Genomic DNA, 57,671 nt, shown 5'->3' with positions numbered 1-57,671 from the left:
ACCCTATCGCCACCTTATTATTTAAAGAGGCGGACATTCCCAAACGTTTAATCCCTGGAACCATTGCACTCGGAGCCTTCACCTTTACGATGACTGCCCTTCCAGGAACGCCCGAAATTCAAAACGTTATTCCTATGACCTACTTCAAAACTGACACCTTTGCCGCTCCAGGAATTGGACTCCTTGCGAGCGCCCTCATCTTCGGATTAGGGATGCTTTACCTCAACAATCAAGCAGCCCGTGCGAAAAAAGTTAACGAAGGTTATGGGGAGAGTATGGAGCAAAAGACAAAAATTCCATCAAAAACTCCGTCTATTTGGTTAGCCCTCGCACCCATCGTTGTTATTTTTAGCGCCAATCTCTTCTTTTCAAAATTTTACTATCCTTATATAGATGGAAGTTATTTAGAAAAATACAACACGACACTCGATAGCCAGTCTGGAACATGGAGCGTCATTATTTCCATCGTGATTGCTATTGTATTAATTCTCCTCTTGAATATTGGGAAAATAAAAAATCTTCAATCCGTTCTCGACCAAGGGGTCAAAAATTCCTTTGTTCCCCTACTTAATTCAAGTGCTATCGTCGGATATGGTAGCATCATCAAAACTCTTCCCATTTTCGCCAGTATTCAAACGATGATTTTAAATCTTTCTCCTAATCCTATTATTACTGAGGCCCTCTCAGTTAATATCATTTGTGGATTAACGGCTTCAGCCTCTGGCGGACTCGGCATTACCTTAAATGCCCTTGCCCCTACCTTTTTACAAATGAGTGAACCTCTTGGTATTTCTCCTGAACTTCTTCACCGAATCGCCGCTCTAGCTTCCGGTGGACTCGATACCCTTCCTCATAACGGTGCCGTCATTACGACACTCGCCATCTTCGGCCTCACCCACAAACAATCTTATAAAGATATTTTCTTCACATCCGTCATCATTCCAATTACAGTGACAGCACTCATCGTTATACTGACCTCATTCGTCTATCGATAAAGCCAACGAACTTCAAATAAAAAATTCCTAGTGCTTAGACAAAACCAAGTCTTCGCGCTAGGAATTTTTTATGCCCTATCTTTTTCATGAATTAAAACTCACCTTCTGAGCAAGGGATGCCACAACTCTCCCGACAAAATCACGTCAGATGAAATAATAAGGGATGTTATTATCTATTTTTGTACTTTTCTTCTCTCCTTTGAATAAAATATGTTATGATTTTCCTATAAACTTATGATAGTTGGAGAGGATATAGGATGAAAAAGGGATTCGTAGTTAGTTTCACATGTTTAACATTATTAGGAGTAGGATGGCATGCAAATTCTATCACTGCTTCAACACCCGATGAAATTGTGATTAAACAGAGAGAACAAAACTCGAAAGCTTGGTTAAACTGGAGTGGATCAACGTATTTAACTGCAGGACAATGGTGTAATGTCATAGGAGATAATAATCTTTTTAAAGCAGACGTTAACGTAACCAATAATGGAGGAAACCCAGGGAGCATTAAAGTTCAAATATTAAATAATAAAGGGGAAATCAAGGGGAAACCCCAGACGATTAAGCCGGGAAAAACAGTTACTTTTGCAGAAATTCCAGCAAATAGCGGAACATTTGTTGTTCAAGCCAAAGCAGAAACTTCTGGAACCTATACCCTAAAAGTAACGAGCCGTTAAACGTCAGTAGTTCACAATCCGATTAATAACGCGTAAACAAAAGGAGGTCTTTCCACTGGAAGACCTCCTTTTGTTTAGGTGCTATATTCTTCTTTAAAAAAATTTCGCCAACCTTTTAGTCTAATGAATACGTGTGATCGATACTCGTCCAAATATTTGAATCCGAACCTTTTTTCATCTTAACTGTCCCAAACATGCGCGCCTTTGTCCCTACACCTTGATCATTTTTATCTGAAATATACGAAGTGTATTCACATTCTAAAATTGATCCTGAAACTGCAATCCATTTTGTAGATTTAATTTTATTGATTTGACGATGATTACTATCCTGATAGCACTCTAAAACCATTTGTAATTTAGCTTCTGCCCCATTTGAAGAAGTAATCTTTGAAACAGTTTTCGTATATGCTCCACGGGCATTCGGGTTTGTCCCCTCTTCCTCAAACCCAAATAAATAAGTTTGACTCTCTTTATCAAAAACAGATACCACTGTTTTTTCACCTAAGACTTCCCTTGTCACATAAACTGAATCACTAGGAACACCTAACGTTGTATACACTTCATCAATTCTAATTTTTCCATCGATAACCTCAACGAATTCGACCTTTTGCGTCATCTCCTGATTGTCTTCTTCCTCATGACGGAAATCAACATGGATTGAAAGAATCAAAACTCCAGTTAAAAAGACTATGACTGCTCCAATCATAAATACTATTTTCTTCATCTTACTCACTCCCTATTATTAAAACTCGCTACTTTATTCCCTATTCCGAAGATAATCCTCCTTTCTACCTATTGGTTGAAGTTAATTCCACCTATTATAATTCCTAACAAGTGAACATCCATCCAATAAATAGAAGTATATCGTAGTTGTTGACAACTTCATACCCTTTGATGCTAACTAGACAATAACTATTGCAGTTTGGACAAATTTGTCTTATTTTTTCAATAGATAAATAAAAAAAGCAAGCTCCTCATTAAACAAGGAGCTTGCTTTTTTATGTTTGATTATCTTTGTTTTTTCAAACGAATCCCATAGTATATCCCGGTTCCTAAAAGACCAAATATAGCACCTATTAAAAAGTGATTAAAAATAAAGCTCATGATCATCAGCATCATGCCTACAATTAAAATAAGATTTTCAAGAAAATCGTTTTGAACAAGCTCTTCTTCCTGCTCAAAAAACCCCAACCGATTTAGTGTATCCAAGTGAATGCGATCACGCAGTAATTCGTCCAAACTCACGTTAAACCAATCCGAAATTGCCATTAAGTTATGCATATCTGGCAACTCTTTTCCTGCTTCCCAATCGACCACTAATTTCTTCGGTACCCCAATTTCTTCTGCTAACATTTCCTGGGAAATCCCTTTTGTTTGCCGTAGTAGTTGTAGTTTTTCGTTAAATTCCATCTTATATTTCCCCCTTTGTACTTCTATCTTATTCACGAAGTGAAATAGATATACATTTCTCCTTTAGGATTGGAACCTATTTCTACCTTTTTTACTATGATATAGAAGGAAAGAATCAAAGGAGGAGTCATGCTATGACTTATCAAGAAGAATTAAATCATTTTTATGATGCAATTAATGTTGATTACGCCACTTATGTAGCCGGTACTCTCTCTCAATCAGGATCAAACGAAACGCTCGGATTTCGTACGGCTGGATCACCGTCAGAAAAGTCATCTGGCCAATTTTTATATCATCAGTTTCAAAAAATCGGTTTATCCGATGTTCGCAAAGAAGAAATCACCATCGATTCCTGGGAATTCAAGACAAGCACCCTTCACTACCTTGATCGCAAAAAAAGACTCCATCAACTCACCCTTTGCGCCTACGCAACGCACTGTATTGAAGAAAACCTAACCCTCGATCTCGTTTACGTTGGAAAAGGGACTAAAAATGAATATAAAAACATAGACGTCAGGAACAAGCTAGTTCTCGTTGACTTAGACACCTATATCGGATGCCAGATTGGGATTTGTGCCCTACAAGCAAGACAAAAAGGTGCTTATGGAATCATCGCCGCTCCAATGCGGGACGATCAGCAGCTTCCTGCTGATGCACTCACTTACGAAAATTTCAATGCACCCGTTGATATTCCAGCCTTTGCCGTTAGTTTGCAAGATGCTTGTATGTTGAAAAAACAATTATCCAGCTCTAAAAATCAAACCCTACCTGTTGTTCTTAATTGCTATAGCCATATTTTAAAAGACCAGCCATCTTACAATATCATCGGTGAAATTCCAGGGAAAAATCAACATGAGCGCATCCTTATTATGTCCCACTATGACGGACTCTTTTATAATTTCCACAGCGGAGCCTGTGGGTGCGGCTTATTACTAGGATTAGCCCGAGCACTTATCAAGAGTCATTACGTTCCCGATAAAACCTTGGTCTTTATCGCCCATGGTGCTAAAGAATGGGGACTAAGTGAGTCTTCTTTTAATTGGTCCATTGGCGGTTATCAACAAATTACTAAAAATCATCCTGAGTGGGCAAAAGAGGCGATGGTGGCAATTAATCTTGAAGGGTTTGTTGCTTATGATGACTTTCAATCCCATCATATTAAAACGACAGAAGGGTATCAGGATTTTATTCGATCCATTTCCAAACTCGTACCTGGATGTCCCTATCCAGATGGCTGTGTCATCGATGCACCAACTACTATTGTAAGTGACGATTTTTCGTATTCACAAAGTGGAATTCCAACCATCATTAGCTACCGCCCCACTCACGAACAGGATTTCATCCTTCGTCAAACATCCTATGATGAAATCACTCATCATTTTAGTTATCCCGCATTTGAGTATTGCCACAAACTTTATGGAACATTCATCATCTTATTTGATCAGATGAAAATTATGCCGCTTAAATTTGAGAAGTTCTTCGAAGCATTTGAAGAGAGTCTTGATTTTCAATCGTATCATTCCCATAAAGAACTCTATTTTCTTCTTCAAACGGCAAAACATTTAGCACGTCATCTTTATACATTCACTCAATTTGCCCCCCTTTCACCTCGGAAGAGTCACCTCATGAATATTCAACTTCACGAGCTGTATTTAAAAATTCAACAGTCGTTCGTTCGATTAACTTGGGATGGAACAACTATTTTTCCGCATGAAGCTTATCAAAAAAATATGGTTCACTTGAAAGAGGCGCTCCGGTTGTTAAAACAAGAAAAATTAAAATCCGCTGTTGAACAACTTTGCCGTGTTGACCTCAATCTCTATGCTTTCTACTATGACCAAGACACTTATGAGTATTTTCTCAAACAATCTACTAGCCAAGACGACAAACATATGACATGGGGAAAAAACCTAATCGTCAGCCAGATTAACTTATATGAACTTATCGATTCCCTCCTCCATAAACACGCCAACGACGATCTTTGTCATGAAATTAGCCAATTAAAATCTCTCCTCGCCTATGAAAAAATCCAAGAAGATCAAGTAATGGTGGAAGAAATAAGAAACCTCAAACAAATCATCCGAAAAATGCGTCGTCTTTTAACTCTATAACTAAAAACCCCCTTTGTCACTCAAGGATGAGGACAGTAGGGGGTTTTTAGTTACGCTTGATGTTTACCTTTCATATTTAAGACTAATAACTTGAATGAAAGGTAGCATAGTATTCCTGATGCAACCACATACGCCAAACGCAAAATGAACACAACATATGGACCAAACGGCCATAGAATATCCATCAGCTCTTTTGAAGAAATTATTAATCCTAAACACCCAATCATCGCACCTATTAGTGATAAACTTCCCTGCTTCATCTCACCACTCCCGATCTATTTCTCCTACCATTATAGCATATCCTCCTCTTGTCATTAACTTCCGTCTTTCTTCTTTTCCCTAATTAGTCGTATAATAAACCTATGAGATGAGGGGGTGATGCTCGTGACTGTTTTAAAGACTTTCATTTTTAAATCAGTTTGCTCCACGCAAGGAACGTCAAAGTCAGCTATGCTTTGTTTGGAGCCTCGTTCACTTAATAGCTGAGAAAAAATCATAACTAGGTTCTTTTAAACAAAGCAATATGGCGTTCTTTGCTCTTACGACTGTATAAATTTAGCCGTAAAGGAGCAAAATGATGAAGTACACGAACGCAAAATCTATCTTACCTGAAGAACTTTTAACTTTAATTCAAGATTATATCGATGGCGAATATCTTTATATCCCACGAAAACAAGAAAATCAAAAATCATGGGGTGAAAAAAATGGAGCTAAAAAAGGCCTACTCGAACGAAATCGGGACATTTACGAACATTATCTCGCGGGAATCCCAATTTCTGAATTGGCCCACCTCCACTTTCTATCAGAAAAAAGTATTCGGCGCATTATTGCCCAACAAAAAAAGGGCCCCATCGTTGATACAGAATCAAAGATGAGCTAGCGCCTCTCTCACCCTCCTGTTATACTAATTATAAAAGAGCTGATGATCATCGCATCAGCTTTTTATCTAGGAAAAGGAGTGATTTCTTCATGGAAGCCTTCTTAAAAAAAGAAGAGTATAACTACATAAAAAAACGATTAAAAGACTTAAATAATGCCTTGCGAACGTGTAACGATTATCGGACACGAGATGCAAGTCGTGATTACATTCAAGATAAAATTCTTTCGCACCTCAGTCATCTCCTTCCTGAACAAAAAAAATTACTCGATATCACGGCTCTCAAAGATTCCCACGACATCGATGTCTTTTTAAACCAATTACAACCTTACATTTTTACAAACCCACCGATTACAGCGAGTGAAATTTCTAAACTCTTTAAGAAAGAAAAAAAATTGAAACTCCCTTCGAGTGAGGTATTGGAACGTCCGTGTGTTTATCTCGGTTGGTTTGATTTAGCGACGAAAAAACTCTTTATCGTCCACCGCTATCACCAACAATTACTGGGGATGGCTTGCCGACTCACGGAAGCCAAAAATAAACAGACAAACGTGTGCGCCCTCTGTCATCATATGGGGCCTAAAAGTGAAGTTGCTTTTGTCTCCCCTCTTTGTAAGGGAAATAAAAATTATCGTTCCATCGGTTTTTTCGCTTGTTTAGATAGTGCAGCCTGCAATGAGCGTATCACATCTACTGAAAAATTAGAGGGGCTTCTTAAAGAGGTTAATAATATTAAATAAAAAAGTCTAGAGTTTCTAGACTTTTTTTCATTATTCTCTTGCTTTTAATTCAAACACGGTCACCTGCGGCACATTAAATAGACGAAACGGTACCTTCGTATTTCCGATTCCTGTATTCACATAAAGCGAAATTTGATTTCCAACTTCATAAAAGCCACGAACATACTGTTGGCCGAGTGCCGTTGTCATCAAAGGACCCACAAATGGAAGATAAACCTGTCCCCCATGACTATGCCCAGCTAACGCTAGATCAATGGGATAACCAACAAACTCGTTGACTAGGTCTGGCTCATGTAACATGAGCAGATTTAAATTCGTTTCCTCCATCCCCTGCACCGTTTGATTGAGATTATAATACCCTATCAAAGCATCATCGGCGCCATATAAATTTAAGGTCGTTCCCTTAATTGTTAGCGCCTCATGCTCATTCAGTAAAACTTTAAATCCCGCTGCTTCCATTAACTCTTCATAAAATTTTTCGGCTCCGCCACCATAATCGCGATTTCCAAAGACAGCATACTTCCCATCTGTCGCTTCTATGGTAGACAGGATTCTTTGAACTTCCTCTAAACTTCCCTCATACTTAGCTGCGTTATCCATCAAGTCCCCTGTAAATAACACTAAGTCGGCGGACTGCTCATTAATCTTGTTCACAACCTTCTTAAGATCCTCCGTTGAAAAAAATTCACCGATATGTGTATCCGAAAACTGAACAACTTTAATCGTTTCACCCTTCACCTTTTCACTCACGATTTCGTGGGAAACAACATGTAACAACTTTGGCTCAATAAATGTTGCGTAAAGACCGACTCCTATTCCAATCGCTATCAACCAACCTAAACACTTCAGTAATACCTTCATCGCCTCATCCTCTATACTCTCACGTTATCTTTACAAGATTATATTGTACTCTCATTAAAAATAAATCACAAACTCTTTTTTTAGAATTTATTCCGATAATATGTCGAAGGCGATTTTTTTCAAAATTTTTTCTATCCTTATTATATAGGGGATTTGTTTCATTGAAAAAACCCACCTCGGTTCATAAAGCGTGATAGGTTAAATTGCTCATCTTTGAATCCAATCAAGGAACTTTCTCCCGATTTAACAGCAGTTTTTCTATCCTTATTATATAAGGAATTTTTTTCAAGGAAACAACTGCCTAATTAATCTGCTTGAAGGATACCCTCCAGTCTTTTAATCAACTCCGGGTACTCTTTTCGCGAACGAATCCCCTCAAATGTAGGATCCGTTACGATTAACTGGAGCAACAGTCCCGGAAACCTTTCTGACTGAAGACTTTCATTCAACTCTAGTTCACCGAATAAAGGCGTCGGCATTTTCATAGTTGTGTGTTCAAGTTGATCGATTATTTTTGTTAATTGACTCATGACCTCTTCTTCACGATGTTGACGACTAAAAAAAATAATTTTTTCTAATGTATAACTAACCCTAAATAATGCTTCCAACTCAAAAAGTTCGATTAACGCCCCCTCTATCTGCAACAACCGCTCCGTCATCAAAGACTGATTTTGCTTCACACAAAATTGACGATAATGTCCTAAGGTGATGCGAATAGATGACAGATGGTTAAACAATCTTCGTTGAATTCGTTGTTTAACCTCCTTATTTTCTTTGCGCTGAAGATAAATAGCAATTAATAAATCATCCGGATGAAAGGTCAAGCGTGGCATTTGAAGTAAAATCTTTTCTGCCTTTTCATCCTCTTGATTTTGAATATAGATTCCCGCTAATAAATAGTTTGCTTGATTCATTAAAGAGGCATCTGTTCCACTTGCGACCTCTTCAAGTAATGAAATGACCTGTTTTGACAAGTCGTCTAAAATATCCTTTGGCGCAAACCCTTTTTCCATTAAGTAAAACGAGGCAATAGCCAATTTCAACTCATTACTTTTTGGATACTGTCTCAAATAGCCCGTACATTTTTCAATCATTTCACCAAATAAACGTTTGTTCGCTAGTTCTTTACATTCTACGACCCACTGATTAATTTGCTGAGGCGTCAATTTTTGTTCGTACGCCATCAGTTCATCGATGCTACATTCAAAAAACTGAGCAATCTTTGGCAATAACGTAATATCCGGATATGTTGTCCCCGTTTCCCATTTAGAAACAGCGGGAACCGATACACCAATTGCCTGTGCTAACTGTTCCTGCGTCAAGTGATGTTCCTTTCTCAAACGATAAATAACCTCACCAATTTTTAAGTTCATCCTTTCATCCCTTCCTACAAACAATCTATACTCCTATTATAAACGTTCCTCAAGCTGACCCACCATAACCCAACTGTTAAACATTTGATAACTTTTTTAACCATGAGTTAATCTTTGATCTTGATTTGAATCTTTAATAAATAATTTTCGTATCCTTTCACTGATACCTCATCGAGTATAAACTCTTCATACGCATAGCCCTCAAATTCAAGGTGATTAGCTTTTGCGAATGCCTTTATGCGATCATATGTTTGATAGGATAGTTCGTAATCCCCCTGGTGATACGCCATTAAATACGTCCCTCTTGGTTTTAAAAATAATGGTGCTCTTTCCTTCCTCTTATCAGATTTTGAATATAAATAACTATAATGACCATACTCTGAAGAATTCAAATGCTCTTCGTCAATCATACAACCGATGGCTGATAAATAATTCAATCCCCTTTCCTGCATAAATTCAGCCAGGTGATTAAAAAAACCATGATGGCTCGTATAATCTAAAGGTGGACTCAACGTTAAATACTCTTCTTCTAGGTGTAAACACTCAATGGCATCCTTATTTATTGTGATGGCCTGCTCTGTTATTTCTATTTTTTCTTTCATAAAGTGCTTTATTTTTTTCAAATATTCAATTTCTCGATCAATATCCTCTATCTTTTGTAAAAAGAGTTGTGATAAATTTTCTGGACTCCGACTATCTAAATAAGCTTTAATCTCTTTCAGAGACATTCCTAACTCTTTTAATGCCGTAATCACTCCGAAAACTTCAAACTGTTGATAACTGTAATAACGGTACCCGTTCTCCTGCTTGATTATCGGTTGAAAGATGCCGATGTCATCATAATGAAAAAGCGTTTGTTTTTTGATGCCCCACAGTTTAGCGAATTCACCAGTTGTAATATATTGTTTCATTTACTGTCCTCCTCTTGACTATACGGTTACCGTATACTATATGATAGTACCGAAAGGTGGGATTTATTAAGATGTCTTTAACAAATAAGCAGTTAACACTCAAATCATTTTTGGTTTTTACATTCCCAACGATGATTATGATGATTTTTTTATCACTTTATACGATTATCGACGGGGTCTTTGTCTCACGAGTTGTCGGACAAAATGCCCTATCCGCGATTAATATCTTTTTACCCTTATGGGTTGCCCTCAACGGGATTGCTGTCATGTTCGCCACGGGGGGAAGTGCCATTGTGGCGAAAAACTTTGGGGAAGGGAAACCTGAACAAGCTAAGCAACATTTTTCATTAATCGTAGCTGTTACCCTTGCAATTGGTCTCTTTTTAATGCTTCTTCAGTTACTCTTTCTCCCAAAACTTTTACGATTATTAGGAGCTACTGACAATATTTACGAACATGCTTATGCTTATGGAACGATTTTAACTATTTTTATGCCGACTACTATGTTGAAATCACTCTTTGATTACTTCATGGTTACTGCTAATCAACCGAAACGTGGTCTCTTTTATACGGTAATCGGTGGTGTGACAAACATTATTTTAGACTACCTTTTTATCGTTGTCTTTAAGATAGGAATTGCAGGGGCCGCCCTAGCTACCGCCATTGGTCTATTAGTTCCTGCAATCTTAGGTTTCATTTATTTTATGAATCAAACAAACTACCTCCACTTCACTAAACCGAAGTTAGAGTGGTCGATTATCTTAAAAAGTATGGGAAATGGTTCTTCTGAAATGGTCACGAATCTTTCAAGTTCTGTCACAACCTTACTTTTCAATTTAGCCATGCTTCATTATCTTGGCGAGAAAGGGGTAGCTGCGATTACCATTGTTTTATACGCTCAATTTTTCTTAATGTCCGCTTACCTTGGATTTTCATCTGGTGCTGCCCCACTCATTAGTTTCAACTACGGTGAAAATAACCATGAAAATCTAAGAAAACTGATTCGTTATAGTTACCGAATTCTAATGGTTGCCTCCGTAGCAACGTTTGCCCTTGCCCTCATTCTTGCTTCGCCACTGATTAAACTATTTACGGGCGGAAAGAATGAACTTTATCACTTAACCTTGATCGGATTCAATTTATTTGCGATTAGTTTTCTACCCGTTGGTTTAAATATCTTTACCTCTGCCATGTTTACTGCCTTTTCAAATGGGAAAATCTCAGCCTTTATTTCTATTTTAAGAACCTTAATTCTTGTCTTAGTTGGAATCATCCTGCTTCCAACCCTCCTAGGGGTTTACGGTGTATGGCTCACCATTCCATTTTCAGAGGCTGTGACCCTTATTTTTTCACTTTTATTAATGAAGCGCTATGGGAACTATTATCACTATGCTTAAAAGAAAGGTCATCTCCAACCGGAGATGACCCTTTTTTATCATTATTCAAAATCTAAATACTCCACGTACACATACCCAGTTTGTCCTTCAAAAGAGATTTGTACCCATTCATCATTATAATATCGATTTAAGACGGTTACTTCATCTCCCGCATCAAGATTTCCGATAATGTCGGTCCCTGTTGCCGCTTCACTACGGACGTTAACGCCGTCAATATTACAATAAGCAACGGAATGATCTGTTTCTTTATCTTCAGTTGGCGTAGCAGGCGTTTCACCTTCAGAATTTGCTGCCGAATTTTGATCCGATGATTCTTGGTTTACCTGATTTTTATCTTGGCCCTCATCATAAACAATAAATTCATTCTCAGCCTCTGGTTGCTCATACGTTGCCGCCATTACCCCGGTATACATAATAAGTCCAGCCCCTAGTGCCGTTAATAACCCAATAAATGAGACCCCAATTCGTTGCGTCCATGAAATGACTTGTTCATTCGATTTTGATTTTTTCTTTGGTTGCATGATAACCCTCCTCATTAACACTTGTAAAAATATCACTAAATCGATCGAGAATTATATTATTATAACTAATCATATCATATTTTTGTAGAATAATGATGTAATTTCAGCTGACATTATCAGCCATTAAAAAATCTCTTCACCGCTTAACGCAAGGAGAAGAGATTTTTTTCTTGATTAATAAGCCGAAAAATACTCCGTCGCCGGACGATTACCTACGCCATCTGCCGTTAAAATATGTTCGAAACGGCCATTTGGTGCCTCAACAACGATTTTTAAATTAGGAATTCCACCCGAAATATAACATTTTAAAGACACCACATCATGCTCATCTGCTATATATTTTTCAAAGACGATGCCATCTTCTACTAAATCACCCTCTTCAAATTTCAGTTGATAAATCTTAACTCGTGAACCTACCTCGTTTGGAACAATAATCACATGTTCTTCGACAAGATTTTCGCGATATTCAGCTACATTTAACTGTTGAAGTGCTGATAACTGTGCCGAAGAAGGTCGATGAATAATCGCACCTAGGTGATTTGCGTTCATTTGTAGTCCTAATAAGTGAGCAGCTGATGGGTCGCTCACAGTAGGCGTCTCTTCTACTGTCGCTTCAGGTTCTTTTACCTCATTTATCTGTGGGGGTGTCTGCTCTTCAACCGTTGGTTGTGGGATTACTTGTTCCGTTGACGGTTCAACAACCCCCGATTCCATGGACTGATTTTCCTCATTAACATTAGCCTCATCTTCCTCTGGCTTAACGTCTAACGTCGCGCGTTGAAGAACTTTAAACTCTTTGGCCTCTAGTAACACCGGTTCTACGGACTGATCCTTTGCCTTGGCTTGCGCAGACTCTATTTTTACCGTCAATAACGACGCACAAAGTGCGACAGCTGTTACACCTGCTAGTGATAATCCAATTTGAAGCCCCCTTGATTTAACAACTTGATACATCTTTCTTCCCATCTTCACATTCCTCCCATATCGTTCATTTAAAATCATCTCGTGCCCCATGATTTAACTTTCGATTAATTATAACAAATTTCTTTAACTTTTTTAACTGACATTATCCCCCAGAAAAAAAAGACCCCTAACAATCAGGAGTCCTATCAGATTTCACTTTTTATTTTAAGGGTACTCTTAAACACCATGGTGCCACCTCTTCATTTGTTTCGGGCATCAGAGGCAGAGCTATTGTATACATTTTGTTAGTGTCAATGGCGTCTAATTTAATTTGATAAATTCCTTGTGATTCGTCTTTGGGGGCAACAATTAATTGTCCTTCGCGCGCTGCATAATCGTTCATTGTTTCATCAAATAAGACAAGACGCGCTAAATTACGTTCCGAATAAGTCGATGGTATTTTTACAGTGACAACAACCTCATCATTTTGTAATTCCACATTTTCAATCGTGACCTTCTCTGTTGAATTAACCCAAACTTCATCAGAGATGTATTCCGTTAACGGTTTAAATTCTGTCGGTAATTGACCGTTAATATAATACGTCACGTCATCCAATCCATATCCTGCTGCTAGTTCTTGTTCGTTTGGTAAACGTGTAACTTTCTCATATTCATCCGAAAAGATAGGCTTATTCGGTGTCTGATATATTTCATACGTCCAACCATCGACCTGAACATGGCGAGCAATTTCCTCTCTTGGATAAAGTTCTAGCCATTCCAGTCCATCCATATCTGAATCTACCCTTAAGCGCCCTGAATATTCTTTGGATTTCTCATCGAAATTTTCTGAAATAAATGTAGGCTCGTAAATATATCCGTTTGATCCCCTTACAACTAATTGATCTAACTGATAGCGAACCTCGTTAACAGTTTGCCCTTTAACCTCCAATTCAAATGTTGTAGCAAGCGAACTTTTCATCAATCGATTAAGTGAGATAGATGTATCCTCATACGCTGTCTTGACATTAGGGTGAAACTCTTCCGTTCCTTCCAATTTTGCAACCTTAAATTTAAAGTCCCATTTCCCTTCTATAAAGTTATATCCACGCGCAATTCGATTGACTCCTAATTCAATCATCACTTCATCCTTTAAATTAATAGTTGAAAGATCCGCCTCAATAATAATTGCTCCCATTTTTTCATCAATTTTTCGTACCCGGAAGGCATTCATTGCCTCAGGAATCCTATGATTCACACGTAAACGATAATCTAAATTGAAAAAATCATTCTCATTTAATCCCTCATACCCCTTCAAAAACTCACTTTCTACCGTTAACGCCATAAGAAGAAGATTATCGTCTAATACAACTTCTTCTACCGTAATCACCGAATCTTTATCTGTCATTGACTCGCCAATCTCCGTTGCTACCTTTTGAAATTTTTCGGTTGTCCCCCCAAATAAATACCCTGAAAATTCATTAAAAGACTCGCCAATTTCTTTTAAAGCATTAATAATCGGTGGTTGGTTAAGCCCAACTCCTCCAACTAAACAAAGACTCGCCACTATTGGGACCACTTTCTTAGACTTTATCCCTCCCTTATTTTTCTTCATCTCCTGGTTAGCCCGTTCTATTCCTTTAATCACTGCTTCTTCATACATTTTTGAATTCATCTTAGACATCCTCCTTCAACATCGTCTCAAGTGCTTTTTTCCCTCTTCTTAAATGACTTTTTACTGTATTCGGCTTTAGTTGAAGCCGAATAGAAATATCCTCAATACTTAAGTCTTCAAAATAATGCATCTTAATCACTGACTGATAATCTGGACGTAATTTTTGAATGGCTCGATTCAAATCCATCCGTTCTTCAATTAGGCATCCCTTAGAGGGGGCCTCAAGGTCCTCACCCAACTCATTTAACTCCACCTTGTGCCAAAGATTCATCGCTAAATTAATTAAAATCCTTGTCATCCATGTTTTAAAATACTTCGGTTCCTTTAATTGATGGATATTCAAAAGCCCTCGATAGGCTAACTCCTGAATTAAATCCATCACATCTTGCTCATTTTTCACATATCGATAAGCCATCTGAATGAAATAGTTCTCGTAACGTCTCATTAACTCCAAAAAAGCCAAATCGTCCTTTTTCATCGCGCGCTTAACTAATTGAACCTCTGATAATTGACTGTACCGTTGCTCCCACCTAAAAATCTTCATTTCATCCTCCTTATATTCCGACCTTTCTCCTCACTCTCTTAGAGTCTATCTCCCCCTAAAAGGTTGCAAAAATATTGTTCTTCATCGAAAATTTATCTTCATGAATATAAATTTTTTAAAATCAAATCCTATTAAGGGTTATTCTATCAATCAAGCACCCTATTTTTCCATAACTTAAGGAGATTATCTTATGAATTATTCAATTGTTTACAGTAGCGTCACCGGTAACACCAAAAAATTAGCTGAGGCAATCAACAATCACGTAGGAGCGAGTTATGTTGGAAAGCCCTCAGATGAGGCATTAAATGCAGACGTCATCTTTGTTGGATTTTGGGCAACTAAAAATTCATGTTCAGCTGATATCCAGGCCTTTATCGAAAAGCTTACTAACAAAAAAGTATTCATCTTTGGAACCGTAGGTTATGATAATACCGACGCTTATTTTGAAGAAATTTTAAATAATGTAAAAGCACTTGTTCCCGCTTCTAATACCATTATCGGTGCCTATGCTTGCCAAGGAAAAGTTTCAGAAAAAAAACAAGAACAGCTCCGAGAAGCCGTCCCTGAAAAATACGAGGCGATTAAAAATAATTTAGCCGAATCCGTCCATCACCCTAACGAAAAAGATATCGACGGACTCTTATCTGCGGTAAAAGCGGCGATTTAAAACCAATGAAAAAAGAGGTTATTGTTTTAAAATAATAACCTCTTTTTTCATTGATACACCTTTTTAAACGTTAAAGCTATGAACAAAGGTCTATAATAAGCAAACTCCCTATTAAAAAATCAGTTGGACCGGTTTCCTAAACGCTCATTTTATCCCCATACATGTTCTGGATTTAAAGCATGTCGTTCAAATAAGTAAATAAGTGAGAATAATAAATGAAATCCATCCGTTCAATTGGTCCCTGCAAACGGTCTTTATCCATTAACTCATCACATGCTCCCTCACCCTATGAGGAATTTTTTTATACAAGCACCGAAGTCTATTCCCCACTTACCTCTAAATATTCAACCTGTGCTCGGTCTCCCCGACCATCATAAGTCATCAAATACTCCACCTTTTTCTCTTTATATTCCATCACGACTTTTAGATTAGGAATCCCTTCTGGAACTCGGCTTCGAACATCTATCACCTGAAACTGTTCAATTACCATTTCATTAAAAACTGGCTCCCCATCAATAAAACGCTCTCCATCATACCAAGTCGAGTAAATCGCAACCGTTGTTCCAACTTCTTTTGGTATAATTAAAAGACGATCACTCCATCTTTCTTCTTCATAGAGCAACACTTCTAATGAATCAAGTTGGGCTAATTGCTCTACTGTTGGCTCATGAATAATGGCTCCGAGTTGATTCTCTGACATCGTCAGATGGAAAGCATCGACGGCAGAATTCATCGTTGCCTCTACCGGACATTCAATCGATAATTTGATATCCTCTTTTTCGACAAAAACTCCATCTGTTTCAATCGGTGATTGGTTAGAATCATAGGCCACACTCTCCTCCGGTGTCAAAGGAGTTTCTATGATTTCCTCATTCCCATCCACCGAATGACAACCTACCAATAGTGTCATTAAAAACAAAAGCGCTCCCCACTTTTTCATGCCTCTCCCTCCCAAAAAACATGGTCTCTACTACTATACGCACCTCACTCAAAAATGCGACTAAATTTTTTAAAATTTCTTGATCCTTTCGATTAAAATGATTTCAACTGATTTAAACTATAAGTAAACGATAAGTTATCGCTTAAAACCTAGTCTTTGATTTTGAGTCATTGAATAAAAAAAGGACTCCCTAACCTCATGTTAAATCGGTCAATGATGGACCAACTAATTCTTATTTCCCCTAAAAATTTAATGGACACGTTTATCTTTTCAATAAATTTTCACGTTTTTTATATATTAATACTACCGAGATTTAACCCTATTTATGCTATTCTTTAACTAGAGAATTGTGTGCTAAAAATGTTGTGATAGAATGGAGTTTTTATATATGAGAAAAACCTCTTCCTTAAAACTAGCTTTTACCTCACTGATTTCTACTTTATTAATCTGCCTATCTGGTTGTGAGGGGACGACGTCAACAAACGGGCCCCAATTAAATACAAAAGCTAATTTAAGTCCTGCTCCATTAACCATTGACATACTTGCAACAGGAAAATCCGATTGCATCATCATTCAAATACAAGATAAAACAGTAATGATTGATACAGGACTAGATGAAAATGGAGAAACAATTACCGATTTTTTAAAAAAAGAAAACATTGATACGATTGATTACCTTATTATCTCTCATCTCGATAAAGATCACATCGGAGGTGCAGATATTATCTTAGATGAAGGCATCGAGGTGCAAAACGTCATTCAACCGAACTATTCGCGGGATACAAAACAACATAAAGAATACGTAAAGGCCCTTGAAAAACACGACATTAAGCCGACCCTTCTAACAAGTGATACAGTACTTGAAGTAAATGGCGCAACCATTATTGTTTCCGCTCCGCTAAGAGAGGAATACGAACAATCAAACGACTATTCTTTAATTACCTCTCTCTCATATAAAAATCAGAGTTTTTTATTTGCTGGAGACGCTGAGGCCATTCGAATAAGTGAATTCCTTGCTTCTAATCCTCATGCTTACACCTTATTAAAGGTGCCTCATCACGGAAAATACAGTGACAATCTAGAAGAACTATTACAAATGACAACTCCTGATTATGGCATCATTACGTGTTCAGAAGATGAATATCCGGATCAAAAGGTCCTTGATCTTTTAACAAAATATCAAGTTCAAACATTACTCACAAGTGATGGTCCAATTATTATACGAAGTGATGGTCAACAAATTACGGTTAATCAACAACTCACTTCAACACTTTCCCTTAAACAAAAAGGAGACTAACTTTAGTCTCCTTTTTTCTGTTCAATTTTTTCAATAAGCTGAGAAACATCATTTTTTATCTTTTTAGAAGATTCTAATAACTCATTGGCTACAGACTTAACCTCTTCATTATCCGTTTGCGTTAAAACATTATTAATTAAAATCATCCAAACATCGCATTGTTGCATCACACGATGCAAGTAATCCTCATCTACACTCTTACCTATTAAGGTAGTCGGCTGTTCTGCACCTTCCGATTTAAGCGCAACTAAAATTTGTTGATAAACTTCCTCATAACTAGATAGGTAGGTAGCTTCCTTCTTCTCATCATAAACTAACTGTTGATGAACCTTTTTTTGAGTTTGATTAATTTTATTAATATTAGATTTCAATTCGTGAGTGATGTCATTCACGGATTTTTTTATTTTATTTCGTTCTCCATGTTCTAACTGATTTTTTGATAATGCAATGAGTCCACGTTGATGATTCAACATCTGATTTAAAAAATCGGCGTTTAAATCACCCATTTTTTCCTTGGCGCTTAAGCTATTTTGCATCTGTAAGTAAATAAGATCGACCTTTTTCAAATAATCTTGCTGTTTTAAACTTACGCCATCATTAGCAAACACGGTTATGGATAAAAAGAAAAATGAGAAACACACCAATAACGAATATTTAAACCATTTCATCTTATCACCACCTTCTTCATGATTCATTTCTTCCTTAGTATTCGGTTTTTAATCATTCTTTATGTAACGGTTTTAAAGAGGAAAAGTTGTCGAACTCCACTTGTATAATTTAACATTTTTCTCATTAAAAGTTAGCTATACTTAAACTACTGCAAAATCGAATCTTTTTAATTTCCCAACAACTTCAATACAACATATAGACAAGTTAAATTTTAATCGATAGTTTTATTCTATAAATATAATCTATTGATAGAATAATTTTATAAATTACCTATTGGAAAAAAGTATTTTTTAAGTTTAATAATAAAATATTATAAAATTAGTATTATTGTTTTTTTAAAAATAGTCATACCATTTTCATGAAAATGGATCATCCAATGAGTTAAAAAAAGGTTAAAAGAAGATAAATAAATTCAATTTAGCGCGGAACTATTTAAAAAGAGAGCACAAATAGAGGAAAGAAGAAGTAAAAAAAAGCAGAGTAACTCCGAAAATCGTCTCTTTTGAATAACGTTAAAAGAACATCTGGAGAAATCACGATTAAAAAGTGTTTAAATTAATCTTCTCGTCCAATTTAGAAAGAGGAAATAAGGAAAGACTATTCAAAAAAAAGAAGATATTTTATAATAAGACTTAGAAAAACAAAACCTATTAGGAGTTGAAAGATAATGAAAAAAATAAATAAGCCAAAACTATCTACTGTTTTAATGGCAGGATCCGCTTTAGCTGCAGGGGTTGGAATTACACTTCTAACAAAAACAATGGTTAAATACAAAGAAAAAAAGGAAGAAGAAAAACAATTAAAAAGTTTAGAAGATGAAGAGTTCAATGATTTATTTGAATAATTAAAAGCACACCTACGAAGGTGTGCTTTTTTTGTCCACAAATTTATTTTGTTGTTTTTATTCTCTTCATTAAATTATCCTCAATTTAAAAAATTTTAAATTGGGGATAAAAAAATTTGCGCCTTATTAGCAACTGTGGATACTAAAAAAGCGATCGATATAAAAATTTAATATCCTCTATTCCAATTTTAATAGATGATTTATACACAGGAAAAAAGATTCCATCCTGAAGAAGAGAAATCTTCATCAACTTTTAATCTTATTAAACCGACTCACAATCTATTAAATTCAAAAAAACAAAGCTTTTTTATCCGTTGATTGTATCCATTATAAAAAATACGATAATCGATACATCAAGTATTTTTTATAAAAATAAAATCTGGGGATAATTATCCCCAGATTAACCTCTATCGTCTACCAAGAAGAGAATCGTTAAGTCCTTCTTTCTTGCGAATAAAAAGATGAGGCACGAATGACCTTTCAATTAAAGGAATCCCCAATTTCATTTTTTCTAAACTGAGGATAACCTGATGATCTTTCAATAGCAGACTTAATTTAACGATTCCCACTTCTTTTTTTATCTTCTCTCTTCTAGAAATGTCCCTATCTTCTCATTTTTTCTCTTTTCCTACATAATTTGTTTATAGAGAAACTGAAAAATGCTTCAATAAAGAATCCTAGATCTTTCACACCTAAAAATGGAGGTCATGAATGAAGTAATCCCGTATAACAGTAGACGATAAAAAGGTAAAAGACCTCTTCCTCTTTCCCTCCCCTTCACCATTCATTTTCATAATGGCTCCTAGCCATTTGCGAACTTCGGTGTATTGTTTCGGTTCTCAATAAAAATTTGTGAGGTGATTTTATGACCCTATTTTATATCAATTTGACGGCCCTTTTTGTTTTCCTTTTAAGCTATAAACTCGAACCACGAAGACTATTAAATGGTTTTCTCTTTAATATCCTTTTTTTAATAAATGCTTTAAACGTTGTCTATCTGGCAATACAGATTCCTAATCTCTTTATTATCTTCCTCCTCGGATTACTGCTTCTTAACCTTCTATTTTTTCTATTCTTCGGCATCTATATCCTAATTATCGCCCTCCTGATTAACGCTAAAATAGTCATGAAACGGGAGCGTAAAACCTTTGCGAACCTCCTCACGCTATTTCTAGCCCTTGGTCTCATCACCTTACTAGGATGCATTTTTATCTGCCTAATCTATCCGATTCCCCGAAAACTTCTTATTTTTCTCAGCGGGTTCGGCCTCGTTGCCTTCTACTATCTCTGCAATCTCCTAAGCTTCCTGAGTATTTCATTCCTCTTTTCAATCAGAAAACCTACTTACCATTATGATTACATTATTGTATTAGGCAGTGGTTTAATCAACAATAAAGTGCCCCCACTACTCGCTAGTCGTATCGATAAAGCTATCCAAATCTATCAGCACCAAAAAAGAAGTTCAACGCCTCCTATGCTCCTCTTTTCTGGAGGACAAGGCCCAAACGAAGAGATCCCCGAAGCGATTGCCATGCAACAATACGCCCTGAATCACAATATTCCCCTTGAACACACACTCGTCGAAACAAACTCCAAAAATACCTACCAAAACATGCAATTCTCTAAACAACTCATGGAAAAAAACCATCCTAACGGCTACCAGACCACCTTCGTAACCAACAATTATCATACCTTCCGTGCTAGCCTGTATGCCAAAGCCATTGGACTAAAAACAGCGGGAATTGGCTCTAAAACAGCAGCCTATTTTTTACCCAATGCTATGATTCGAGAATACATGGCACTCCTCATTATGAACAAAAAACGTCATCTTACCATTACACTCCTCTTTCTAATCTTCGGACTCCTACTAACCCTTTTTATCTAACAACATCCTATTCCTTTTCCAACCTCTCACCCTTTCCCCCATAAAAAAAGCACCCTACCTTATCACGGTGCTCCTTTTAATCCCTATAATTACTACCTACCAAACACCAACTTGGTTAATAATCCTCATCATTGTCTCGCTAAAAAAGGCCACCTACCTTATCACGGTGCCTCTTTTAATCCCTATAATTATTACCTACCAAACACCAATTTTGTTGATAATCCTCATCGTTGTCTCGCTAAAAAAGGCTGTCTACTTCATCGTGACGCCTTTTTTATCCGTGGAATCATTCCCTATCATCCTTTGACTTTGTGGACAACATGTCAACCATCTTCCATTAAAACAGCTAACCATATCCTTAATTGAAAATAAGAGGAGTAAATTTCAACTGATATTAACATCCCCAATCATAAAAAGGATTTAATTCATGTTCCACGTGGAACAAAAATTAAATCCTTTATTTTTTACATCGTCTGCTCACTATGTTTAGTTATAATCATTCGCTCTTCTGTTTCCCTATCAAAGAGATGGATTTGATCTGGATTTAAATAAATATCAATGATTTCTCCACCCGTCTTAGTTGTTGTTCCGTTAATACGTACCACCAGCATTTCTTCTGCTATTTTCACGTAAATATAACTTTCTGCCCCCATTAATTCAACCATGTCGATAACACCTGTAAGTTTAGTATCCCTTGTCGTCTTAGGCACTAAACTAATGTTCTCTGGTCGGACGCCTAAAATAACTTCCCTTCCAAAATATCCACTATTCATTAAATATTTCGCCTGTTCTGGTAATAAGGTTATCTTTTCGTTGCCGCCTAACATTGCAACAGTATTTTGATTCTTGATGACAATTCCATTAAAAAAATTCATTTGTGGACTTCCTATAAAACTTGCAACAAATTTATTTTTAGGATAATTATAAATATTTTGAGGTGTGTCTACCTGTTGAAGAATTCCCTTATTCATGACAACAATCCGCGTTCCCATCGTCATCGCCTCAGTCTGATCATGGGTCACATAAATAAATGTTGTTCCTAGTCTTTTATGTAACTTTGTAATCTCTGCTCTCATTTGGACACGTAGTTTAGCATCTAAATTCGATAACGGTTCATCCATCAAAAAAACCTTAGGTTGACGAACGATAGCACGCCCTAATGCGACCCGCTGCCTTTGTCCCCCTGATAAAGCCTTTGGCTTACGATCTAAAAGTGCCTCAATATCTAAAATTTTAGCTACCTCTCTGATCTTTTCATCAATCTCCTTCTTTGGAAACTTTCTCAATTTTAAGGCAAATGCCATATTATCATAAATGGACATATGAGGATATAAAGCATAATTTTGAAATACCATCGCAATATCTCTATCCTTCGGTTCAACATCAGTCACCAATTGATCCCCAATAAATAAATCCCCTTTAGAAATTTCCTCTAATCCCGCAATCATTCTTAACGTTGTTGACTTCCCACATCCAGATGGACCAACAAAAACAATAAACTCCTTATCCTTAATCTCTAAATTAAAATTACTAACCGCTGTTACCTCATCTTCGTATATTTTATAAATATTTTTTAGTGCTAATGTTGCCATCCTAACCTCTCCTAAACCAATGATTTCAATTTATTCTCTTCAATTATTTCATTCAATAAACTTGGATAGTCCGTAAAAATACCATCAACTTCCGCCCTAATTAACTCTCTCATATGAATTGGCGAGTTAACCGTATATACATTTACATCTAATTGATTTTGGTGGGCCTTTTCAATTAAATCCTTCGTTACCAATTTTAAATGGGGATGAATCGCATCAACCCGCAACGTTTTTGCATACTCAATGATTTGCTCCATCGGTTGATGATATAAGAATCCCGTCTTTATTGTTGCATCTATTTCTTTACATTTTTTTAAAGATTGAGGATTAAAACTCGAAAGTAATACTTTATGTTTAACCCCGTAACGTTGAATTAATTCAATGACCTCCTCTTCCATTCCAAAGTAAGAAATCACGTCTGTCTTTAACTCAATATTTATCGTGATTTCTTGTTCCTTCACCAACTCTAACACTTCCTCAAGTTTAGGAACATAACACTCCTCATGGTCAACAAAGCGTGCTTTTCTACATTTGAATGCCCTAATTTCATCTAATGTTAGGTCTTTAATTAAGCCTTTACCCTGCATCGTTCGTTCAACATCCTCGTCATGAATAACGACCAATTCACCATCTTTTGTCTGATGCACGTCAAATTCAAGTCCAGTCCCTCCACATCTAATTCCTTCCTTAAACGCGATTAATGTATTCTCCGGATAATCCCCGCTAGCCCCGCGGTGAGCAAAATTAATCATCCTATTCCCCCTTAATCAAATTCAATTTCCTCAATGCCTTATAAATTCCATTCAGATGGACCGAATCCGTAATATACGTTGCACGTGCTTTCAATGGATCACAACTATTCCCCATGGCAATCGAGTAATCTACTTCATCAAACATCTCCAAATCATTAAATCCATCTCCAAATGCATAATACATCATATTCTTCATTGTATTTCTTTCCTTCAAAAACTTTATAGCACTCCCTTTAGTGCAACATTTATTGAAAATATCATAGCCTTCCTCCACATCGATAAGTTTTACGAAGTTCAAGAGGGGGTAATTCTTTTTAAATTTCTCAATATCCTCCTGTTTAATATGGGCGTTGATTTGAAAAATTTCATATTCGTCTAACCGATTTAATACATCGTCTTCTAACAGGCTTATTGTCATATTATATTTTTGTGAAAAATGCCGCACCCAATCGTATTCTAACTTCCCCTTACTTTCCGTTAATAAATGAATACAATACGGCGTTTGAGTCTCCTCAAAATAACGTATTAATTGTCTACCTACCCCACAATCTATCGGTTTTTTATAAATGACCTCATCTCGCCTTGTAATCAGTGATCCGTTAGCTGAAATAATGGTTTCGAACATCTGATGAAAATTCTCCTGTTTGACCATTGCCAATGATCTACCTGTTGCAATTGCTAAGTCGATCTTATTATCCCGACTAAGCTTCTCAATTGCATTTAATGTTCCCTCACACATCTTGTTCTCACGTCGACAAACAAGGGTATTATCGACATCAAAAAATATCATCTTATTCATCTTTTCCTCCGGTAATTATCGATTGGCCTTATTGTATTTATCCAATGCCGTATTAATTGTTTTAGCTATATTTTCTATCGCCTTTTTCGTTGTTAATTCATTATTTAAAACTTTTTCAATGTTTTCCTCAATAGTTGCACGTGCTTCAGTTAAAACCCCGAGTAATGCTCCTGATTGATTGTTAGCTTCACGTAATTGGTTAATCGCTGTTTGAAATTCTTTATTATTATTCAAATGCTCAACCATACTTGGGATCTCATAAGCATCTTTTGTTACTGAAAAATATCCCGTTGCTTGTGCCCATTTCGCTTGGCTCTCCGGTGAAACCATGAATTTAATAAACTCAAAAGCAGCCTTGGATTTTTCATCATCACCATTATCCATCACCCATAAAGAAGCTCCACCAATTGAAACACCACCCGTATCTTGGCTATTTACTGAAGGAAAATAGGCCGTCCCTAATTCAAAGGAGTCATCAATTTTACTTTTAATATCAGTCAGGGAAGCCGTTGAGGCAATCATCATTGCTACTTTACCTGATGCAAAAGCATCCTTTATTGCATCCCCATCACGACCAAAACTAATAGCTGCCCCCGAGTCAATTAACTTCTTCCACCCGTCAATAATCGTCGCGGCCCCACCATTCTCATCAAATACAACCTCTGTTGCATTGCCGTCTCGTCCATTTCCTTCGTTCGCATAATCTAATCCCTGTTTCAATAAAAACTGTTCGAAGAACCATCCATAGATTTGCATCGCATATCCATAACGACCGTCTTCCGATAACTTGTTTGAGAATTCAATAATTTGATTAAAATCGGTAGGAGCTATTTCTGGATTGAGACCTACCTCCTCAAAGGCCGTTTTATTATAATAAAGAATCGGAGTTGATGTATTGAATGGCATTGAATATAGCTCACCATCAACGGTGTAATAGTCTATAATATTTTCCTCTAAATGAGAGATATCATATCCATCTTCATCAATTAACGCTTGCATCGGAATCGCATATCCACTATCCATCATCCATTTTGTCCCGATTTCATAAACCTGCATGATATCAGGGCCTGAATGACTAAGCGCTGAACTTTTTAATTTATTAATGGCATCATCATATTCCCCCTGAAACTCTGCAACCACCTGGATATCATCCTGTGAATCATTAAACTCTTTGACTAACTTATTAATAGCCTCTCCGCCTTTTCCCCCCATCGAATGCCAGAAGGTAATCTCTGTCCCTGATGCCTGGTTGCCCCCACTGCACCCGGTTAATAGGGTTATTCCTAAAATACCTGCTACTGCTAATACCTTTTTCTTCATTTTTATTCCTCCTTTTTTATCCCTTCACTGATCCTGCCGTCATTCCAGCGACCAGTGACTTTTGTCCAATCATAAACACTAATATAGATGGGATTAACACTAAAATTGCACCTGCCAATACCACTCCATAATTACTCCCTTCTGCAAATTGAAGCATGCTAATTCCAATCTGAACTGTTCGATTATTCCCATTATTTATAGTTAGTAATGGCCATAGATATTGATTCCAAGTTCCGATAAACGTATAAATAGATAATGAAGCAATCGCCGGTTTAGAAATTGGAATCAATATATTGATTAAAAATTTAAAATGATTACAACCATCAATCTTAGCCGCCTCCAGTAATTCCTTTGGAATTGTTAAATAGAATTGACGAATTAAAAAAATTCCCATAGCAGACGTTAGAAATGGAATAATTAATACATATAAGTGATCCGTCCACCCTAATGAACTAACAGTTAGAAAGTTAGAAATAATAGTTGTTTCCGCTGGAATCATCATCGTCGACAAAACCAATAAAAACAATAACCTCTTATATTTAAATTCATAAAAAGCAAAGGCATAGGCTGCTAGACTCGAAGTAATGACTTGGCCAATAGTTACCAAAATAGAAACCACTAAACTATTTATCAAAAATCGAAGTAACGGCACCGTATTTAAAGCCTCTTTATAATTCTCTACATTTAAATGACTTGGAAATAATTTAATTGGATATTGAGCCATTTCCCCTTGGGACATAAAACTTAACGAGAGTGCATACAGCAAGGGAGAAATAATCAATAAACCACAAATAATATTTAATCCGGTTAGGATGATACGATTTCTCTTATACATTTTCATTATTGGTAATGAACCCCCTTCTTCTCAAACTTAAACTGGACAAGTGTCACAATCAACATCATGACAAATAAAACAAGCGCCTGTGTACAAGCCGTTTCAAACCGTCCATTAAAGAAGGCTTCACGATAAATAGAATGGACAAGAACATTGGTTGAATCTCCGGGTCCACCTTGCGTTAACAACTTTATTTGCCCAAAAGCTTGAAAACTATTAATCAGATTCATAAAAATAACTAAAAACAGTTGGGGAGATATCATTGGAATAATAATATGCTTCAATTTGTGAAAGAAGCGTGCCCCATCAATTGCCGAACTTTCTAATAACTCACTTGGAATATTACGAAGACCTGTAGTTAAAAAAATAAAATTAATCCCTAAATTTAACCAAATCGTTACAATAGAAATAGAAAACAGTGCATAGTTAGGATCCGTTAACCAACCAATTTCCTTTCCCAAAATAAAATTTAAAACTCCATTCGTTGGATGAAAAATCATGGTCCAAATAGCGGCTGCGGGTGCAGAAGCAATGGCCATAGGTACCGAAAACATTAACTCATATACCCGATTTCCTTTTAATTTGTTGTTTGCTAATAAGGCTAAAATTAAACCGATGACTACTGATGGAATGGAAACTAACAATACAAATTGAAATGTCACCACCATTGAGCGGTAAAAATCCGGACTAGTAAATAATTCATTAAAGTTATCTAAACCTACAAATGCCTGGATTTCCCCACGTAAATTCGTTCGGGATAAACTTAGAATAATTGTTTTAATAAATGGATAAAACACAAAAACCGCAAATACCGAAAATGCAGGTATTAAATAAAAAACAGGCTCTAGTTTCCCTAATCCCAATCTTTTCTTTTTTTTCACGTTGTCCTCTTCCATAGGCATTATTCCCATTGAATACATTGCCCGTTTTTCCATACAAGCCCCTCCTAATTAAAATAAATATTACATTATTAACTATATCACCCGTATTTTAACTGTTCATGAATAAATTGTTAATTATTGTTAATTTACATTAATTATTTGATAACATTATTAATTAAACGTCGCTCCTGTATGAAAGAAAAAAAGCCAAACGATCCTCATCATCGTTTGGCTTTCCTATTATTCTTCTACAAACTCAATTATCCCTTTTCCTAATTTATTAATACGAGCGAGGGAATAAACCTCATATCCTTTATCCATTAACAATTGGCGTCCAGGTTGGAATGACTTTTCAATCACAATTCCAATCCCCGCTACTTGTGCCCCCGCTTCCTCAACCAAACGGATGGCTCCAAGTGCCGCTTCTCCATTCGCTAAAAAATCATCAATAATTAACACCTTATCTTCATTAGAAATATACTTCTTTGAAAGCGTCAGTTCGTAATCCGTTGCCTTCGTAAAAGAATGAACCGTTGTTTGATAAATATCATCCTTTAATAGTTTAGAGGTCTGCTTTTTTAATGTCACCATCGGTAAATTCATTTGAATGGCCGTCATTACCGTTGGCGCAATCCCAGAACTTTCAATCGTAAAAATTTTCGTAATCCCGTGATTCATAAAATAATTTTTAAATTCCGTTCCAATCTCGTACATTAACTGGGCATCCACCCCATGATTCAAAAAAGAATCCACCTTTAACACCGTTTCATTTAATGCCATACCATCCTTTAAAATTCGTTCTTTTAAACTGTCCACTTTAGGCAACCTCTACTTTCTTCACTTGAACTCTGTCTGATTTCATATCCTTTAAAACCAAATTCAACACAAGCGCTACAATTGTTCCCGTTGAAATTCCTGAAGCAAAAATCATCTGCACAGCCTCCGGTAATCCTGAAATAACCTCCGGTCTAAACGTCACACCAAGACCTAATGCTAAAGAAGTTGCGATAATTAAAAGATTACGATCGGTTAATTCCACACGACTCAATGTCTTAATTCCCGCAGCAGCTACCATACCAAACATCACTAATCCTACTCCACCAAGAACAGGTTGTGGAATGCCGTTAATCACTCCTGCTAATTTAGGAAATAGCCCTAAGCAGACTAATAAAATTCCCGCCATCAAAGCCACATGTTTACTCGCAACCTTTGTTAACGAAATTAATCCAACATTTTGACTAAATGAGGTATTTGAGAATGAACCAACAAGCCCTCCGCAAATACTTCCCACGGCATCTGCTAAAATACCTGAACTCATTTTCTTATCCGTCATCTCAACCGAAGAAGTCTCACCGATGGCCTTTAAACATCCCACCGTCTCAATCGTCGTCACAAAATAAGCCGGAATAAAGGCAAGCACGGCTTTCGCATCAAACGTAATCCCATACTCCAAAATATTCGGAATCGCAAACCAACTCGCCTCCGTCACCGCCGTAAAATCAACCAATCCTAACGGAATACAAATCACATACCCCACAGCCATCCCAATTAAAATTGCCGCGCTACTAATGATTCCTTTTCCATAGCGATTTAAGAGTAAGGTCACACAAAGAACAATCATGGCAATTGAAATATTTAATAAACTTCCATAATCACTTGCACCACTTCCCCCAGCAGCCCAATCGATCGATACTGGTAAAAGGGTTAATCCAATCAAGCAAACGACCGTTCCTGTAACAAGCGGTGGAAATAACTTCATTAATGGCTTAATAAAGAAACTTAACACAACCTCGAACAATGAACCCAGGATCGTTGCCCCAACAATTCCCGCCATTCCAAGCGTTGAACCTACTGAAATCGCAGGTGAAACAAACGTAAAATCCGTTCCCATAATACAAGCTACTCGCGATCCAACAGGCCCAATTCCACGAGCTTGAATAATTGTTGCAACACCAGCTGCCAAAATTGACGCACTAATTAAGGTTGTTGTCATCTGACTATCAAACCCTAAAGCCCCTGCAATAACAAGTGGTACCACGACAATCCCTGAAAATGCTGCAAATACGTGTTGCAATCCAAATAGCATTTTCTTTAAAAAAGCGGGATTATCCTCTACCCCATAAATTAAATTTGTCTGACGCTTCATCTCTTCCATACAACTCCACTCCTTTTTACTTTTATCTCCAAATAAAAAAGCAGCACCCACGTTGGCCGAGGTGCTGCTAAACAAGAGATGTCCCCATCTCTAGTCATCAACAACGCCTCGTAGTCCGCACTTTTACGGTTTGCAGGTAGAAACGCCCAGTCCATATCACCGGGTATATACGAGTCTTTATTTCATTTAATAAAGGTATTATAGTATGTCTGAGCGAAAAACACAACCTCTTCCTAGAAAATTTGTAAATTACTCCTCCTATTTTCATTTTTTACACCCTTTCATAAAACTGTGGATAAAAAAAGACCACATTAGCAGTCCTTTCAATTATTAATGGTAGATGTAGTCTTACGTAAAAAAACGTCTTCTTCCTTTAACGGTAACACCTAACAATGTTAGCTGGATTGAACCTCCCACGACTAAAGTTACGAGTGTTCTTACGCTCTCCTAAAAGGTCCATTTATGACTTTAATTTAGAAAGTTGATCGTAAATAAATGTTGTACAACTAAAGATAGAAGCGATCGTCGCTGAAAATCCCACTAACATTAATAAAATTTCAAATTCATTAAATATATTAACGAATTCGATTCTTGTTATCCAAGAGATACTAAAAAATAAAGTAACGACTGAAGTCAAAAACAGAAGTATCCACAGCTTTAAATATTTTCCCATTTATTATCCTCCCTTTTCATGAGAAATGATTATTTTTATCTTAATCACTTCAACTATAAAATCAGCGGCGACATTCATTTACCACTTATACCTAATCCCCATGAATATATCATATTTTAATAAAATTTCCTAAGACTTGTGGCAAACTAGACAAAAAATGTTGCAGTTTGGATTTCCTCTTCATCTTCTGACCACCTTTTCTAACTTAATCAATAAAGATGGTTTCCTAAACATCACGATACCTCTTCATGAATGGATTAAACTCTAAAAAAAGTGGACGTCTCGTCCACTTTTTAATTCCATCGTAACCCTTTAGGATAATGATTCTTCAACATATGATTCGCAAGTTTCGCCCATCCAAGCGAATACCCATCGACGCAGATTAAATACCAACCTTTCTCACCTTCAAAAGGAAGGGTTCCTCCTCGTAGATACGTCGCGATTTCTTCACTATCTGCCGCAAACGAGATGGAATGTTTAACATCTGCTTGATTTAATGAAAGCGCTAAGGCATGAGACGGTTCAAAACGATTCTTCTTCATCGTTCCCAAATGCCATCCCGCACGTACCACCTTTAATCCATCAAAAGATAGCATACCTGACGGAACAATATACAACTGATCGCCAAATAAAACATAATCCCCTGAAGGAACATTGATAAACGTCTCCTTCGCAAACTCTAAATAGGGCGCTAGCTTCTTCTTATCCTTTAACGGTTTAACAAACTGACGTTTCGGTTCACGAACCTCAGGATCTTCCATCTTCTTTAAGACAGCCACATAATGCCCTTCCCCATGAACTCGATGTGGCCATAAACGATACGTTCGCTTAATCTCCTCCATCTCATACCCTGACCATTCCACTCGCCCTTCGCTAAATCCTTCATAACTATCCACAGATTCAATTTTAAACTCTGGATGTCGTTCAATGAATGAAGCAATCGCCTGCTCATTCTCCTCTGGTGCAAATGTACACGTTGAATAAACCATACGCCCACCTGGTCGTAACATCGTTGCCGCCTCTTCTAAAATATCCGCCTGACGGCTTGCACAATTCAATACATTATCAAGGCTCCACTCCTCTTGCGCTACCTCATCCTTTCTAAACATCCCCTCACCCGAACATGGCGCGTCTACGACGATTCGATCAAAAAAAGAAGGAAAATGCTTCGCTAACTTTTGAGGACTCTCATTTAACACAACTGCATTTTTAACCCCCATACGCTCAATATTTTGCGAAAGAATTTTAGCGCGTTGTGGATAAATTTCATTGGTAACTAACAATCCATCATTCTGTAACTGAGAAGCAAGATGCGTACTTTTTCCACCTGGCGCCGCACATAAATCCAACACACGCTCCCCAGGTAAAGCCCCTACAAACGTTCCAACCGACATCGCACTCGGTTCCTGAATATAATAAACTCCCGCTTCATGATACGGATGCTTTCCTGGACGATCAGCTTGCTGATAAAAAAAGCCTTCTAAAACCCATGGAATAGGTGTTAAATGCATATGATTTATCTTTATAAAATGATCCTTATCGGTTTTCAATAAATTAAGTCGTAACCCTAGTGATTTCTCCTGCTCATAACTTTTTATAAATAAATCATACTCATCTTGAAGTAACTCTTGCATCTTATCTAAAAAGTCCTTTGGTAATGACATCATCGCTCACCCTTTCCTAATGTTCCTAACTATCTATCGATTATAGTACAAAACGTCTCCCCATTAAAGAATCAGTGCATTGAAAATACTGGAAATTAGAGCGTTGATTCTCCATAAAGAAACTCCCTCTTATAACATAAAAAAAGGCGTTCTATTTGAACGCCTTTTAACTAGATTTTTTTAACGAATTCTGATTTTAAGCTCATCGCTCCAAATCCATCAATTTTACAATCGATATCGTGTCCATTTGTTGAATCATGAACTAAACGAATTCCCTTAACTTTAGTTCCTTGCTTAATCGCTGAAGAACTTCCTTTAACTTTTAAATCTTTAATAACTGTTACTGTATCTCCATCTGCTAATACATTTCCATTCGCATCACGAATTACATTCGCTTCTGCTGCTTCAGCATCTGCCGCTGGATTCCACTCGTAAGCACACATTGGACAAACTAACATACTTCCATCTTCGTAAGTATATTCTGAATTACATTTTGGGCAATTTGGTAAAGCTGACATCTAAATTCCTCCATTCAAGCAAATCTCATAACTCAATATCATATCATAAAATACCTATTTTTTCAAAGTTGTCCTATTAAACAACCCTTATCTGAATCATTTCTTTTCTAATCAACCCCATGTTTAAACAACTTCATCACTGTATAGATATAATTTGCACCTAATCATCCAAATTAATTCTTTCAACCCTTATTTCGTTATCTTCTACCCACAAAAATGCCATCGTTAAAGGTAAAGAAAATCGTCGTCTTCCACAACTTCCCGGATTTAAAAATAATACTCCCTCTCTTTCCTCCTGCTCATACCGATGAGAATGCCCATAGATCACCACATCTATTCCAGCTAACTTATCAGGAATATTCCTTTTATCATGCACAACATAAATCAAACACTGATTCATTTCTATTTCTAAATAATCTGGAAGATCCAATAAATCGTTATTGCCTCGCACGACAAATGTCTTAGTGATCTGATTTAACCTATTAATCACCTCTTCCTTACAAACATCACCTGCGTGAATAATATAATCACATCCGTGTAGATGACCGACGACCTCTTCTCTTAAAACATTATGTGTATCAGAAATAATACCAATTTTCAAAAATATCATCCTCTCATTCTTACGTTCCACGTGGAACATTTAAATTTATCTTACTGATATGAAAAAAAATGCCACATGTAACACTCGGATCATCCAGCAATGAAAAGGGCACCGTTCAAATGATTAAGAACTAGAGGCTGCCTTCCTCTTCCATTATTTATAATAACTAGCTCCCTTTAATTATACTTCCGATGATTAAAAAATTTTTATCCTCTATACTCTGATAGAGTCTAGACTCCGTCAAAACAAATATTACTACCCTAACATCACTGTTTCAATTATTCTAATATTTTAGGTAATATGATGCCAATCTCTAGACCAATGATTATGAACACTCCTGAATCTAAACTAGAAGAGGCATTCGATAACTCCCTTGAAATTTCAGTAATAAGTACTTTAACTAAGAAAAAAATTTCTTCTCAAAGCTTCTTCCGTTAACATTAGTAATCTTATAGAAACCTAAACTATATTAAATGAAGTGATTCCAAAATGTCTGACTTATCTCCATTTTAAAATTTAATAAACTTAACTCGTTTATCGTTAGAAACAAATACTATGATGAGTATTGCTCTCTTGAAAAATCTACTTAATTTAAATCAACTATTATTATATGAAAATTTCATCTCGAATATTCACTCGCTCCATGACTGAATAATTTTAACTTTATTAACTTTATATTCAAATAAAATTAGCAACTACCGTTGGAATTATTATTCATTTATGCTCATCATAGCTCTAATCATTCTATCCTTAAAAATCTGACTAATCTACAAAAACTTTTTCTAAATCAAAGTTCTCTCAATGATTTTAGCATTTTAGAAAACCTCATTCACTTACATCAGCTACAATTAATAGATACAAATATCTCCAATCTAAATCCCATCAAAGAATTAACCCACTTAACCGATTTATCCCCTATATATGTATATCCAATGTTTTTGCCCTTCTTCATATAATTGTACAGACTTTCTGTGGATAACAATCATATATTATATAGAAACAGATATGTTTCAATTATTCTAATACTGGATGTGATACTATGCCAACCCCTAACTCAGGGATTGTTAATATCCCTGATCCCCAGTTAAAAGCTGCTATCTGTGAAGCCTTAGGAGTACCAACAACGACCGATTTAACGGAAGAAGAACTCTAACAGTTAACTACCTTAGACGCAAAAAATAGAAATATCTCTGATCTTACAGGATTAGGTCATCTCACAAACTTAGAAACGCTCGAACTACAAGGAAATCTAACTTCTTCAATCACAGAATTAGAACCACTAGTTAAACTACAAACACTTATCCTATCTAATAATCAAATATCATCACTAGAATTATCTCCATTAAAATACTTAAAAAACCTAACTCATTTGGAACTAGAAAATAATCAACTTATTACGATTTCAGATTTAGAGGGTTTAACAAAACTAACCTATTTATCCCTCGATCGAAATAATATCAGTGACATAACGCCTCTTAGACCGTTAGTCTCTCTTGAAACCTTAAAACTGATGGCTAATAACATTGGTACCATCAGAGCAATCGAAAATCTAACAAATTTAAAAAACTTAGATATTAGCCAAAATCGTATCAACAATATTACACCGTTAAAAGACCTACTTCAGCTTGAAAGTTTATCCATGTCTTATAACAAAATACGTGATATCTCTAGTTTACAAGATTTATCAAACTTAAAAGAACTCCAAGCAGGTGGAAATGAAATATCCGATATCTATGCTCTAGCAGACCTTCAAAATCTGGAACAATTAGAGCTTCCGATTAATCAAATTACTGATATTTCCCCCCTAGCAAATTTGAAAAACTTAAGTGACCCTGTCTTATATGACCAACAAATAACACTACCAACCCAAGTTTCCTATACACATAACCTTTCGGTGAGTAACCCTCTTATCAATCGCTTAAGCGAAACAATTCGACCATCTGAAATCAGCGATAATGGTCAATACAATTCTGCAACAAACTCGATCGAATGGACGAACCTTAATGGAAAGGGAACACTAAGTTTTATATTTAACGTTGATTATACTAATCCTAATAGTTTCTCTGGAATTGTTTATCAACCTTACTTAATTCTAAGTGGGGCCACTGGTCCAGCAGGACCTCAAGGAGCCACTGGTCAAACCGGGCCTCGTGGATTAACGGGGGCCACTGGTCAAACTGGGGCTACCGGTCAAACCGGTCCCCGTGGAGCCACTGGTCCTCAAGGAGCCACTGGTCAAACCGGACCTCGTGGATTAACCGGAGCTACTGGTCCTCAAGGAGATACTGGTCGAACTGGAGCCACTGGTCCTACTGGACCTCGTGGATTACCTGGACCTACTGGGCCTCAAGGGCCTCGTGGATTAAACGGAGTTACAGGTCCAACCGGGCCTCGTGGATTAAATGGGGCTACTGGTCCAACTGGGCCTCGTGGGGCTGAATTTTCAGGTGATAATAGACAATATATTTCAAAACCTCATTCAGAACTCTCTATCCGTCCTAATGACTTTATTCCTGTCTATCCTATTTTGAATATAGATTTGGGGGACAATAACAATCTGCATTCTAGTAAATTACACACAACTATTGAACTTGATCCTAATTCTATATACCTTATCACCTACCGTACATCAGCCTATCACTGTCACAACTGTGATAACATTCCTATTAGTGTAGAATTAATGACTAACTATAGAAGATGTATTGGATCAAAAGCGATTGTTACTGCAGACGAAAGACAACTAGTCGAACTAAGCGGCACTATTATCTTAAAGACTACGGATACCACTTCCCTAGCTCTAGTTAATACCTCTAAAATAGATGTTCATTTTATCTACACATCAATTACAATTATTAAAGTTAATGAAGAATAATCCCCTTCATTCTAAAAAATGGATGAGTTGGCCTAATGGCACGACTCATCCATTTTTTTATACATTCATAAATATTAACTATTCTTACGACACAAAATATACTTTTTAATCCCACTTGCTACCCCATCTTGACTAACGCTGTCTGTTACCTGCTTAGCATGCCTCTTTACATTCTCTGCCGCATTCCCCATTGCAATGCCACATCCGACCGTAGCAAGCATCTCAATATCATTTTCCCCATCGCCAAAAGCATAACTCTCCTCAATCGGAAGATTCAAATACTCAAGCGCCTTTAAAATTCCAGTTGCCTTATGATTCTCTTTATAATAAACCTCTAAATGAGTAGGGTGAATACTATGAAAAAAACCATACTCTTCATATTTTTTTAACCATTCCTTGCATTCCTCTATCACTTCACTCGTCTTCCCAAATATTTCGAATTTATAAACCTCTAAGTCTTCTAAACGATACTCACTCTCAAAGTAGCTTCTTGGAATATGAATACTCTCATAAAACTCATAAAACTCCTGACTCTTTTGATCCAAATAACTGTTTCTTTCACCAACTAATACATATTGGATTCCCTTATCATCCAATAAGTCAGCAAACATCTTCACAAACCGCTTATCCATCGCTTGATTATAAACCACCTGATCTCTAACAATAACCTGCGCACCATTAACTAATACATATCCATCAAAACCAAAGTTTCTTATCTGCTCATCTAAAAAAGAATATGGCCTTCCAGTCGCAATAAAAACATAATTTCCCTCATCCTGTAACTGTCGAATAGCACGTTTAACTCGCGGCGAAATCTGCGTCACTCCATTCAATGGATCAATCAACGTTCCATCAATATCGAAAAATATAGCCTTCATCAATTCACTCCTCCTTCATCACTACTATATCTTGTCCCCCCTATTTTCGTCAATCACAGAGATAAAGACTGATATATTATTCCTAAAATCACCCTTTATTTCAGGTCAATCTGAAACCATTTGACACCTTTTACTCTTCCTCAAGATGTCGGTCATCTACAATAGAAAGAATCTCATCAATATAATTAATATTTTTCCTGTAATCTTTTTTAAAAATAGAACTAAATAAAACGTCTAACATATATTGCATCGCAATATGTGAAGAAAAATGAGAAATACGATTCTTAAAATCTTCTCGATCACTTAAATATAATCGGTTCTTAATCGCACCATTTGACGTTGTCGTTCCTATACGACCTATTAAAATCATTTCGACTTTATTTCTACTCAACATCTCTATAATATCCGGTAAAAAAACCGCTCTCCCCGAATAAGAAAGTAACAGGGCGACATGCCTCTTATTAGCTGCTGCCGCCGTATACCGTTGTTCATAAACAGATTTGGGACAATTAACAACGCGTCCAATTGTTCTCATCTTATCCTGAAAATTCTCCGCAATATTCAAATTGTGAGCATAGGTATAAATATCAATAACATCCGCCCCGTGTAGTAAATTAACACACCTCTCTAGCATATCCACATCAATAGAATGGAACGTATCCCTCACAGTAGCCTCGTAAAGATCTAACAAACGTTTAGCAACCATCGCATGATTATCTGTTTCTAAGAAGGGAAAATTCGCATCAATCGATTTATCCTTTGTACCCAGTGATAAATCTTGAATCAACTTTAATTTTAATCCATTATATCCATCAAAACCTAACTTTTTACAAAATCGATGAATCCCTGATTTTGAAACAAATGTCCGATTAGCCAATTCTTGAATAGATAATTTTTGAATTAACCTTTTATTTTTTATAATAAATTGGGCCAATTGATACTCGGTCGGCGTCAATTTCTCGCAACACTTAACCATATTCTCAAAAGTCATTCCATCACCTTCTCCGAAAAACTAAAAAAAGGAGTTACATAACTCCATTAATGATTACTTATGATACGGCTCATTATGATTAATACGATATGCCCGATACACCTGTTCTAATAAAATCAATTTAAAGAGTTGATGAGGAAAGGTCATCTTTGAAAAGCATAACTTATAATTTGCTCGCTTCTTCACCTCGTCAGATAGGCCCAAAGACCCACCGATAATAAAGGCTACATTACTATCTCCCCTTAATGCTAACTGGCTTAACTGTGTTGCAAATTGCTCTGATGTTTTCATTTCCCCCTGTAAATCCATAGCAATAACATACATATTATCTTTTACCTTATTTAAAATGAGTTTTCCTTCCTTCTCCTTAATCAATTCCATCTCTCGCACAGAAGCGTTATCTGGCGTTTTCTCATCTGGAACCTCAACCATTGTTAATTTACAATATCTTGATAATCGCTTTGAAAACTCATCAATTCCTAACTTAATATATTTCTCCTTAATCTTACCAACAGAAATAATCGTAATATTCATAACATAACGCCTCCAATTTGCTCCTAATACTATTTAAAAGCAAGTTCTCTCTCCTAGAAATCCTCTTCGTCTTCAATCATCATACCCTCTATAATTTTATACACAGCCTCCTGCTTGCAATAATCACAACTATGACTAAGCTCCACTTCCACCAAAATAGGCAGCTTTCCATACTCATCTAAATATCGATCCATTGCCTCTTCAATATGTTCTAAACAACTATACATAAAACCCCTCCTATTATAATTGAATAACCTTAGATGGTTGCATCGGATATGTCATATACAAATTTAAACAATCCAAATTAATATTTTCTTCTCGTAACACATGTCGGACCGTCATCATAGCCAAATCAGGTAAATTCGCCTCTTGACTCAAATGGGCTAAATAAATATGTTTTGTTTTATCCCCGATTAACTGACTCATCGCATAAGCCGAATCTTCATTTGATAAATGGCCGCAGTCATCTAAAATACGTTGCTTTAAAGCCCATGGACGATTACACATCTGAAGCATCTCCACATTATGATTCGTCTCCATAATATAAACATCCGCATTACCGAGGGTTTTTAAAATATCTCCTGTAATATATCCTGTATCAGTCACATAAACCAGTCTCTTATCTTCCTGTTGAATCATATATCCAACAGGATCAACCGCATCGTGAGAAATTCGGAAGGGCATCACAGATAAATCGCCTAGCTGTATCCACTGATCTTTTTCGACGGCCATCGTTTGTTCTACATCAGGTTTAATAATTTTTTTTCGATACATTTCCTCAATTGTCTTCTGTGTTGCACATACGTTTAACTTCCATTTTCGTGTACAAACACCAACACCTTTAATATGATCACTATGTTCATGAGTAATCAAAATATGCTCTATTTTATTTTCATCAAAACCACTTTGTTTAATTAATTCCTGTAACTTTTTTAAAGATAAACCATTATCTATTAAAATTGCCGTTTGGTCGGTTTCTATAATTGTCGCGTTTCCTACACTGCCGCTTGACAACACACAGATTTTCATTCTATCACCCGATTTCAACACATTTTTCTTAATGATTCATTTTAACATTTTTATTCCGTTTAATCTAGTCCTACGCTAAAAACATTCTTTTCCTCAAAAAAAGGAGCTTTCGCTCCTCCTTTAATCTCTATTTAATTACCTCAAGATTACGCATATATGGACGTAAAGCTTCCGGAATTACGATGCTTCCATCTGCTTGCTGATAATTTTCAATAATAGCGGCAACCGTACGACCAATTGCTAAACCTGAACCATTTAATGTATGAACAAATTCAGGTTTAGCCTTCGCATCGCGACGGAACTTGATGTTAGCGCGACGTGCTTGGAAATCTTCAAAATTTGAACAAGAAGAAATCTCTTTATACGCATGATAAGATGGCAACCAAACCTCAATATCATATGTTTTTGCTGCCGAGAATCCAATATCTCCTGTACATAACTCAATTACTCGATAAGGTAACCCTAATAATTGTAATACTTTCTCAGCATTAGCCGTTAAACTTTCTAACTCTTGATATGAATCTTCTGGCTTAACAAACTTCACTAATTCTACCTTATTAAATTGATGCTGACGAATAATTCCTCGTGTATCTCGTCCCGCTGATCCAGCCTCAGCACGGAAACATGGACTATAAGCTGTATATTTAATCGGTAACTGTTCACCATTTAGAATCTCATCGCGGTGTAAATTTGTAACCGGAACCTCTGCTGTTGGGATAAGAAAATAATCTGAATCTACTAGCTTAAACGCATCTTCTTCAAATTTAGGTAATTGTCCCGTCCCTGTCATACTCGCACGGTTCACAATAACCGGAGGTAAAATTTCCGTGTATCCATGATCTCCCGTATGTAAATCTAACATAAAACTAATTAAGGCACGCTCTAAACGCGCTCCTAATCCTTTATAAACCGCAAAACGACTTCCCGTGATTTTCCCAGCACGTTCAAAATCAATAATATCTAACTCAGTAACTAAATCCCAGTGAGCTTTTGGTTCGAAATCAAAATGAGTTGGCTCTCCATATTTACGAATTTCTACGTTATCATTTTCATCTTTCCCAATAGCAATTGTTCCACATGGAACATTTGGGGTAATTAATAATAAATTTTTAATTTCTTCATCAATTTGACGTAATTTTTCATCTAATTCTTTAACTTTTTCACCAACACCATTCATTTGTGCAAGTAATTCAGACGCATCCTTTTTTTCACGTTTATATTGACCAATTAATTTTGATACCTCATTACGATTTGATTTTAATTGTTCAACCTCTAAAATAATATTTTTACGTTGCTCGTCTAATTCAGTGATTTTATTTAAATAACTGAAATCACCACCGCGTGTCCCTAAACGCTCAATCGTGCCTTGTAAATCTTCTCTTACTCGTTTTAAATCTAACATCGATATTCCTCCTATAAGCTCATTTGATTAGTTAGTTCAAACGCAAAAAAGTCCCGTCCCCTGACTTAGGGACGAGACTTAACCCGCGTTGCCACCCTAGTTGCTTATCAACAGATTCATAACAAATCATTTGATAAAACCACTTGTAAAGATAACGGTTAAACCGTGAATGAATACTAAATTTCTTCATTCCACTCCTAGGTTGATTCCTTATTACTTACTCTTCAGTTTCCACCGACCACTGACTCTCTAGGCAATAAAAGTAAAAAGTACTAATCCTAATCAATGCTTTTTTATTTAATTGTACTATAGCACTAAGACCTTTTTTTGTCAATATTAGTATATTAATTGTATTATATTATATACCTCTTTAACACAAATTATTTCTTTTTTACTATTCTGACTCTGGTTTATTGTCTAACTCTGCTCCTTCAGCAACCTTTTGGACTTCTTCACTAACTAGTTGTGACTCGTCAGACTCCTCATGTTCAACAATTGCAACACTAGACACTAATTGTTCATCAGTTAGTCGAATTAATTTTACCCCTTGTGTTGCACGGCCAGTTTGTGAAATTTGTTGAATTGGTGTTCGGATAATAACCCCTTTATTTGTTACAATTATTAGATCCTCATCCCCATTTACAGCCTTCATGGCCACTAATGTTCCGTTTTTATCCGTGATAGTTAACGTTTTAACACCTTTTCCACCACGTTTTGTTTTGCGATATTCTTTAATTGAAGTTCGTTTACCAAATCCGTTCTCTGTTACTACAAGAATTTCTTGGTCCGTTGTGACCATTTCCATTCCAATTGCAACTTCATCTTCCTCTAAGAAAATACCTCGAACACCAGCTGCTGTACGTCCCATTGGACGAACCTCAGTCTCATCAAACCAAACAGCTTTTCCACCACTAGAAGCAATAATAATATCATCTTGTCCAGATGTTTTTCTTACCCCGATAAGTTCATCGTCTTCCCTTAACGATAGGGCAATAAGACCATTCGTTCGGATATGTCCAAAGGCCGATAAAGTAGTACGTTTTACGACACCAAATCGTGTAGCAAAGAATAAAAATTCATCATCATTAAATTCTTTAACTGGGATAATTGCACTAATGTATTCATCCTGCGCGATTTCAATAATATTTACAATAGGTAATCCCTTAGCCGTACGCCCGTATTCCGGAATCGTATATGCCTTTTTCTGATAAACTTTTCCCTTACTTGTAAAGAACAGTAAATGATCGTGGGTAGATGTTGATAATAATTCTTTTACATAATCATCATCATGCGTCCCCATTCCTTGGACCCCTCGACCTCCACGATTTTGAGATCGATACGTTGATATCGGTTGACGTTTAATATATCCATTATTAGTCAAGGTGATAATAACTTGTTCCTCTGGAATTAGATCTTCATCTTCAATATCAAAATCAGAACCCCGAACAATCTGAGTGCGACGCTCATCACCATGTTTTTGCTTAACTTCAAGTAATTCTTCACGAATGATTGCATGAACACGTGATTCATTCGCCAAAATATCTTTTAAATCAGCAATTAAAACGACTAAATTTTGATATTCATCTTCTATTTTACCTCGTTCTAATCCTGTTAAACGGCGAAGGCGCATCTCTAAAATAGCTTTCCCTTGACGTTCCGATAAAGAGAATTCTGACATTAATGAATTTAACGCTTCTTCATCATTAGAAGAACCACGAATGATTGCAATAATTCGATCAATATGATCCAAAGCAATACGTAATCCTTCTAAAATATGAGCACGATCTTCGGCCTTATCCAAGTCGAATTTTGTACGACGAACAATAACTTCTACCTGATGTTTAATATATTCTGAAATAATCTCTTTTAGGTTCAATACTTTAGGCTGCCCATCGACTAAAGCTAACATATTAATACCGTAGGAAACCTGTAATTGAGTTAACTTAAATAAATTGTTTAACATCACCTGTGGATTAACATCTTTACGCAATTCAATAACAATACGTGTTCCTTCACGATTCGATTCATTTCGTAAATCCGTAATCCCATCTAAACGCTTTTCCTTAACTAACTCAGCAATTTTCTCAATTAAACGTTCACGATTAACCTGATAAGGAATTTCAGTTACTAAAATAGAATATTTGCCACCATGACCTTCAACGATTTCACATTGAGAACGAATCATAATTGATCCATTTCCTGTTTCGTAAGCTGAACGAATTCCTTTCGTACCTAAAATTAGCGCACCTGTAGGTAAATCAGGCCCCTTAATAAACTGCATCAAACCCAAAATATCAATTTCAGGATTGTCCATATAAGCTAAACAACCATCAATAACTTCCGATAGGTTATGAGGTGGAATATTCGTGGCCATACCGACTGCTATCCCGGTTGTCCCATTAACTAGTAGACTTGGAAACCTTGCCGGTAACACAACAGGTTCTTGTTCCTCACCATCAAAGTTAGGTTGGAAATCAATCGTATTTTTATTAATATCCCGCATCATTTCCATTGCTAATTTCGACATTCTCGCTTCAGTATAACGCATTGCGGCCGCTCCATCGCCATCAATCGAACCAAAGTTACCATGCCCATCAACTAAAGGATAACGATAACTAAAATCTTGTGCCATACGTACCATCGCATCATAAACAGATGAATCGCCGTGAGGATGGTACTTAGCGATAACATCCCCAACAATACGGGCAGACTTTTTATATGGTTTATCACTGTGCATTCCTAAGTCATTCATCGAATATAAAATTCGACGATGAACAGGTTTCAATCCATCACGAACATCTGGTAGAGCACGTGATACGATAACACTCATCGCATAATCAATAAAAGAGGTTCTCATTTCTTTAGCAATATTATGCGGTTTTACTTGGTCATATCCAGACATTTTCGTTCCTCCTGATACTATCTATTGCTTTGAATTAGAAATCTAAATTTGTCACATATTTTGCATTAGCATCGATAAATTCTCGACGAGGTTCAACACGATCACCCATTAAAATATCAAAAATTTCATCTGCTTCAACAGCATCTTCAAGAGTAACCTGTAATAATGTACGCACCTCTGGATCCATCGTCGTCTCCCATAACTGTTCAGCATTCATCTCTCCAAGACCTTTATAACGTTGGACATTTGGACGTGGCGTTGGTGACAATGTTTCCATAACCGCATCAAGCTCCTCAGGTGAATATACATACTCAATTCTTTTCCCTTGTGTAACCTTATAAAGTGGTGGTTGAGCAATATATACATACCCTTTTTCAACTAAAGGTCTCATATATCTATAAAAGAACGTTAATAATAGTGTTCGAATATGTGCTCCATCAACATCGGCATCGGTCATAATAACTACCTTATGATAACGGGCCTTTTCAATATCAAATTCATCCCCTACTCCAGTTCCGATGGCATGGATCATACTCTTAATCTCATTATTTGCATAAACTTTGTCGATTCTGGCTTTTTCAACGTTTAATACCTTTCCTCGTAGTGGCAAAATGGCCTGAAACTTATTATCTCGTCCCTGTTTTGCCGATCCACCCGCTGAATCTCCCTCGACTATAAATAACTCAGAAATTTGGGCATCGCGCGATTGACAATCGGCTAGCTTACTCTTAAATCCAAGAGATTCTAATGGCGATTTACGACGAACCATTTCACGGGCACGCTTCGCCGCCATTCTTGCACGCGCCGCCATCAATGCCTTATCAATAATAATCCTTGCCGCTTGCGGATTCTCCATTAAAAATCGTTCAAAACCTTCTGAAAAAATATTATCCGCAATACGACGAACTTCGCTATTCCCCAGTTTTGTTTTAGTCTGTCCCTCAAACTGAGGATCTGGGTGCTTCGCTGAAATAATTGCCGTTAATCCTTCCCGAATATCCTCACCGATAAGGGCATCATCGCTCTTTAACAAATTCAATTTTTTAGCATAACTATTGATAATACGTGTTAATGCCGCACGGAAACCAGCTTCATGAGTCCCTCCCTCATGTGTATTAATATTATTCGCAAATGAATAAATATTTCCCGCAACACCCGTATTATACTGCATTGCAATTTCAACGCTAATTCCATCGCGCTCACCTTCAACATGAATGACCTCGTCGTGAATTACTTCTTTATTTTTATTTAAGAAGCGAACATATTCACTAATACCGCCTTCATAGTGAAATTCATGACGTTGTGGTTTATCAGACCTTAAGTCCTCTAGTGTAATCTTTAATCCTTTATTTAAAAATGCTAACTCACGAATACGATTGCGCAAGATATCATAGTCATAAACTGTTGTTTCTGTAAAAATAGTCGGATCCGGCTTAAATTTAACCTCTGTCCCCGTTGAATCAGATTCACCGATAACATGCAACTCATCAATTGGTGTCCCCTTTTCAAATTGTTGAAAATATTTTTTACCGTTACGGTTTACCGTTACCTCTAGATGTTCAGATAAGGCATTAACAACTGAGGCCCCTACACCATGTAATCCCCCAGAAACCTTATATCCTCCACCGCCAAATTTTCCTCCAGCATGAAGTACCGTATAAACCGTTTCAACAGTCGATTTCCCTGTTTGCTTATGAATATCTACTGGAATTCCCCGACCATTATCTTTTACAATTATCTCGTTATTTTCCGTAATAACGACATTGATTTCTGTACAATAACCCGCTAAGGCCTCGTCAATCGAGTTATCTACAATTTCCCAAACTAAATGGTGTAATCCACGGCCACTCGTTGAACCAATATACATTCCTGGTCTTTTACGAACCGCCTCTAAACCTTCTAGGACTTGAATATTACTTGCATCATACTGTTGTGTGTTCGTCATTTCCTGCGTCATTCATATCACCTATCCTAATCTTTGCATTATTAATCGTAAAAATATCAGCTAATTCAATCATAAATTTATCAATTCCGTCAATATTTGTTGTCGTAATAAAGGTTTGTACCTTATTTTTTATCGTATTTAGTAATTGAGTTTGACGAACATCATCTAACTCACTTAAAACATCATCCAATAATAAAATAGGATACTCATTTAAAACAGAATAAATCAACTCAATCTCGGCCAATTTCATCGATAATGATGCTGTTCTTTGCTGACCCTGTGATCCAAATTGATGAGTATTTACCCCATTAATTGAAACACCGAAATCATCACGATGGGGACCTAAACTAGTTGATCCTAATTGAATATCCTGATCATACAACTCTTTATATTTTTTTAGCAATACTTCTTCGCTTAACTCCAAGTTCTTAAATGAATTTATATAGTTTAAACTAATATCCTCTAACTGGTTAGAGATTTCTCCGTGAATTTCCTTTGAAAACAACTCTAGTTTATTTAAAAAATCAATGCGGCTATTTAGCACATAAATAGCATGTGGAACTAATTGTTCAGTAATAACATCTAAAAGCAAATCATCCGTACGATTCAATCGTAATTGCTTTAATAACTCGTTTCTTTGCTTTAATAACTTCGAATATTGGCCTAAATGAAATAGATATGATGGTGATAACTGCCCAATCTCCATATCCATAAATCGACGACGATACTGGGGACCACCCTTAACCAAGGATAGATCTTCTGGGGCGAACATTACAACGATCAACTTACCTACATAATCACTTAACTTCTTCTGGTCAACTCCGTTATAACTCGCCTTTTTCCCCTTTTTAGAAATAACTAAGGATAATTGCAACCTATCACGTTCACGGGTAATATCAGCCTCAATACGAGCAAAATCCTCATTAAATAAAATGAGTTGAGAATCCTTACTCGTCCGGTGTGATTTAGTCGTCGATAAAACGTAAATTGACTCAATCAAACTTGTTTTCCCCTGTGCGTTATTTCCAATAATAATATTAATATTTTTTTTAAACTCGACAGTAGCCTGTTGATAATTTCTAAACTGCTTTAATGATAATCGATTAATAAACATTAATCTAACCCTCTATTTCTGGATTAAAATAATAAACTCACCAAACTCTTCAATGGATACAATATCACCCGGATATAGCTTTCGACCACGACGATTATCTTGTTCACCGTTTATAAAAACCGGGATTTCTTCTAAAAAGAATTTTACACTTCCGCCGCTTTCAATTAAATTCTCATACTTTAAAAACTGACCTAGTGTAATATATTCACTTGTAATAAAAACTTCAGTTTGCATACTAATCACCTTTTTCTTTCTATATATATTATAGCATAATTGGTAACTTTTTAACACGATAAACCGTCCTAAAAAAACTCTCAAATCCACTGATTTTAACGCCTTTTCTCCACTTTTCCCTATATAAAAAAAGGGGATTTTTATCCTCATCTCTAACGTTTCTAAAAAGTATGTTTATTACTAAAGAATTTCCTTGATTCCCCCTCCCAGAGATGTCCACAACTATATTTTAAAACGAAAGTTTTATGACACTAAAATGCATACTCTAAATAAAAAGAGGATTTAGTCGCTCAATGGCGTCCTAAATCCCCACATTAGTCCTCACTAATTTGTGAAGACTCTAAAACTTTTTTTAATTTCTTTTTAAAATCTGGCCTTGGCATCATTAAAACTCTCTCACAGTGACAACACTTGATTTTAATATCAGCCCCTAAACGAATAACTTGCCAACGATTAGTTCCACAGGGGTGCTGTTTTTTCATTTCAACAATATCATTCAAACCAAATGATGCATTATTCACTACTGTGCCCCTCCTTCATTCTTCTGATAAATTACCATTTTAGAATATGGAATCTCAATATTATGCTGGTCAAAAGATTTTTTTATTAATCGACGTAACTCACGTTGAATATGCCATTGTTGTAATGGTGAAACCTCTGCTATCATTCGAATAACAATTGCTGAATCAGCTAATTCTTGTACACCTAAAATTTGTGGCAACTGTAAAATAGTCTCATATTTATCAAAAGCGTCTTGTGCTACACCCTCTAATACTAAAATTGCTTGATCAATATCGGCCTCGTATGCAATGCTAATATCCAACACGGCTTGTCCATTTGAAACCGAGTGATTAATCACCTTACCTATATTTCCATTAGGAATAATCACAATTTCCCCGGTTAAGACACGAATCTTTACAGATCTTAATCCAATTTCTGTTACTGTTCCTGTATTCCCGTCAATTTCTACAAAGTCTCCTACTGAAAATAGGTCTTCAAAAATGATAAAAAATCCCATCGTAATATCATCTAACATACTCTTTGCGGCAAATCCAATTACAACAAAGAAGGCACTGGACGCAATTAATAAATTTTGAAGTGGAATAAAAATAGATACTAACCATAGAATCAAAACAATATTAACAGTATATCGCCAAATATTTAAAGACAGGCTTTCAAATGTTTCTTTTCGTCTCTCTGTTCCCCCAGTAACCTTCTGAATACGTTCAACATTTACAGCAAAGGCTTTTTTCAACATGTTCTTTCCAAGCCTTCTTATAACTGACATGATTACACAAACTAAAATTACACTAATAATTTTGAATCCCACGTTAATTAGTAACTCGTTTAATTGTTCCTTCGCAAAAAAATTCTGAATTCTATCAGCAAGTGCTAGAGAAATAGCAAAAAACGGATTTACTTTTATTATATCTGGACTAAAAAACAAAAAATTCAATTAACTTCCTCCTCATTTACTCTAATCCCATCATCTCCAGTAATCTATTTAAATCATCCATTGTCATATAATCAATAATAATTTGGCCTTTACCATTTTTTTCTTTAAGTTTAACCTTTGTTCCAAAATAAGATTTTAAATTAGATTCGACATATTCTAGGTGCGGATTTACTATTTTTTTTATTTTCTTCTCTTCTGCCGGATGTGTAATTCCAATTTCTTTTATTAAATCCTCTAGTTCACGAACCGAAATTTGTTTTTCTTTAATAATATTTACGAGCTTTAAGACTAACTGTTCATCCTTTAATCCCGCTAAAACTTTACCGTGTCCCACCGAAATTACACCATTTTCGATTTCTTCCTGTACCGATTGTGGTAATTGTAATAAGCGCATCGTATTGGCAATATAAGCACGGCTTTTCCCTAAACGTTCTCCCAATCGTTCCTGTGTTAGGTCTAACTTTTGGATTAGTAAACGATACGCCTCTGCCTCTTCAATAGCTGTTAAATCCTCGCGTTGTAAATTTTCAATTAATGCATATTCCATCATCAAATGATCATTAAATTCACGGATAATAGCCGGAATAGTCTTTAATCCTGCCTGTATGGCCGCTCGAAAACGTCTTTCTCCAGCGATAATTATATAACCTTTTATGTCTTTTTTCACAATAATTGGCTGAAAAACACCATGTTCTTTAATTGACATGGCTAATTCTTTAATTTTTGTTTCATCAAAATATTTACGTGGTTGATATGGATTAGGTCTTAAATCACCGACTTCTAATTGATGAATAACCTCTCCCTCTTTTACCTGTTCAAAAGACTCTAGGCTTTCAATGTCATGTTCTTGAAATAGTGCACCTAATCCTCTACCCAATCTATTCGCTGACATTATTTTTCACCACCTCTTTAGCTAAATCTAGATAAAATTGAGCTGCTGTTGATTTCTGATCATACGCAATAATAGACTTACCAAAGGATGGCGCCTCACTCAATCTAACTAAACGTGGAATAATTGTATTAAATACCTTTTCTTTAAAATATAGCTTAACCTCATTAATCACATCTAGTCCTAATCGTGTTCTACGATCAAGCATAGTAAGAAGTACACCTTCAATCGATAAATTTCGATTCAGGCGGCGTTGAACAATACGAATTGTATTTAATAATTGTGTTAATCCCTCTAACGCATAATACTCACATTGAACAGGGATTAATGTGGAATCCGCTGCTGATAATGCATTGATTGTTAAAAGACCTAATGATGGTGGACAATCGATAATGATATAGTCGAAATAATCCTTTACCTGATCTAATTTAGGTAATAACTTAAATTCACGGTCTTTTTCCATAACAATCATAGATTCAAATCCTGCTAATTCTTGAGACGAGGGGATTAAAAATAAATTTTCCTCATTCGTTTTTAAAATTACTTGACTCGTTGGTGTCTCGTCCACCAGTAAATCAAAAACCGTTAACTCAGCGTCTCCTTTATAAACACCAATACCTGTAGAGGCGTTAGCTTGGGGATCCATATCAACAAGTAATACTTTATGACCCAAGTAAGCCAAGGATGCTGATAAGTTAATACTAGATGTCGTCTTACCAACTCCACCTTTTTGGTTCGTTATAGCGATAATTTTCCCCATATTAACCCTCCTAAAGTCATACTTGCTAATATTTTACCACGAAATGATAAGTTATGAGAAATAAATTTGGAACTTAATCAGTAAATTTTGGGTTTTATAAAGGTACACATTATACCCAATAAATATTATTTCCAAACATGCTATTTTTATGAAAAAAATTGGTTTTTCCCGCCTTAAAATATCATCTAATTATTGCTGGTTATAGTATTAAAAGAAAGTTCCTGTGGATAACAAAAAGATTTTATCCACACCTGCCCAATAGAACCCTCGTTCACTGTTATTTAATAACAAAAAAAAGGGGCCTATGACCACAGACCCCTTTACTGCTTACGCTTAGGTAAAGAAATTTTAATAACATAGGAATCGTCTAATTCCTCAGTTTCGTGATTTACCCTCATCCCAGTTTTTTCAACCATCATAATAGCCTGTTTAAAGGTATTCATAGCAATTCGACAGTCTCTTGGCATACGAGAAATAGTCTTGGCTTTCACTGGTTTTTCCTTTGGATTTAATGTCTCGTCTATTAAGCGTTCTGTTTCCGAGACATTTAAATCCTTCTCTATAATTTTTTGCAATAATTGCTCTTGCAATTGAAAATCCTTTACTGTCAATAGCGCACGTGCGTGTCGTTCTGTAATATTACGCTCCAAAACTGCCTGTTGCACCGCTTCACCTAAGTTTAATAAGCGAATTTTATTCGCAACAGTCGACTGAGATTTCCCCATCTGTTTCGCTAGAGTGGCCTGCGTAATACCATGTAACTCAATCAATTGTTTATATGCCATAGCCTCCTCAATAGCCGTTAAATCCTCACGTTGAATATTTTCAACGATTGCAATTGATGCTGATTGGCGATCATCATAATCCCTTATAATAGCTGGAACTTTTTCCAAACCTATTAGCTTTGAGGCACGATAACGTCTTTCCCCAGCAATAATTTCATAACCGCCTTCAAATTGACGAACAACTATAGGTTGAATTACTCCGTGTTCTTTAATCGATTCCGATAACTCAGAAATCTTTTCATCATTAAAGATATTTCGTGGTTGATATTTATTTGGAATAATTTTCGCAATAGGTAATTGAATAACTTCATCCTTTGGTTGGTTACGAGAATCATCCCTTAAAAATATATTAAACACCCTGAATCCCCCCTTATAATAACAGTTAAAAATCACTCTTAATATTTAAATTATAGCTTATTTTTCTGCTTTTTTCTAGGATTTCTATAGCTTTACCCTGGCCCATGACATTTAAGCCTATTTTAATGGTTTATTTTTAATTTGACCATAAGCCCTAGGATACTTATTAGGTGTTTTTTTGTGTTTTTTTGTATAAATATTAGTGCGTGATCCCGCTTCCTCGGGTAATTCTATTTGTTTAACATCAATAATCTGTACACCTAAAGTTTCGAGTGCCCGCTTTGACTCTATTAACTCATCTTCACCTGTTTGTCCCTTTAAGGCAATAAAATATCCCTCTTCTTTAACCAATGGAACACACAACTCGGAAAGAATGTTTAATCGCGCAACCGCACGGGCAGTTACAATATCAAAGGACTCCCTATGACGACCTGCATATTCTTCCGCCCTAGAATGATACGCCTGAATGTCTTTTAACTTGGTCTCGTTGATAACATGATTTAAAAAGTTAACTCTTTTTCCTAGCGAATCGACCAAATCCATTTTTAAATGTGGGAATACAATTTTTACAGGCAATGCTGGAAATCCAGCCCCAGATCCGACATCACATAGTGTTCTACAATTTCCAATCTCCTCAAACATCAAGAAGCCAATTAAGGAATCATAAAAATGCTTTAAATAAACTTCATTAACTTCAGTAATTCCTGTTAAATTCATTTTTTCGTTCCACTCTACTAATAATTCATAATATCGGTGCAACTGCCATTTTTGTTCTTCGCTTAAATCAATACCAAACTCTTTTAGTCTACTGTAAAATTGTTCTGGTGTCATAAAAAACCTCTCCTTAGCCCAAAAGAGTTAAGAGATCCTTTCCCTTAACTCTCAATTTATATTTTTACTTATTAAATCTTCCAGATTCAATATAAACCATTAAAATTGAAATATCCGCTGGATTTACTCCCGAAATACGGCTAGCCTGTCCAATTGTTAATGGACGTACATCTTTAAGTTTTTGTTTCGCTTCTATAGCAAGATTTGGAACATCATCGTAGTCAATTGAAATGGGGATTTTCTTTTCTTCAACCTTACGCAATTTTTCTACCTGTTGAAGAGCCTTATTAATATATCCTTCATACTTAACCTGAATTTCAACTTGCTCAATAACTTCTTTAGAAATATCCACATTTTTTTCATCGATAAGGTTGTGGATATGTGTGTAAGTTATTTCAGGGCGCTTTAATAAATCAATTGCTGTAATCCCATCTTTCAGTGGAGAAGAAGGAATACTTAATAAATACTCATTAGTATTTCCCTTCGGAGTAATTTTAATCATCGATAAACGTTCTTTTTCTAATGCGATAGCTTCTTTCTTATTTAAGAATTTTTTATACTTTTCTTCACTTACCAATCCAACCTGGTAACCATACTCTCTTAACCTCATATCTGCATTATCATGACGTAATAACAAGCGATACTCCGCGCGAGAAGTTAATAAACGATAAGGTTCTAATGTCCCTTTTGTAACTAAATCATCTATTAAAACCCCAATATACGCCTCACTTCTTTTCAAGATTAACGGGTCTTTCCCTTGAATTCGTAATGCGGCATTAATTCCTGCCATAATTCCCTGACCGGCCGCCTCTTCATAACCACTTGTTCCATTAATCTGCCCTGCAGTATACAAATTTTTTACTAATTTCGTTTCTAGAGATGGCCATAATTGCGTAGGTTTGATGGCATCATACTCAATCGCATAGGCATATTTAACAATTCGACAATTTTCAAGTCCTGGTATTGTTCTAATCATTTTTTCTTGAATATCACGTGGTAAGCTACTTGAAAATCCCTGAACATAGATTTCAGGAATATGTTTACTTTCAGGCTCTAAAAAAATCTGATGTCTTGGTTTATCATTAAAACGAACTATTTTATCTTCAATTGAAGGACAATAACGAGGACCAACCCCTTCAACGGCACCTGAATACATCGATGAGCGTTCTAGATTTTCCATTATAATGTGGTGTGTATCCTCTCCAGTATAGGTTAAATAGCATGGAACTTGATTTTCTAACGGTAGGTGGTCAACGGTGTCGAAACTAAACGATCGAATGACGTTATCACCAGGTTGAATTTCAGTTTTCGAGAAATCAACACTATCCGCTGCTACACGTGGAGGGGTTCCTGTTTTTAAACGAAATAACTCAAAACCTAATTCCTTTAAATTATTTGATAAACCTAACGAGGTTTTTGCTCCGTCTGGACCACTTAAAGTGATTTCGTCACTAATCATTACTTTAGAATGCATATATGTACCGGTAGTAAGAATGACAGCTTTTGATAAAATCTTTTCTCCACTCTCTAACTGAACCCCTTTTACCTCTCCACTTTCGACAAGTAAGTTATCCACAATTTCTTCTATTACATCTAAATTTTCTTGGGATAAAACCGTCTTTTGCATTTCGCGTGGATAATCCACTTTGTCTGCCTGTGCCCTTAGTGCGCGAACGGCCGGACCCTTGCCTGTATTCAACATTCTCATCTGAATATGTGTTTTATCCGTATTAACCCCCATTTCACCGCCCAGGGCATCGATTTCGCGAACAACAATTCCTTTTGCCGGTCCCCCAATAGCTGGGTTACAAGGCATATGACCAATGCGACTAATATCTCCTGTTATCATCAAGGTTTTACACCCCATCCGCGATGGTGCCAATGCTGCTTCAATACCAGCATGTCCTCCACCGACAACGATTACATCATATATCATCAACTTCAACTCCTTATACAAAGATATTTTTTCATTCAACGTAACTATTTCATTTTACCTCTAAATGTCGACAATAAACAAGAAAAAAGAATATATCCCCTACATAGGCGGCTTTTTATCCCTTTTTTTCAACGAAATACAACATTTTATTTCAAAAAAATAAATTACTTAAGAATTGAGTTTAATGAATTTCAGTATAAAATAATTGTTTTTTTACGTTCACCCCTGCATAATATAAATATCTATATTTTATATCAAAAACATCCCCCTTAATAAAACGACATTTTTTATTAATTAAACATTTTTTATATGAGATAAAAAGAGTGATTACTCATATTTTATGAAGATTGTCCATAATCCTCTCAATATAGTACATAACTCACACCGCATATTTACCTAGAAAAACCACTCAAACTTCTATTTAACATTCATATAAATATCATCCAAAATCGATCCTTTTTAAATCCAAACAAGACTGTTGCCTCTTTTCGAGGGAGGTATAAATGAAATTAATCTTTTTTAAAATTAGATGAAGACGGAAGAAATGAAAGATACTTATACTTATTTATGAACTGATTATATTTCATGGTGCATTCAATTATTTTAATTTTTTTGATCTCACAACAACGATAATCATCAATTTTATGTAATTATAAAGCTAACCCCCTCATTTATCCACAAATCAAAAATGTGGATAAGTTATTATTTCTCCGTTTATTAAATCACCAACTTTATTTTACAATACGATTGTTACGTAAACCCAAACGATATATTTTTACTAACGGCAGATTTACCCGTAACAATAACTTCCCCTACAAGCTTGTTTTTATCAATTCGTTTTATTATTGATGATTTTTATTTTTATTATTCATTATTTTTATAAAAAAAAGAGCCAATTGGCTCTTTTTTTATTCTGTTCGAATTGGAACAATAAGTTGAATTGTCGTCTCATCGTACTGATCTCGAAGAATAAATGGATACATATCTCCGTTAAAACTCATAATTACGCTTGATTTATTGATTGCTTTAAGAGCATCCAAGATGAATAAAGCACTACAAGCAATTCTTAATTCTCCTCCTGAAATCATTTCCACTTGGACCTCTTCCTCAACCTTTCCAATTGCCGGATAGTTAGCTGTAATTAGCATTTTATTTTCATTAGGTAAAATATTTAATTTGACAACCTTCGATTCTTGATCACGGGCAATCAAGGCAGCACGGTCAAAAGCCTCATATAATTCATGATAATTAGCCTTAATCTCAATCCCAAATGTTGTAGGAACAAAATCTTTAGTTTCTGGATATTCTCCATCTAGCAATCTTGATTGAAAAGAAATATTTCCAATCTGGAAAAGTACCTGGTTATGTGCTAAGTATACGTCAATTGCATCATGCGAATCATCTAAAATTTTTGATAATTCAATTAAACTACGTCCTGGAATAACAATATTAAAAGGTTCATGCAGCTTATTTAGTGGAATTACTTTTTTTGATAAGCGGTAACTATCTGTTGCAATACACATCAGTTCATCAGCATCATACCTGAAGTTCACCCCAGTTAAAACCGGCCTGTTTTCAATATGTGCAGTTGAAAAAACTGTCTGTCTTATAATCGTTTTTAACAATTGTTTTTCTAAATGAATCGGGTTATCATGTTTAATCAGTTCAATGTTCGGATATTCCGAAACATCTAATCCATTTAAGGTATACTCACTACGTCCACATTTAATAATGACATAATGTCCCTCAAAGGTGCTAATTTCTATGATATCCCCATTTAATTTCTTTATAATTTCAATAAAATATTTTCCTGGGATAATAATTGATCCAATCGAGTCAATCTGTATTACTTGTGTATCATTAACCTCTAACGGTAAAAACGTATTAATTGTAATATCTGAATCACTCGTAGTTAGATATAATCCTTCTTCAGAAACAACAAATTTGATTCCCATCAATGCAGGAAGAGGCGTTTTTGATGGAATCGCCTTACTAATATAAGACAGTTGGGTTAACAATAAATGACGATCAATCTTAATTTTCATCTGAATCACTCCTATATAGTTATATATTATTGCTGTTTAATAATCTTTTTAGTAATAAAATTTGTGGATATAGGGGATAAGGCTATCAAACCAAATAATAACAGTATCGGCACCCTGTGTGTAATATGTTGATATTATGTTGATAAATTAGCCCTTCATCTTCAAACCCATGTGTATAACTTATGATAATGTTTGTTTTAAGTCACTAACAGCCTTCTTTAAATCCGTATTATCCTTTAACTCTTTTTCTATTTTTTCGCATCCATGCATAATCGTTGTATGATCCCGCCCGCTAAATGCTTCACCAATTTTAGGAAATGAACTACCCGTTAATTCCCGAGTTAAAAACATGGCCACTTGTCTTGCATAAGCAATATTTTTTTTACGTTTTTTAGATAAAATATCCGCAACAGATACGTCGTAATAAGCCCCAACCTCTTTAATAATGTTATTTACATCAACTTTTGATTTTTTTTGCTCAGCCCTAAATAAATCTCTTAATGCTTCATTAGCTAATTCAATAGTGAAATCTGAGTTATTAATTGTCGCATAAAAAATTAATCTTTTTAAAGCTCCTTCTAATGTACGCACATTACTGTTAAATTTACTTGCGATAAACTCTAACACCTCTTCAGGAAATTCCTCTAAATTAATATTCTCCCCGGCCAATTTTTTTTTCATAATTTCTATACGTGTTTGGGTATCCGGAATTTGAATATCTGCTTGTAATCCCCACTCAAACCTCGAAGTTAAACGATCCATAATATCCTTCAAATCTGATGCCGGACGATCCGATGTAATAACAATTTGCTTATTACTATTATACAATTCATTAAATGTATTGAAGAATTCTGTTTGAGTTTGTTCTTTTTTGGACAAAAACTGTATGTCGTCTATTAAAAGAACATCGATATTTCGATATTTTTCTTTAAAAGATTCAAAATTATTATCTAATGTTGCATGACGGTAATCGTCAATAAACTTTTCAGAGGTACAGTATAAAATTCTCGACGAAGGATTATCATCTAAAATGAAATTTCCTATCGCTTGCATTAAATGGGTTTTTCCTAGTCCAACACCACCAAATATATATAAAGGATTCGCAACTTCCCCTGGTCGTTCAGCCACTTGAAGAGCAATCATGTACGCGAGTCGATTGCTTTTTCCAGCAACAAAACGATCAAAAGTGTATGTTGTATTTAAATTACCTCGATAATATTTTGGCAAATTAGGATCTGGCTTCGTTAAATCAAATGCCTGTTGATCATTTTTCACATAATCGGCAGTAATAAATTTAACATCATAATTTAAACCAGATACCTCTGCTATCATCTCTACAACTTCTTTTAAATAAAATTTATCTAGCATAAATTGTTCGTGATTGTTTTGAACAATAACGTACATTTTGTTATTTTTTATTTTATAAACCTTCTTAGGCGTGCTAAAGAACATATCAAAAGATTGTTGTGAAATATTTGACTTTAAACGATCAATAGCATCATCCCATATTCGTTGATATTTTTCCACCGTGTACACCTCATCTTAGAGTCTCTTCTATCAACATTATAGCATAACAAAATGTTAAAGAAGTCCACAAACTATAAAAAAAAATAAAAACTTATTAACA

53 protein-coding genes, 1 riboswitch and 1 other annotated feature (1 of these 55 running past the window's edge) are annotated in these 57,671 nt (G+C 35.9%); of the genes, 11 read left to right on the top strand and 42 right to left on the bottom strand.

The window, feature by feature from the left end:
* Both AC6I0I_RS00265 and AC6I0I_RS00260 read left to right on the top strand, forming a co-directional pair.
* Positions 1-995, top strand: partial view of a GntP family permease gene (locus tag AC6I0I_RS00265; protein ID WP_202618713.1) — the 3' portion only. The gene continues 376 nt to the left of window position 1, outside the view; 995 of the gene's 1,371 nt are visible here — the last part of the coding sequence; its start codon lies off the left edge, out of view; its stop codon occupies positions 993-995.
* A 257-nt stretch (positions 996-1,252) separates the two neighbouring features.
* A complete protein-coding gene (locus AC6I0I_RS00260; protein WP_161831510.1) occupies positions 1,253-1,672 on the top strand; it encodes a hypothetical protein in 420 nt (139 codons plus the stop codon).
* A gap of 115 nt (positions 1,673-1,787) precedes the next feature.
* On the opposite strand, the gene AC6I0I_RS00255 is transcribed toward AC6I0I_RS00260, so the two are convergent.
* Positions 1,788-2,396, bottom strand: a complete 609-nt coding sequence (locus tag AC6I0I_RS00255; RefSeq protein ID WP_161831508.1) for a hypothetical protein — start codon at positions 2,394-2,396, stop codon at positions 1,788-1,790.
* A gap of 284 nt (positions 2,397-2,680) precedes the next feature.
* Positions 2,681-3,082 carry a helix-turn-helix domain-containing protein gene (locus AC6I0I_RS00250; RefSeq protein ID WP_161831506.1) on the bottom strand — a complete coding sequence of 134 codons (402 nt, stop codon included), beginning with the start codon at positions 3,080-3,082 and terminating at the stop codon, positions 2,681-2,683.
* A gap of 134 nt (positions 3,083-3,216) precedes the next feature.
* On the opposite strand from AC6I0I_RS00250, the gene AC6I0I_RS00245 reads away from it, so the two are divergent.
* Positions 3,217-5,193, top strand: coding sequence for a M28 family peptidase (locus AC6I0I_RS00245; RefSeq protein ID WP_262953763.1), 1,977 nt, complete (start codon positions 3,217-3,219; stop codon positions 5,191-5,193).
* 50 nt (positions 5,194-5,243) lie between these two features.
* On the opposite strand, the gene AC6I0I_RS00240 is transcribed toward AC6I0I_RS00245, so the two are convergent.
* A complete protein-coding gene (locus AC6I0I_RS00240) occupies positions 5,244-5,453 on the bottom strand; it encodes a hypothetical protein (RefSeq protein ID WP_161831502.1) in 210 nt (69 codons plus the stop codon).
* A 317-nt stretch (positions 5,454-5,770) separates the two neighbouring features.
* Between AC6I0I_RS00240 and AC6I0I_RS00235 the strand changes: the two genes are divergently transcribed.
* On the top strand, positions 5,771-6,073 hold the full coding sequence (locus AC6I0I_RS00235) for a CD3324 family protein (protein WP_161831500.1): 303 nt from the start codon (positions 5,771-5,773) through the stop codon (positions 6,071-6,073).
* Positions 6,074-6,162: 89 nt separating this feature from the next.
* Entirely contained in the window at positions 6,163-6,810 is a 648-nt protein-coding gene (locus AC6I0I_RS00230; protein WP_262950769.1) for an FBP domain-containing protein, read from the top strand.
* A 30-nt stretch (positions 6,811-6,840) separates the two neighbouring features.
* On the opposite strand, the gene AC6I0I_RS00225 is transcribed toward AC6I0I_RS00230, so the two are convergent.
* The 3 genes from AC6I0I_RS00225 to AC6I0I_RS00215 all read right to left on the bottom strand — a co-directional run bounded on the left by AC6I0I_RS00225 (position 6,841) and on the right by AC6I0I_RS00215 (position 9,955).
* Positions 6,841-7,671 carry a metallophosphoesterase gene (locus AC6I0I_RS00225; RefSeq protein ID WP_161831496.1) on the bottom strand — a complete coding sequence of 277 codons (831 nt, stop codon included), beginning with the start codon at positions 7,669-7,671 and terminating at the stop codon, positions 6,841-6,843.
* Between the two features lie 305 nt (positions 7,672-7,976).
* A complete protein-coding gene (locus tag AC6I0I_RS00220; protein ID WP_161831494.1) occupies positions 7,977-9,044 on the bottom strand; it encodes a helix-turn-helix transcriptional regulator in 1,068 nt (355 codons plus the stop codon).
* A gap of 107 nt (positions 9,045-9,151) precedes the next feature.
* A complete protein-coding gene (locus tag AC6I0I_RS00215) occupies positions 9,152-9,955 on the bottom strand; it encodes a MerR family transcriptional regulator (RefSeq protein ID WP_161831492.1) in 804 nt (267 codons plus the stop codon).
* Between the two features lie 71 nt (positions 9,956-10,026).
* Between AC6I0I_RS00215 and AC6I0I_RS00210 the strand changes: the two genes are divergently transcribed.
* Positions 10,027-11,352 (top strand): MATE family efflux transporter, encoded by a 1,326-nt coding sequence (locus AC6I0I_RS00210; RefSeq protein WP_237658894.1) that lies wholly within the window; start codon positions 10,027-10,029, stop codon positions 11,350-11,352.
* 41 nt (positions 11,353-11,393) lie between these two features.
* On the opposite strand, the gene AC6I0I_RS00205 is transcribed toward AC6I0I_RS00210, so the two are convergent.
* The 4 genes from AC6I0I_RS00205 to AC6I0I_RS00190 form a co-directional block, all read right to left on the bottom strand.
* Positions 11,394-11,873, bottom strand: a complete 480-nt coding sequence (locus tag AC6I0I_RS00205; protein WP_161831490.1) for an SH3 domain-containing protein — start codon at positions 11,871-11,873, stop codon at positions 11,394-11,396.
* A 174-nt stretch (positions 11,874-12,047) separates the two neighbouring features.
* Positions 12,048-12,839, bottom strand: a complete 792-nt coding sequence (locus tag AC6I0I_RS00200; protein WP_161831488.1) for a hypothetical protein — start codon at positions 12,837-12,839, stop codon at positions 12,048-12,050.
* A 157-nt stretch (positions 12,840-12,996) separates the two neighbouring features.
* Positions 12,997-14,448 (bottom strand): DUF4179 domain-containing protein, encoded by a 1,452-nt coding sequence (locus AC6I0I_RS00195; RefSeq protein ID WP_161831486.1) that lies wholly within the window; start codon positions 14,446-14,448, stop codon positions 12,997-12,999.
* Position 14,449: 1 nt separating this feature from the next.
* Positions 14,450-14,992 (bottom strand): sigma-70 family RNA polymerase sigma factor, encoded by a 543-nt coding sequence (locus tag AC6I0I_RS00190; protein WP_161831484.1) that lies wholly within the window; start codon positions 14,990-14,992, stop codon positions 14,450-14,452.
* Positions 14,993-15,182: 190 nt separating this feature from the next.
* Between AC6I0I_RS00190 and AC6I0I_RS00185 the strand changes: the two genes are divergently transcribed.
* Positions 15,183-15,659, top strand: a complete 477-nt coding sequence (locus AC6I0I_RS00185) for a flavodoxin family protein (protein WP_161831482.1) — start codon at positions 15,183-15,185, stop codon at positions 15,657-15,659.
* 319 nt (positions 15,660-15,978) lie between these two features.
* Here the strand turns inward: AC6I0I_RS00185 and AC6I0I_RS00180 are convergent, their stop codons facing one another.
* Complete coding sequence (locus AC6I0I_RS00180; protein WP_262953764.1) at positions 15,979-16,599, bottom strand: hypothetical protein; 621 nt, start codon at positions 16,597-16,599, stop codon at positions 15,979-15,981.
* 388 nt (positions 16,600-16,987) lie between these two features.
* Between AC6I0I_RS00180 and AC6I0I_RS00175 the strand changes: the two genes are divergently transcribed.
* Positions 16,988-17,896, top strand: coding sequence for a ComEC/Rec2 family competence protein (locus tag AC6I0I_RS00175; RefSeq protein WP_237658893.1), 909 nt, complete (start codon positions 16,988-16,990; stop codon positions 17,894-17,896).
* 2 nt (positions 17,897-17,898) lie between these two features.
* Here the strand turns inward: AC6I0I_RS00175 and AC6I0I_RS00170 are convergent, their stop codons facing one another.
* Positions 17,899-18,564: a DUF305 domain-containing protein gene (locus AC6I0I_RS00170; protein ID WP_161831476.1), complete on the bottom strand. Its 666-nt coding sequence runs from the start codon at positions 18,562-18,564 to the stop codon at positions 17,899-17,901.
* Between the two features lie 668 nt (positions 18,565-19,232).
* On the opposite strand from AC6I0I_RS00170, the gene AC6I0I_RS00165 reads away from it, so the two are divergent.
* Both AC6I0I_RS00165 and AC6I0I_RS00160 read left to right on the top strand, forming a co-directional pair.
* Positions 19,233-19,409, top strand: a complete 177-nt coding sequence (locus AC6I0I_RS00165; protein WP_161831474.1) for a hypothetical protein — start codon at positions 19,233-19,235, stop codon at positions 19,407-19,409.
* An 865-nt stretch (positions 19,410-20,274) separates the two neighbouring features.
* Positions 20,275-21,294: a YdcF family protein gene (locus AC6I0I_RS00160; RefSeq protein ID WP_262950768.1), complete on the top strand. Its 1,020-nt coding sequence runs from the start codon at positions 20,275-20,277 to the stop codon at positions 21,292-21,294.
* A gap of 464 nt (positions 21,295-21,758) precedes the next feature.
* Here the strand turns inward: AC6I0I_RS00160 and AC6I0I_RS00155 are convergent, their stop codons facing one another.
* The 11 genes from AC6I0I_RS00155 to AC6I0I_RS00105 form a co-directional block, all read right to left on the bottom strand.
* Positions 21,759-22,886, bottom strand: a complete 1,128-nt coding sequence (locus tag AC6I0I_RS00155; protein ID WP_262950767.1) for an ABC transporter ATP-binding protein — start codon at positions 22,884-22,886, stop codon at positions 21,759-21,761.
* A gap of 11 nt (positions 22,887-22,897) precedes the next feature.
* Positions 22,898-23,638: a glycerophosphodiester phosphodiesterase gene (locus AC6I0I_RS00150; RefSeq protein ID WP_262950766.1), complete on the bottom strand. Its 741-nt coding sequence runs from the start codon at positions 23,636-23,638 to the stop codon at positions 22,898-22,900.
* A gap of 1 nt (position 23,639) precedes the next feature.
* A complete protein-coding gene (locus AC6I0I_RS00145) occupies positions 23,640-24,437 on the bottom strand; it encodes an HAD-IIB family hydrolase (protein WP_262950765.1) in 798 nt (265 codons plus the stop codon).
* 15 nt (positions 24,438-24,452) lie between these two features.
* Positions 24,453-25,757 (bottom strand): ABC transporter substrate-binding protein, encoded by a 1,305-nt coding sequence (locus AC6I0I_RS00140; protein WP_262950764.1) that lies wholly within the window; start codon positions 25,755-25,757, stop codon positions 24,453-24,455.
* Positions 25,758-25,773: 16 nt separating this feature from the next.
* Entirely contained in the window at positions 25,774-26,598 is an 825-nt protein-coding gene (locus tag AC6I0I_RS00135; protein ID WP_262950763.1) for a carbohydrate ABC transporter permease, read from the bottom strand.
* Positions 26,598-27,527 carry a carbohydrate ABC transporter permease gene (locus AC6I0I_RS00130; RefSeq protein WP_262950762.1) on the bottom strand — a complete coding sequence of 310 codons (930 nt, stop codon included), beginning with the start codon at positions 27,525-27,527 and terminating at the stop codon, positions 26,598-26,600. Before AC6I0I_RS00130 ends, AC6I0I_RS00135 begins: the two co-directional genes overlap by 1 nt.
* A 186-nt stretch (positions 27,528-27,713) precedes the next feature.
* Entirely contained in the window at positions 27,714-28,289 is a 576-nt protein-coding gene (locus AC6I0I_RS00125) for a xanthine phosphoribosyltransferase (protein ID WP_262950761.1), read from the bottom strand.
* Between the two features lies 1 nt (position 28,290).
* The gene (locus AC6I0I_RS00120) at positions 28,291-29,628 is read right to left on the bottom strand and encodes a nucleobase:cation symporter-2 family protein (RefSeq protein ID WP_262950760.1); all 1,338 of its coding nucleotides are present in this window, start codon (positions 29,626-29,628) and stop codon (positions 28,291-28,293) included.
* 91 nt (positions 29,629-29,719) lie between these two features.
* Positions 29,720-29,821, bottom strand: a riboswitch (purine riboswitch).
* A 773-nt stretch (positions 29,822-30,594) separates the two neighbouring features.
* A complete protein-coding gene (locus tag AC6I0I_RS00115) occupies positions 30,595-31,965 on the bottom strand; it encodes an RsmF rRNA methyltransferase first C-terminal domain-containing protein (protein WP_262950759.1) in 1,371 nt (456 codons plus the stop codon).
* Positions 31,966-32,135: 170 nt separating this feature from the next.
* Entirely contained in the window at positions 32,136-32,483 is a 348-nt protein-coding gene (locus AC6I0I_RS00110; RefSeq protein ID WP_161831466.1) for a zinc ribbon domain-containing protein YjdM, read from the bottom strand.
* Positions 32,484-32,643: 160 nt separating this feature from the next.
* Positions 32,644-33,084 (bottom strand): metallophosphoesterase family protein, encoded by a 441-nt coding sequence (locus AC6I0I_RS00105; protein ID WP_161831464.1) that lies wholly within the window; start codon positions 33,082-33,084, stop codon positions 32,644-32,646.
* Positions 33,085-34,270: 1,186 nt separating this feature from the next.
* On the opposite strand from AC6I0I_RS00105, the gene AC6I0I_RS00100 reads away from it, so the two are divergent.
* Complete coding sequence (locus tag AC6I0I_RS00100; RefSeq protein WP_497993665.1) at positions 34,271-35,956, top strand: leucine-rich repeat domain-containing protein; 1,686 nt, start codon at positions 34,271-34,273, stop codon at positions 35,954-35,956.
* A gap of 74 nt (positions 35,957-36,030) precedes the next feature.
* Here the strand turns inward: AC6I0I_RS00100 and AC6I0I_RS00095 are convergent, their stop codons facing one another.
* From AC6I0I_RS00095 to dnaA, 19 genes are all read right to left on the bottom strand, one after another.
* Positions 36,031-36,834 carry an HAD family hydrolase gene (locus AC6I0I_RS00095; protein WP_237658890.1) on the bottom strand — a complete coding sequence of 268 codons (804 nt, stop codon included), beginning with the start codon at positions 36,832-36,834 and terminating at the stop codon, positions 36,031-36,033.
* A gap of 130 nt (positions 36,835-36,964) precedes the next feature.
* Positions 36,965-37,825 (bottom strand): MurR/RpiR family transcriptional regulator, encoded by an 861-nt coding sequence (locus tag AC6I0I_RS00090; RefSeq protein WP_161831458.1) that lies wholly within the window; start codon positions 37,823-37,825, stop codon positions 36,965-36,967.
* Positions 37,826-37,879: 54 nt separating this feature from the next.
* A complete protein-coding gene (gene rlmH / locus AC6I0I_RS00085) occupies positions 37,880-38,359 on the bottom strand; it encodes a 23S rRNA (pseudouridine(1915)-N(3))-methyltransferase RlmH (protein WP_161831456.1) in 480 nt (159 codons plus the stop codon).
* A 53-nt stretch (positions 38,360-38,412) separates the two neighbouring features.
* A complete protein-coding gene (locus AC6I0I_RS00080; protein ID WP_161831454.1) occupies positions 38,413-38,586 on the bottom strand; it encodes a CxxH/CxxC protein in 174 nt (57 codons plus the stop codon).
* Positions 38,587-38,599: 13 nt separating this feature from the next.
* Complete coding sequence (locus tag AC6I0I_RS00075) at positions 38,600-39,388, bottom strand: MBL fold metallo-hydrolase (protein ID WP_161831452.1); 789 nt, start codon at positions 39,386-39,388, stop codon at positions 38,600-38,602.
* A 127-nt stretch (positions 39,389-39,515) separates the two neighbouring features.
* A complete protein-coding gene (serS, locus tag AC6I0I_RS00070; RefSeq protein WP_161831450.1) occupies positions 39,516-40,790 on the bottom strand; it encodes a serine--tRNA ligase in 1,275 nt (424 codons plus the stop codon).
* Between the two features lie 64 nt (positions 40,791-40,854).
* Positions 40,855-41,085 (bottom strand) — a binding site (T-box leader).
* A gap of 99 nt (positions 41,086-41,184) precedes the next feature.
* Complete coding sequence (gene gyrA / locus AC6I0I_RS00065; protein ID WP_161831448.1) at positions 41,185-43,692, bottom strand: DNA gyrase subunit A; 2,508 nt, start codon at positions 43,690-43,692, stop codon at positions 41,185-41,187.
* 34 nt (positions 43,693-43,726) lie between these two features.
* Entirely contained in the window at positions 43,727-45,649 is a 1,923-nt protein-coding gene (gene gyrB / locus AC6I0I_RS00060; protein ID WP_262953765.1) for a DNA topoisomerase (ATP-hydrolyzing) subunit B, read from the bottom strand.
* Complete coding sequence (gene recF / locus AC6I0I_RS00055) at positions 45,615-46,751, bottom strand: DNA replication/repair protein RecF (RefSeq protein WP_161831444.1); 1,137 nt, start codon at positions 46,749-46,751, stop codon at positions 45,615-45,617. The genes gyrB and recF overlap by 35 nt, the downstream gene beginning before the upstream one ends.
* Positions 46,752-46,763: 12 nt before the next feature.
* Positions 46,764-47,042: a S4 domain-containing protein YaaA gene (yaaA, locus tag AC6I0I_RS00050; RefSeq protein ID WP_432766966.1), complete on the bottom strand. Its 279-nt coding sequence runs from the start codon at positions 47,040-47,042 to the stop codon at positions 46,764-46,766.
* A 257-nt stretch (positions 47,043-47,299) separates the two neighbouring features.
* Complete coding sequence (locus tag AC6I0I_RS00045) at positions 47,300-47,506, bottom strand: DUF951 domain-containing protein (RefSeq protein ID WP_161831442.1); 207 nt, start codon at positions 47,504-47,506, stop codon at positions 47,300-47,302.
* Positions 47,506-48,441 (bottom strand): mechanosensitive ion channel family protein, encoded by a 936-nt coding sequence (locus AC6I0I_RS00040; protein WP_237658889.1) that lies wholly within the window; start codon positions 48,439-48,441, stop codon positions 47,506-47,508. The genes AC6I0I_RS00045 and AC6I0I_RS00040 overlap by 1 nt, the downstream gene beginning before the upstream one ends.
* A gap of 16 nt (positions 48,442-48,457) precedes the next feature.
* Positions 48,458-49,333 carry a ParB/RepB/Spo0J family partition protein gene (locus tag AC6I0I_RS00035; RefSeq protein ID WP_161831440.1) on the bottom strand — a complete coding sequence of 292 codons (876 nt, stop codon included), beginning with the start codon at positions 49,331-49,333 and terminating at the stop codon, positions 48,458-48,460.
* Positions 49,320-50,090 (bottom strand): ParA family protein, encoded by a 771-nt coding sequence (locus AC6I0I_RS00030; protein WP_161831438.1) that lies wholly within the window; start codon positions 50,088-50,090, stop codon positions 49,320-49,322. Before AC6I0I_RS00030 ends, AC6I0I_RS00035 begins: the two co-directional genes overlap by 14 nt.
* Before the next feature lie 320 nt (positions 50,091-50,410).
* The gene (noc, locus tag AC6I0I_RS00025; RefSeq protein WP_161831436.1) at positions 50,411-51,232 is read right to left on the bottom strand and encodes a nucleoid occlusion protein; all 822 of its coding nucleotides are present in this window, start codon (positions 51,230-51,232) and stop codon (positions 50,411-50,413) included.
* 117 nt (positions 51,233-51,349) lie between these two features.
* Positions 51,350-52,063 carry a 16S rRNA (guanine(527)-N(7))-methyltransferase RsmG gene (rsmG, locus tag AC6I0I_RS00020; RefSeq protein WP_161831434.1) on the bottom strand — a complete coding sequence of 238 codons (714 nt, stop codon included), beginning with the start codon at positions 52,061-52,063 and terminating at the stop codon, positions 51,350-51,352.
* Positions 52,064-52,127: 64 nt separating this feature from the next.
* On the bottom strand, positions 52,128-53,999 hold the full coding sequence (gene mnmG, locus AC6I0I_RS00015; protein ID WP_161831432.1) for a tRNA uridine-5-carboxymethylaminomethyl(34) synthesis enzyme MnmG: 1,872 nt from the start codon (positions 53,997-53,999) through the stop codon (positions 52,128-52,130).
* A gap of 908 nt (positions 54,000-54,907) precedes the next feature.
* Positions 54,908-56,044 carry a DNA polymerase III subunit beta gene (gene dnaN / locus AC6I0I_RS00010; protein WP_161831430.1) on the bottom strand — a complete coding sequence of 379 codons (1,137 nt, stop codon included), beginning with the start codon at positions 56,042-56,044 and terminating at the stop codon, positions 54,908-54,910.
* 180 nt (positions 56,045-56,224) lie between these two features.
* Complete coding sequence (gene dnaA, locus AC6I0I_RS00005; RefSeq protein WP_262953766.1) at positions 56,225-57,571, bottom strand: chromosomal replication initiator protein DnaA; 1,347 nt, start codon at positions 57,569-57,571, stop codon at positions 56,225-56,227.
* Positions 57,572-57,671: the final 100 nt, after the last annotated feature.

The organism is Turicibacter sp. St.80E1 (assembly GCF_059728495.1).
This window is presented reverse-complemented; position numbering and strand designations above follow the sequence as displayed.

Coding starts and splice junctions, on each gene's coding strand:
- AC6I0I_RS00195 (WP_161831486.1), bottom strand. CDS start 14,448: ATGAATTCAAAAATGTATGAAGAAGCAGTGATTAAAGGAATAGAACGG.
- AC6I0I_RS00250 (WP_161831506.1), bottom strand. CDS start 3,082: ATGGAATTTAACGAAAAACTACAACTACTACGGCAAACAAAAGGGATT.
- AC6I0I_RS00090 (WP_161831458.1), bottom strand. CDS start 37,825: ATGACTTTTGAGAATATGGTTAAGTGTTGCGAGAAATTGACGCCGACC.
- AC6I0I_RS00235 (WP_161831500.1), top strand. CDS start 5,771: ATGAAGTACACGAACGCAAAATCTATCTTACCTGAAGAACTTTTAACT.
- AC6I0I_RS00095 (WP_237658890.1), bottom strand. CDS start 36,834: ATGAAGGCTATATTTTTCGATATTGATGGAACGTTGATTGATCCATTG.
- recF (WP_161831444.1), bottom strand. CDS start 46,751: ATGTTTATTAATCGATTATCATTAAAGCAGTTTAGAAATTATCAACAG.
- AC6I0I_RS00230 (WP_262950769.1), top strand. CDS start 6,163: ATGGAAGCCTTCTTAAAAAAAGAAGAGTATAACTACATAAAAAAACGA.
- dnaN (WP_161831430.1), bottom strand. CDS start 56,044: ATGAAAATTAAGATTGATCGTCATTTATTGTTAACCCAACTGTCTTAT.
- AC6I0I_RS00180 (WP_262953764.1), bottom strand. CDS start 16,599: ATGAAAAAGTGGGGAGCGCTTTTGTTTTTAATGACACTATTGGTAGGT.
- AC6I0I_RS00240 (WP_161831502.1), bottom strand. CDS start 5,453: ATGAAGCAGGGAAGTTTATCACTAATAGGTGCGATGATTGGGTGTTTA.
- AC6I0I_RS00130 (WP_262950762.1), bottom strand. CDS start 27,527: ATGGAAAAACGGGCAATGTATTCAATGGGAATAATGCCTATGGAAGAG.
- AC6I0I_RS00200 (WP_161831488.1), bottom strand. CDS start 12,839: ATGGGAAGAAAGATGTATCAAGTTGTTAAATCAAGGGGGCTTCAAATT.
- AC6I0I_RS00205 (WP_161831490.1), bottom strand. CDS start 11,873: ATGCAACCAAAGAAAAAATCAAAATCGAATGAACAAGTCATTTCATGG.
- AC6I0I_RS00035 (WP_161831440.1), bottom strand. CDS start 49,333: ATGTCAGCGAATAGATTGGGTAGAGGATTAGGTGCACTATTTCAAGAA.
- AC6I0I_RS00220 (WP_161831494.1), bottom strand. CDS start 9,044: ATGAACTTAAAAATTGGTGAGGTTATTTATCGTTTGAGAAAGGAACAT.
- AC6I0I_RS00075 (WP_161831452.1), bottom strand. CDS start 39,388: ATGAAAATCTGTGTGTTGTCAAGCGGCAGTGTAGGAAACGCGACAATT.
- AC6I0I_RS00210 (WP_237658894.1), top strand. CDS start 10,027: ATGTCTTTAACAAATAAGCAGTTAACACTCAAATCATTTTTGGTTTTT.
- AC6I0I_RS00165 (WP_161831474.1), top strand. CDS start 19,233: ATGAAAAAAATAAATAAGCCAAAACTATCTACTGTTTTAATGGCAGGA.
- AC6I0I_RS00190 (WP_161831484.1), bottom strand. CDS start 14,992: ATGAAGATTTTTAGGTGGGAGCAACGGTACAGTCAATTATCAGAGGTT.
- gyrA (WP_161831448.1), bottom strand. CDS start 43,692: ATGTCTGGATATGACCAAGTAAAACCGCATAATATTGCTAAAGAAATG.
- rsmG (WP_161831434.1), bottom strand. CDS start 52,063: ATGACACCAGAACAATTTTACAGTAGACTAAAAGAGTTTGGTATTGAT.
- AC6I0I_RS00115 (WP_262950759.1), bottom strand. CDS start 31,965: ATGTCATTACCAAAGGACTTTTTAGATAAGATGCAAGAGTTACTTCAA.
- AC6I0I_RS00215 (WP_161831492.1), bottom strand. CDS start 9,955: ATGAAACAATATATTACAACTGGTGAATTCGCTAAACTGTGGGGCATC.
- AC6I0I_RS00185 (WP_161831482.1), top strand. CDS start 15,183: ATGAATTATTCAATTGTTTACAGTAGCGTCACCGGTAACACCAAAAAA.
- AC6I0I_RS00110 (WP_161831466.1), bottom strand. CDS start 32,483: ATGTCAGCTTTACCAAATTGCCCAAAATGTAATTCAGAATATACTTAC.
- AC6I0I_RS00150 (WP_262950766.1), bottom strand. CDS start 23,638: ATGATTAATTTTGCTCACCGCGGGGCTAGCGGGGATTATCCGGAGAAT.
- rlmH (WP_161831456.1), bottom strand. CDS start 38,359: ATGAATATTACGATTATTTCTGTTGGTAAGATTAAGGAGAAATATATT.
- AC6I0I_RS00260 (WP_161831510.1), top strand. CDS start 1,253: ATGAAAAAGGGATTCGTAGTTAGTTTCACATGTTTAACATTATTAGGA.
- AC6I0I_RS00080 (WP_161831454.1), bottom strand. CDS start 38,586: ATGTATAGTTGTTTAGAACATATTGAAGAGGCAATGGATCGATATTTA.
- AC6I0I_RS00255 (WP_161831508.1), bottom strand. CDS start 2,396: ATGAAGAAAATAGTATTTATGATTGGAGCAGTCATAGTCTTTTTAACT.
- AC6I0I_RS00155 (WP_262950767.1), bottom strand. CDS start 22,886: ATGGCAACATTAGCACTAAAAAATATTTATAAAATATACGAAGATGAG.
- AC6I0I_RS00225 (WP_161831496.1), bottom strand. CDS start 7,671: ATGAAGGTATTACTGAAGTGTTTAGGTTGGTTGATAGCGATTGGAATA.
- AC6I0I_RS00120 (WP_262950760.1), bottom strand. CDS start 29,628: ATGGAAGAGATGAAGCGTCAGACAAATTTAATTTATGGGGTAGAGGAT.
- AC6I0I_RS00175 (WP_237658893.1), top strand. CDS start 16,988: ATGAGAAAAACCTCTTCCTTAAAACTAGCTTTTACCTCACTGATTTCT.
- AC6I0I_RS00245 (WP_262953763.1), top strand. CDS start 3,217: ATGACTTATCAAGAAGAATTAAATCATTTTTATGATGCAATTAATGTT.
- serS (WP_161831450.1), bottom strand. CDS start 40,790: ATGTTAGATTTAAAACGAGTAAGAGAAGATTTACAAGGCACGATTGAG.
- AC6I0I_RS00030 (WP_161831438.1), bottom strand. CDS start 50,090: ATGGGGAAAATTATCGCTATAACGAACCAAAAAGGTGGAGTTGGTAAG.
- gyrB (WP_262953765.1), bottom strand. CDS start 45,649: ATGACGCAGGAAATGACGAACACACAACAGTATGATGCAAGTAATATT.
- AC6I0I_RS00160 (WP_262950768.1), top strand. CDS start 20,275: ATGACCCTATTTTATATCAATTTGACGGCCCTTTTTGTTTTCCTTTTA.
- AC6I0I_RS00140 (WP_262950764.1), bottom strand. CDS start 25,757: ATGAAGAAAAAGGTATTAGCAGTAGCAGGTATTTTAGGAATAACCCTA.
- mnmG (WP_161831432.1), bottom strand. CDS start 53,999: ATGATATATGATGTAATCGTTGTCGGTGGAGGACATGCTGGTATTGAA.
- AC6I0I_RS00170 (WP_161831476.1), bottom strand. CDS start 18,564: ATGAAATGGTTTAAATATTCGTTATTGGTGTGTTTCTCATTTTTCTTT.
- AC6I0I_RS00135 (WP_262950763.1), bottom strand. CDS start 26,598: ATGAAAATGTATAAGAGAAATCGTATCATCCTAACCGGATTAAATATT.
- AC6I0I_RS00145 (WP_262950765.1), bottom strand. CDS start 24,437: ATGAATAAGATGATATTTTTTGATGTCGATAATACCCTTGTTTGTCGA.